The following is a 57,057-nucleotide window of genomic DNA, read 5'->3' as shown; positions in this document are numbered from 1 at the left end:
GCCGACGCCGACGTACTGCAAAAGGCGCTGGCGGTCGTGGTCCGACACCACCAGGCATTGCGGCTGGTGCTCGAGCCCTCAGGTTCGACGGCCGTCGCGCGGCTCGCAGAGGTCGACGACGACGCCCTGTTGCGGGTCGCCGATCTCACCGCCGTACCGGCGGAGCGGCGCGCGGAGGCGGTCCGCGCGGCCGTCGCCGAGAGCGCGACGGACGTCGACGCGCGCAAGGGTGCCGCTCTGCGCGCCACGCTGATCCGCTTCGACGACACCCCGGATGACGAACTGTGGCTGTCGGGGCATGAACTTGCCCTGGACCACAGCTCCTGGTCCGTCGTCCTCGCCGACCTCGCGACGGCCGTACGACAGGTCGCCCGCGGCCGGGTGGTCCGGCTGCCCCACGTGCCGGTCCCGCTGCACGGCTTGGCGCGGCAGCTCGCCGAACGGGCCGGGAGCGAGGAACTGCTCGACCAGGCCGAGATCTGGCTGGGTCTGCCCGCGGCCTCGCCGCTGCCCGTCGACCACGAGGCCGACGGCGCGGTCCAGGGTGTGACGGGTGACGGCGACGGTATTGGCGACGGCGCCACCGTCACCGTGTCGCTCCCGGCGGACGAGACCGCCCTACTGCTGGCAGGTGACCGGCCGGAGAGGCTGCTGCTGTCCACGCTCGGGCGGGTGCTCGCGCGCTGGGCGGGCGCGGACCGCATCGGCGTCGAGGTCACCGTCGACCCGCGCCGGGAGGCGTCCGACGAGGCCGCCGCCCTGGCACGGACCGTCGGCCCGCTGACGGACCGGGTCCCGGTTTCCCTGCGGCTACCGCGCGACCGTGGCCCCGCGGCCGATCTGACGTCGGTGACCCGGCAGTTGAAGGCACTTCCCGAACCCCGCTACGGCTACGGAGTGCTGCGCTGGCTGGCTCCCGATCCGGACGTCGCGGAGGAGCTGGCGGCTCTGCCGGCGCCGCAGGTCCGATTCACGTACACGGCCGTCGAGGAAGTCGGCGACGAGGCGTTCCCGTTCGTACCGGAGCATGCGGTCATGCAGGACACGGAGCTGCCCGACGGGCTGCTCCTGGACGTCGACGCCCGCGTCCACGGCGACCGGCTGTACCTGCGCTGGACCCACCGCGAGGCCGTCCACGAGGAGTCGACCGTCCGGAAGCTGGCCGAGGGGCAGGCCGCCGAGCTCGGCGCGCTGCTGCGCGACGGAGCGCGAGGCCCGCGACGAGGTGCCGCCCGTGCGGTCCCGGATGTCCGGGACGCCGTCGAGGGCGTGATGGAGCGGCACGGTATCCCGGGCGCGAGCCTGGCCCTCGTCCGGGACGGCGAGGTCGCGGAGGTACACGCTTTCGGGGTCCAGCGCGCGAACCGTTCCGCGCACGTCACTGACGACACGGTGTTCGCGGCCGGGTCGATCAGCAAGCACCTCACCGCCTTCACCGTGCTGCGGCTGGTGTCGGACGGCCTGCTCGACCTCGACCGTGACATCAACGACCACCTGACCTCATGGCGGGTCCCCGACGGCCGCCCGGTGACCGCCAGGCTGCTGCTCGGCAACCAGGCCGGCTTCGCCGGGCACCCGGACCTGACGGAGGGCTATAGCAGGCACGAACCGGTGCCATCGGTGCTCGACGTGCTGACCGGGCGGGCCCCGGCCCGCACTCCGGCCGCGCACCGGCAGGACGAGCCCGGCGCGGTGTTCCGGCTGACGCCCGTGCACTACTCGGTGCTCCAGCAGGCGATGACCGACCTGACGGGCGAGGAGTTCCCCGACCTGGTCCGGCGGCTGGTGTTCGACCCGTTGGGGATGACCGGCAGCGGCTTCGAGCCGCGCTTCCCCGACCTGTCGGGACGGGAGTTCGCCCACGGCCACGACGCGAACGGGGCGCCGGTGCCCGACGGCTACTACGTCAACCCGGAGGCCGCCGCAGGCGGTCTGTGGAGCACCGCGGCCGACCTCGCCGCGCTGGCCGTCCAGGTCCGGCGCTGTCGGCTCGGGTTGCCGGGCGCCCTCGTCGAGCAGGAGCTCGCACGGGAGATGCTGATGCCGAAGGCGGGCAGGATGTACGGCTGGAGCACCATCGTCGACGACTCCTCGGGCGACCTGGAGTTCGGCCACGGCGGGCAGGCCTACGGCTATCAGGCCATGACCGGGATGCGGCTGCACTCCGGCGTCGGCGCTGTGCTGCTGACGAACGCGGTGGCCGGCCGGGAGCTGGTCCGGCACGTGATCGCCACGACCTGGACCGAGCGGACCCGCACGGCGGGCCTGTGGCAGCGCGCGATCGACGAGGCGGTACAGCGGGAGCACGGTACGGACGGCGCGCACGCTTCGGACGGTTCGGGTGTGCGCGGTGTCTGAGCGCCTCGAAGTGCCCGAGGCCGTCGCCTCTGCTGATGCCGTGGCCTCCGCGGAGGCCACGGACGAGGCGACATCGCCTCCCGCCCCCCTCCGCCACAACGCCGACTTCATCCGGTTGTGGGTGAGCGCCGGTGTCTCGCGGCTCGGTACGTCACTGACCATGGCGGCGTTCCCGCTGCTTGTGCTGTGGCACACCGGATCGGCCGCCGCCACGGGCCTGGTGACGTTCGCGGCGGCGCTCCCCGGCTTCCTCGTTCAGCTGCCCTCCGGGGCGCTGGTCGACCGCCTCGACCGCCGGAAGCTGATGATCGGCTGTGACGTGCTCGGCGTGCTGGTCGTCGGCAGTGTCGCCGCCACCGAGGCGGCCGGTCGGTTCTGGCTGCCGCACCTGATGGCCGCCGCGTTCCTCCTGGCGTCCGTGACGATCGTCTACCAGCTGTCCGAACGGGCCACCGTCCGGCATGTGGTGAGTCCCGGACAGCTACCGGCCGCGCTCTCCCAGAACGAGGCGCGCGGCGCGGCCATCGGCCTGCTCGGACAGCCCGGCGGCAGCGCGCTGTTCACGCTCGCCCGCTGGCTCCCTTTCACCGCCAACGCGCTGGCCGCCCTGGTCGCCCTCGTCCTGCTGCTCTCCATCAGACGGCGCTTCACGGCCGAGCGGGCGCCCGGCCCCAGGGAGCCGCTGCGCGCCGAAGTCACCGCGGGCATCCGCTGGCTGTGGCAACGCCGTTTCCTGCGCACGATGGTGGGGATCTTCGCGGGCAGCAACCTCGTCTTCCAGGTGCTGCTCCTGTCGGTGATGGTGATCGTCCACGACGGCGGCCACTCGCCCGCGATCGTCGGCATCGTCGTCGGCGCGGGCGGCGTCGGCGGCGTACTCGGCGCCCTGTGTGCGTCCTGGTGGCTGCGCAGGGCGAGTCTGTACCGGACCGTGGTGACCGGCTTCGCCGTCTGGACCGTTCTCGTGCCGCTGTCGGTGCTTGCGCGCAGCCCCCTCGTCCTCATCGGCACTCTGGCCGGTATCTCCTTCGTGGCGAGCCTTTTCAACGTCGCGGGAGGCATCTACCAGATGCGCGTCACCCCCGACGAGCTGCAGGGCCGGGTCAACGGCGCCACCGGTGCCCTGTCCTCCGTCGCGAGCGCCCTCGGCGCCCTCGGCGGCGGCTGGCTGCTCGACCGGGCCGGTCTCACCGTCACGGGCTTCGGCATCGGCGCCGTCGTCCTGCTGCTGACCGTGACGGCAGCCGTGAGCCCCGTCGTACGCACAGAGGGCCGCGAACGCCAAACCGGCGGCACACCCGGCTCGTAGACGAAGCGTCAGACGTCCGCGGCTGCCGTGCACCAGCGATATGGCCCGCATATAGAAGCGGGCGGCAGCGTGTGGGCCGGGGCCCGTACGTCTCGCCCGGGGGGGCGGTGCGTCGGCGTGCGGTACCCCACCTCAACCCCTTGCACGACCCTCAACCCCTTGCAGGCACAAGCGCCGCCCGGCGCTCCGGAAGGAATGTGATGACCGAGTCAGCGGACAGGTGGTTCCGCCGCTACCGAGCGACCACCGCACCTCGACTGCGCCTGGTGTGCCTCCCGCACGCCGGCGGTTCGCCGACCGCCTACCGGACGTGGGCCCGCCGCCTGCCCGAGGACATCGAGCTCCTTGCCACCTGCTACCCGGGTCGCCAGGACCGTTTCGCCGAGCCCTTCGCCGACTCCGTCGGAGAACTCGCCGACAGGATCGCGCAGGCGCTCGAGCCGCTCACCGACACCCCGCTCGCCCTGTTCGGGCACAGCATGGGCGCGGTCGTCGCCCACGAGGTGACCCGGCTCCTGGACGCCCGCCACGGCGTGCGCCCGCTCCGGCTCTTCGTGTCCGGTGCCGACGCCCCGGGCCGTCGCGAGCGCACCGACCTGCACAGCCGGGGCGACGCGGAGTTCCTCGCCGAGATGAGGCAGTTGGGCTCGTCCTCCCTTGCGGAGATCGACGACCCCACCCTCCTGGAGATGGTGCTGCCCATCATCAAGGCCGACTACCGCCTTGTGGAGACGTACCGTCCGGACCCGGCTGCCAAGACGCGCTGCCCGGTGGTGGCCTACGTCGGTGACCAGGACGAGCACTGCGCGATCGAGGACGTCCGCGCCTGGTCGCAGACCACCACGGCCGGCTTCGAGATGCGGGTCTTCCCCGGCGACCACTTCTATCTGGAGCAGCGGGAACCCGAACTGCTCTCCCACCTCACCGGACACCTCCGGGCCGACCTGCGCCTGCGCGCGGCCGTCGGCCGGACCGCCGGGGCCGCCGCGGAGCACGGCGCGTGACCACCGATCGCATCACAGAAAGGCCGTCCGCGCACATGAGCGACGATCGCGACGCCCTCGTGGGCCCCGACCACCTCGTCGGCCGACTCGAGACATACGCACGGGACATCCCGGACAAGCCGGCCGTGATCTTCGTCCGGCACCCCGACGGCCGGCCCGTCGAGGAGACCCTGACGTACGGAGCACTCGACCGCGAGGCCCGCAAGATCGCCGCCTGGCTGCGCGGGCGGTGCATGACCGGCGACCGGGTGATGCTCCTGTACGGCACCGGCCTTGAGTTCGTGAAGGCGCTCATCGGCTGCATGTACGCCGGTGTGGTCGCCGTTCCGTCCCCGATGCCGGGGCAGCAGCGCGGCCACGACACCCGCTCCGCCGGGATCGTGCGGGACGCCGACGTCCGGCTCGTGCTCACCACCTCCGGTGAACTCTCCTCCATCACCGCCTTCCTGGCTGAGGCCGAGGCCGAAGACGTGCCCTGCGTCGCCACCGACACCCTCGACCTGGCCGAGGCGCCCGGCTGGCAGGTGCCCGCGCTCGACGCCACCACCCTCGTCATCCTGCAGTACACATCCGGCTCGACCAGCGACCCCAAGGGCGTGCGGGTCACCCACGGCTCGCTCGCCCACAACGTGGGTGAGATGGCACACGCCTTCGACCTCGACCCCGGTTCCCAGATGGGCAGTTGGCTGCCTCAGCACCACGACATGGGCCTCATGGGCAAGCTGTTGCTGCCGCTGCACCTGGGCGCGATCACGGTCCTGATGACGCCCATGGACTTCCTGCGCCGCCCGCACCTGTGGCTGCGGCTCCTGGACACGTACCGCATCACCACCACCGTCGCCCCGAACTTCGCCTACGACCTGTGCGTCCGCCGCGTCACCGACGAACAGCTCGTCGGCGTGGACCTGTCCCGGTTGCGCAACGCGGGCAACGGATCCGAACCCGTCAGCGCCCGCACCCTGCTGAACTTCGCCGAACGCTTCGCATCGGCGGGCTTCAGGCTCGACGCCTTCAACCCCTGCTACGGCATGGCCGAGACGACCCTCCTCGTCACCGGCACGCGGCCGGACCGCGCCCCGGTCCTCGCGACCGTCGACGCCGACGCCCTGGCCCGCAAGGAGCTGCGCGCCCTGCCCGCCGACGCCGAGGGCGCCCGGCTGGTCAGCAGCGGCCGCGTCAACGACCTGACCGTGCGGATCGTCGACCCCGACACGGAGCGGACGCTGCCGGACGGCCGGGTCGGTGAGATCTGGGTACGCGGCGACAGCGTCGCCGACGGATACTGGCGCAACCCCGAGGCCACCGAGCGGATCTTCCGTGCCCGCACCGCCGACGGCGAAGGGCCTTACCTGCGCACCGGCGACACCGGAGCCCTGCGCGACGGCGAACTCTTCGTCACCGGCCGGGTCAAGGAGATGCTCGTCGTCAACGGCCGCAACCTCTACCCGCACGACTTGGAGCGCGAGGTCCAGGACCTGCACGAGGCGTTCCAGGGCCTCGCGGGCAGCGTCTGTTCCGTCCCGGCCGACGGTGAACGGGTCGTCGTGATGCAGGAGATGCGCCCGCGCCGATCCTCCGCCGTGGACCTGCCCGAGCTGGCCCGCACCGTGCGCGGCGCGCTGGCCGAGCGTGTCGGCATCCGCGTAGGCGGCGTGGTCTTCCTGCGGCCCGGACAGGTCCGCCGCACCACCAGCGGCAAGATCCGGCGCTCCCACATGCGGCAGCTGTTCACGGAAGGTTCTCTCCCGGGGGTGCACGAAGACCTCGACGCCCCGCTGCTGCGTGAGTACCGGGGAGCGGCGCCCGCCGCCCAGGCTCCTGGGCGGTCCGTGTGAGACACGCTCCGTATCTCGCCGCCGCTGACCTCGACCGGAGCCTCGGCGACCCCGCCGACGAGGGACGGCTGTTCTCGTACGCCCGCTGCGGGGCGCTGGACGACCGTGAGGAGTTCCCGCTGGAGATCTGCCGGGAACTGGACCTGTTGGGCCTGCACCAGAGTTACGTCCCGTACCTCCACGGCGGTGGACTGCGCTCCTACGAGCAGGTGCTGCAGCTGATGCGGGCGGTCGCCCGACGCGATCTGACTGTCGCCGTCGCCCACGGCAAGACCTTCCTCGGCGCCGTCTCCGTCTGGGTCGGCGGCGACGCCCGGCAGATTCGGGAGACCGCAGCGCGGGTGGCCGACGGGGCCGTGGTGTCCTGGGGGCTGACCGAGCGGGACCACGGCAGCGACCTCCTCGCCGGTGAGGTGACCGCGCGCCGGGACGGCGGCCACTACCGGCTCGACGGCGAGAAGTGGCTGATCAACAACGCCAACCGGGGCCAGCTGATCTGCGTCCTGGCCCGTACCAGGGACACCGAAGGGCCACGCGGTTTCAGCCTGCTGATGGTCGACAAGCAGCGCCTCGACCGCAGTGCGTACCGACCGCTGCCGCAAGTGAGACTGCACGGCATCCGAGGCGCCGACATCAGCGGGATCGCTTTCACCGACGCGAAGATCCCCGAATCCGCGCTGGTCGGCGCCGAGGGCGAGGGCAGCGAGATCGTCCTCAAGAGCCTGCAGCTGACCCGGACCCTGTGCGCCGCCCTGTCCCTTGGCGCCGCCGACCACGCCCTCGCGCTGGCCACCGGCTACGCCCTGGACCGGCACGCCTATGGCGACCGGCTCGCCGATCTGCCACAGACGCGCCGGCTGCTGGCCCAGTCGTACGCCGACGTACTGCTCGCCGAGGCGACGACCCTCGTCGCCGGCCGCACCCTGCACACCCTCACCGGCGAACTGGCCACCGTGTCCGCCGTCACCAAGTACTTCGTGCCGACCCTGGTCGACCGGGTCGTCGCCCGTCTCTCCACCGTGCTCGGTTCGCGCTCCCTGCTGGTGGGGGACACCTACGAGCACGGCAGGTTCCAGAAGCTGCAACGCGACCACCGGATCGTCGGCATCTTCGACGGCAACACCGTGGTCAACCTGCAAGCCCTGATCAACTACTTCCCGCTCCTCGCCCGGCAGTGGCGGCGCGGCACCGTCGACGAGGCCGGACTCGCGGCGGCCACCACGCTCGGCGCCGAGCTGCCCGACTTCGACCGTGACCGGCTCTCCCTGCTGCCGCGCACCGGGTGCAGCGTCGTCCAGGCGCTGGCACCGGGCGTTCGGGAGCTGTCCGCGCTCGCCGCGCGGGGCGAGCTGCCTGCCACGGTGGCACGCCGCGCCGAGGGTGTCCTTGCCACCGCCGAAGGCCTTGCCGCCGAACTGGACGGCTACCGGCCGACCGCCGTCGACGTACCGGCGTCCGCGTTCACCCTCGCCGAGCGGTACGCCTGGTGCTTCGCCGCCTCGGCGGCGGTCCACCTGTGGCTGCGCAACCGGCAGGCCGTCGCCGACGCGGCGGCGGACGCCGGGCACTCGGCCGATCTCTGGCAGGACGGCCGCTGGCTGGAGGCCGCGCTCGCCCGGGTCCTCGACCACCTCGGCACCTCCTGGCCCGACGCCACCGACGACGTCCTGGAGCGGCTGGTACCGACCCTGATCGCCCAGCATGAATCCGGGCAGCTGCCCTCCCTCCTCCACCACCCGCTGAAGGTGAGCGCGTGACCACGGTTCCTCACCCGCCCGCGGCGGCTTCGGTCCACTCCCGGCTGTACGAACCGGCGCCCCTGGAGGCCCTTCTCGGCAACCCAGGCGACGCGGACAACCCGCTCGGGTTCGCCGCTCTCATTGCCGCCGACGAGCGCGGCGACCTCCTGGCGACCGGCGAACGCGCCCTGGACGCCTACGGCCTGGGCGCGGAGTTCGTGCCCGGCGACCTCGGCGGACGACTCACCCGAGCCGACGAACTGGCGCGTGTGCTCCGCCCGTTGTTCCGCCGCGACATCGCCCTGGGCCTCGGGCATGGGGCGAGCAACCTGGTCGGCTCGGTGAACGTGTGGGCCTCCGGACGCCCGGACCAGCGCCGGTGGCTGGCCGACGTCCTGCTGCGCAACGGCCGTATCGCCGCCGCGTACACCGACATGTCGACCGGCAACGACGTGACCCGCACCGGTTTCCGTGCCGAGGTGCGTGGCCAGGAGCTGGTTCTCAACGGCCGCAAGGAGATCATCAACAACATCGCGCGTGCCGAGGCGGTGACCGTCCTGGCCCGCACCAGCGATGCGCCCGGCAGCCGCAGCCACTCCCTGGTGCTCATGGACCCCGCCACGGCACCCCGCGACCGGCTGCGCCACCTGCCCCGCTACCGCACCAGTGGCGTGCGCGCCATGTACCTGGGCGGGCTTGAGTTCCGCGACTGCCCGCTGCCCGTCGACACCGTCACCGGTGACCTCGGGGAGGCGATGGAGACCGTGCTGCGGGCCTTCCAGGTGACCAGGGCCGTGCTGCCCGGCGCGGCCGTGGGCACCCTGGACCAACAGCTGCGCACCGTACTGGACTTCGCGACGGAGCGGCGCCTGTACCGCCGTACTGTCATCGAGATCCCGCACGCCCGCTCTGTCCTGACCGGCGCTTTCCTGGACCTGCTGGCCGCCGATTGCCTCGGCACGACGGTGTGCCGGGCGCTGCATCTGCTGCCCGAGCAGACCAGCGTGTACGCGGCCGCCGTGAAGTTCCTCGTGCCGCTCCTGATGAGGGACGCGGTGGACGACCTCGCGGTGGTCCTGGGGGCGCGCTCGTTCCTGCGCGAGGGCCCGCACGCGGTGTTCCAGAAACACCTGCGCGACCTGCCGGTGGCCTCCCTCGTGCACGCCGGCGGCACTGTCTGCCTGGCGACGATCATCCCCCAACTCCCCCGCCTCGCCCGCCGCGCGTGGCTGTCCGACGACGCCCCTGCGCCCGCCGGTCTCTTCCACCTCGACGGCCCGCTGCCCGACCTGGACTTCGGCCGCCTGGCCCTCACCGCCGGCCGCAAGGACCCGCTGATCGCGACCCTGCTCGCCGCCGAGGCCGAGCTGCGCACCGAGCCTGTCATCGGTCCCCTGCTCGGCCGGTTCACCGACGAGCTGCGCGAACTGGCCGCCCGGTGCGGTGACTTGGCTCCTCGCGATCGCACACCGTTGGCCGGGCCCGTCAGCTTCGAGCTCGCCGAGCGCTACGCAGTACTCCTCGCCGCCGCCGCCTGCGTCGGCGTCTGGAGGCACAACACCGACCATCCCGGTGCTTTCCTGCGCGACCCAGGCTGGCTCGCCGGAGTACTCGGCAGGCTGGCCGCCCGGCTGCGCCTCGCCCCGGTAGCGGGAGCCGACGCGGCACACGCCCAGATCACGAGTGAGCTGATGCGCCGTCACCAGCGGCGCGAGGGGTTCGATCTCGTCGGCCGCCGACTGGCGTGACAGCAGGACAGCGACAGCGGCTCAGCGGCAACAAGGCTGCGACAACAGGAGGGGATGGACAGTGGCGGTATTCGTCCGGGCCGAGAAAGAGGGCCGGGTGGCGACCATCAGGATCGTGCGCCCCAAGGTCAGCGGGGTGGACCCGGCCGTACCGGAGGAGATGACCGCGGCCGCCGACGAGGTGGGCAGCGACGACGCCGTACGGGCCGTGATCCTGCGCGGCAGCAAGCGGGTCTTCGCCTCCGGCGCCGATCTGCGCGGTATGGCAGGACGGTCCCCGGCCGAGGTCCGCGCCCACACCGGGCGGTTGCAGGCAGGGTTCAGCGCCATGGCCGCCATCCCCAAGCCCGTGGTGGCCGCGATCAGCGGTTACGCTCTCGGCGGCGGCCTGGAACTCGCCCTGTGCGCCGACTACCGGATCGCCGGGCATGGTGCTCTGCTCGGCCTTCCCGAGATCCGGCTCGGCCTGATCCCCGGCACAGGCGGCACCCAGCGACTGCCTCGCCTTGTGGGCCAAGGACAGGCCAAGAAGCTCATCTTCACCGGTCGTCCCCTGACGGCTCCGCAGGCCCTGGACATAGGCCTTGTCGACGAGGTCGTCGCCGACGAGGACGTCGACCGCGCCGCCCGTGACCTCGCCGAGGAGTTCGCCCAGGGCCCCACCGCCGCCCTGGCCGCCGCCAAGCGGGCCGTGGACGAGGGACTCGGCAACCCGCTGGAGACCGGCATGGGCGTCGAACGCCGGGAGTTCGCGGGGCTGTTCACGACCCAGGACCACCGCCTCGGCATCGACGCCTTTCTCGACGACGCGGTCCCCACCTTCACCGGCCGGTGAACGCGCCGGTGAACGGGACGGCGGCACGGGCGATATGGCTGCCGTATAGATCGCCCCGGCAGCCTGGGCAGAGGCGAGCCAGGCGGTGATGAGGGCGTTCCCCACCGACCCGAACGGCCGACCACCGGCGGCGCCGACAGAAAGACAACGATGCCGACACACCATCAGCTCTCGCACGCGCAGCAGGCCTTGTGGTTCCTCCACGAGCTGGCACCCGTGAGCAGCGCCTATCACACCGGGGTCGCCCTGGCCGTGCACAGCACGCTCGATACGGCGGCCCTGGCCGAGGCCATCGCCGCGACGGTCCGCCGTCACCCCATGGCCGACGCCGCCTTCATCCGGCACGAGGGACACCCCGTACGGCTCCAGCCGGCTCCCGTGCCCGCGTGGCTGGAGGTGCGCGAGGTGCCGGGAGCCGACGACGCGGAGCTGCGCCAGGCCGTCCGCGACGCTCTCAACGAGCCGTTCGAGCTGGATACCAGGGGCGCGTTCCGGTTCGTCCTGCTGCGCCGTACACCCACGGACGCCGTCCTCCTCGTCGCAGGTCACCACATCGGCACCGACGCCACCTCCAACTGGCTGCTGCTGCGCGACGTGGTCCACGCCCACGGCCGTATCGCGACCGGCGACGAGGACGGCCTCGCGCCGGTACCCGGCGACTACGACACCTATGTCGCCAAGGAGGCCAAGCTGCTTGCCTCGCCGCGCGGCGAACGGCTCGCCGCCCAGTGGCACGCACGCTGCGACGGGGCCGTCCCCGCCGAGATCCCCACGGACCGGCCCCGCACCGCGCACCGCTCCGGCGTCGGCGCGACCCACACGATCGACCTCGACGTACCCCTGGTGGCCCGTCTGCGCGAGGCCGCGCGCACCAGCGGTGTGACCCTCTTCTCCTACCTCCTCGGCACCTTCCAGGGGCTGCTGCACCGCTACAGCGGGCAGAACGACTTCCTCGTCGGCTGCCCGACCACCACCCGTATGACACCGGCCCTGCGCGAGGTCGTCGGGAACTTCATCAACACTCTCGTCTTTCGCGCCGAGTTCGGGCCCACGACGACGTTCCGCGAAGCGGCCGCGGCGGCCGACGCCCAGGTCCGCGCGGGCATCGCCGGAGTGGGCTACCCCTTCTCGCTGCTGACCCGCACCGCGAACCGCCCGCGCAGCAGCTCGGGTGCCTCCCTGTGTCAGATCACCTTCAACATGATCGGTACCGCGGCCCCGGACCCCCTCATGCGGCTGCTGCTCGACAGCGAGAGCGGCGGCGACGCCATCGAGTACGCCGGTCTTGTGCTCGCACCGTGCCCGCTGCCGCAGGCGGAGGGCCAGCTCGACCTCTCCGTGAACATTCGGCAGAGCGCAGAGACGCTGTCGGTCGACTTCCGCTATGACGTCGACCTCTTCGACCAGGACACCGTGCGGCGCTTCGCCGACCTCTTCGTCCGCGCGGCCGACCAATCCGCCGCGGACCCGGACGCCCCCGTCTCCCGGCTGCGTCTGATGGACGCCGCGGAACTGGCACGCCTGATGGGCTTCGACGACGACACGTACGACACCGACGACATGTATGACGCCGATGACTCCGACGTGTACGAAGAGGTGGCGGGGCGTGCCTGAGATCACCCACCGCACCCTGCGCGCGGGAGGCCGCAGCTTCCACGTCGCCGAGGCGGGCGAAGGTCCCCTCGTCCTGCTGCTGCACGGGTTCCCCGAGCTGTCGTACTCGTGGCGACACCAGCTCACCGGGCTCGCCGCTGCGGGTTTCCACGCCGTCGCTCCGGACCTGCGGGGTTACGGTGGCAGCGACCGTCCCGACGGCGTCGACGCCTACACCCTTCACCATCTGGTCGGCGATGTCGTCGCCCTCCTCGACGCCCTGGGCGCCGAGCGCGCCGTGATTGCGGGCCACGACTGGGGATCCCAAGTGGCCTGGCACACGGCCCTGATGCGCCCGGACCGGGTGCGTGGGGTGGCGGGCCTGAGCATCCCCTACCGCCCGCGCAGCGGCCTGCCCCCGCTGCCCGCCCTGCGCCGCGCCTTCGGCGACCGCCACTACATGTTGTACTTCCAGACCCCGGGCCTCGCGGACGATGAGCTGTCCCGGGACCTGCCCGGCACGTTCCGCCGGATGCTGGGCGGCACCTCCGGGGGGGCCGCCGCCATCGACCCGGTGGTGCCGCAGGGTGGCTCACTGCTCGACATCTACCCGGACCACGGCGTCCTGCCCGACTGGCTGACAGAGGACGACATCGCCGTATACGCCCGGGAGTTCGGCCGCACCGGTTTCACCGGTGGTCTGAACTGGTACCGCAACCTCAGTGTGAACTGGGAGCTGACCGCTCCCCTCGCCAAGGCGCGGATCCCGGTGCCCGCGCTGTATCTGGCCGGTGCGGACGACTTCGTGATCCGCGCCCTCGACCCCGCACACCTGGAGTCCGAACTACGACGCTGGGTGCCGCACCTGCGAGATCTGATCCTGCTGCCGGGCTGCGGCCACTGGGTGCAGCAGGAGCGGCCCGGCGCCGTGACCGATGCGCTGGCCGCCTTCGCACGATCCCTCGAACCTTCCGACCCTTCCACCACCTTGGAGCACCGATGACCACCGCACAGCAGCCCTCCGCCGTCACCGCCGAGCACCAGGCCGTCATCGACTGGCTGGTGGAGAAGGTGGCCTTCTACCTAGACGTCCCGGCGAGCGACATCGCACCCGACGGCAAGCTCGTCGAGTACGGCCTCGACTCGGTGTACGCGCTGGCCCTGGTCGGCGACATCGAGGACGAGTACGAGATCGAGGTGGAGCCCACGCTGGCCTGGGACCACCCGACGATCGAGTCCATAGCCGGACTGGTGCGGGATCTGATCGCCGGTTCGCGCGCCGACGGCTGACCGGACGAGCGAGAAGAACGGCGGAGGAAGGAGTACGCCCATGCGCGCCGCGATCACCCGTGACGGAGCCCTCGTCGTCGAGGAGGTGCCCGATCCCGTACCGCAGGCCGGTCAGGTCCTCGTGCGCACCATGGCCTGCGGCATCTGTGGGTCGGACCTGCACGCGCTCGACGACCCGGAGGCGTTCATGGACATCATGCGCCGCACGGGCGGAACCCCGCACGACATCCGCGAAGGCATCGTGCTCGGCCACGAGTTCGCCGGCGAGATCGTGGACTACGGCCCTGGCACCGTGCGCGCGCTGCCGGTCGGCACGACGGTGTGCGGACCGCCGATCGGGTTCGGCCCGCAGGGCTCCGGGATCATCGGTTACACACCGGCGTTCCCCGGCGGCTTCGGCGAGTACATGATCCTGCCGGAGGCGTTCACGATGGCGGTGCCGGGCGGAGTACCGGCGGAGGTCGCCGCCCTGACGGAACCCTTCTCCGTCGCGGCGCGCGCGGTCCGGCGCTCGGGCATGGCCTCGGGCGATGTGGCGGTCGTCCTCGGACTCGGCCCCATCGGCCTCGGTGTCGTCGCCGTACTGAAGGCGCAGGGGCACGGGCCCGTGGTCGCCGTCGACTTCTCGGCCGAGCGACGGGAGCTCGCCGAACGTCTTGGCGCGGACGTGCTGATCGACCCCGCGGTCGAGTCGCCGTACGACCGCTGGAGTTCGCTCGGTGTGGTCACCGGCACGATGGACCGAATGGCCGCCGAGTACCGGGGGCTGAAGGTCCGTGACGCCGTGCTGTTCGAGTGCGTGGGTGCGCCAGGCATGCTCGACCAGGTGGTGCGGGGCGCTCCGGCCGGCTCCACCGTCGTCGTGGTCGGCGTGTGTCTGCGGCCCGACACCGTCGACCCCGGAGTGGTCGCACACAAGGAGCTGAACATCCGCGGCTCGTTCGGCGGCAGCCCGGCGGAGTACCGGCAGACCCTGCGGGACATCGCGGACGGCCGGATCGATGCGGGCGTCGTCATCACCGGCCGCACCGGGCTCGACGGCTTGGCCGACGCCGTGGCCGAGCTGTCCGGAGGGGGACGACACGCCAAGATCACGGTAGATCCGCGACTCGGCGGCACCTGACCGCGCCCTCACCCCCGACATGGCACGGGCCGCACCGAGGCACTTTCGGTGCGGCCCGTGCTTTTCTGTCGTTCGACGGATTTCCGTGAGGGCTTTTGCGTGCTCCAGGTTCCGGTCGAAATGCAAAGAGAAAGCAATGAGTCCCCCTGGGCGCGGCCAATTACTCTTAGTTAGTTCAATACCGAACTCACGGCGTGCGACCTGCGTGTGACCTGCGCTTTCATGTACCATGCTTAGCGGTGCAACGCCCTGCACATGGAATGCACCAGGGGGTAATAACAATGGATACGATTGAATTTCGCATCCTGGGGCCGATAGATGCCCTGTTGAACGGGGACGCAATACAGCTCGGTGGGACCAAGCCCAAGACCGTGCTGGCAGCGCTCCTTATGGCCGAAGGCCAGGTCGTGACCGATTCCAGGCTCGGATACCTGCTCTGGCGGGACCGGCCACCGAAGACCTGTGACGCACAGGTATACACCTACATTTCACGCCTACGTAAATCGCTGGACGGCCATGTTTCGATAACGCGTCAAGGGCATGGTTATGCGATGTCCGTCGGCGATGCCTGGTGTGATTGGAAAGTCTTCACGCGCCTTTCGCGAACGGGGCGTGACGCGCTCGCGGAGCGTCGCTTCCGCATGGCGGCGAAGTATCTCAGCGACGCACTCTCCCTGTTTCGGGGAAACGTGTTCACGGACGGCACGGAACACCTCCTCAGCGAGGAGTCCGCCAGTTTCGAAGAAGCCAAAATGGCCGCTCTGGAGGGCCGTATCGAGGCGTATCTCGCGCTCGGGGTCCACACCGACCTGGTGCCCGAACTGCTCAAAATGGTCACCACATACCCGTTTCACGAGCGGGTGCGGGCCCAGTTGATGCTTGCTCTGCACCGCTGCGGCAGGCAGTCCGAGGCCATCGCCGTCTACCACGAAGGGCGTCGACTGCTCGCCGAGGAACTCGGCGTGGACCCAAGTCACGTCCTTGCCGACGTCTTTCAGGGCATCCTCACCGGCCGCCCTGAACTCCGGCCCGCGGTGTGATCCCGCGCGCGCCCGGCGACGGCGTCCGTCCGTCTCCGTGCCTCAACTCCCGGAGTCGCGAGCGCAGATGACCGCACCCGCAAGCCACGTCGCGGCGACCGCGTACGGAGTCTCCCGCAGCAGTACCGACACCCCGCACAGGGCCGCGACGACCACGCAGAGCCGTAGCCAGGACAACCGCCGTCGGCGTGTCGCACGGATGGCGATCGCCTCCTCGACGGTCTCGTCGACGATCTCCGCGATGCGGTCGTCGATCAGATCGCCGTACCGGTCGACGAACCTGAGTAGCTCCTCACGGGAGGTGGGTTCGGCCGGGGCGTCGCTTTCGTGCAGGTCGTCGGCGATCAGCGTGTCGCCCTCAACTGCCGTCTGCTGCTTCGTCATACGGATCACTCTGGCCGACCGGGTGTGGCGTTGTCAGTCACGTGCACCCACGGACCGGGGGTGGGTTATCCCTACCCCCGACTCGTCGGTTGTCCTCGTATCGGCCGGTGCCGCGGTCTCGCTACCGTCCCGGTGGAATCAGGAAACGTCAGTCGAGGAGGGCCGCATGGTTCTGGCCGACACCCACGAAGCCGGCCACCGGTCGGATTCGGGTGACCCCGTGATCGCCGGTGAGCAACCGAAGGCACAACCGCAGGGCCCTGCCCTGCCACCGAATCCCTACCGGGCTCTGGTGTCCCCCTATCTGTGGCGTGCGAGCATCCAGCTGGCCACCGACGCGGTGATGGGCGCGGCCGGCCTGGCCGTGCTGACCGCGCTCGGCGCCGCGGTCTGCCTGGTGCCGGCCGGTCTCGTCGGCGTACCGCTGGTGATACTCGCGGGCCGGGCGCTGCACCTGCTCGGCGCGGCCGAACGCCAACGCTGGGCCGCCGTCTGCGAGGTGCACATCCCCCCGCAGCCGCGCCCTGCGCTGTCCGGACCGCTGCTCGGGTCTGCGGCGGCACTCGCCAGGAGCCGGTCGAGCTGGCACCTGGTGGCCTACTTCGGAGTGCTTGCCCCCTGGTCGCTTGTGACCCTGCTCGGCAGCCTGCTGGTGTGGGGCGTCCCGCTCGCCCTGGTGCTGCTGCCCGCCTACTATGCCCAGCTGCCCTCCGGCTCGGCTTCGTTGGGCCTGATGACGGTCGGTGACCTCGGCAGCGCGATATTGGTCTCCGCGGTCACGCTGTTGCTGTGGGCCACCCTAGCCCCGCTGGTGGTGCGCTGGCTGCTCGCCGCCGACATGCTGATCGCCCGCACCCTGCTGGCGCTGCCCCGCGACGTGTCACTGGCCCAGCGGGTCGAGTACTTGACGGAGAGCCGGGCACGCGTGGTCGACGCCGCCGAGGCCGAACGCCGGCGCATCGAACGTGACCTGCACGACGGCGCCCAACAGCACCTGGTCGCCATGGCGATGACGCTCGGCCGGGCACGCTCCCGGCTGAAGGGCTCCGGCCAGGACGCGGCGCTCGAGCTGGTGGACGAGGCCAGGGCCAGCGCCCAGGAGGCTATCAACGAACTGCGCGACCTCACCCGCGGACTACACCCGCCCGTCCTCACGGACCGGGGACTGGACGCCGCCCTGTCCGCCGTGGCCGCCCGGCTGCCGATCCCGGTCGACGTCGACGTGGATGTGACACCCAGGCCGTCGACGACCGTGGAAGGCATCGCCTACTTCGTCGTCACCGAAGCCCTCACCAACGTCGCCAAGCACGCTCAGTCCCGGAAGGCCTGGGTGCGTATCGGGCGTACCGAGGGCCGCCTCACCGTGACCATCGGCGACGACGGCATTGGCGGAGCAAAGGTATCACCGGGCGGCGGACTCGCTGGTCTGGCCGACCGGGTCTCCGGCGTCGACGGCCAACTGCACGTCTCCAGCCCGCCCGGTGGACCGACACTGATCGAAGTGGAAATGCAATGCGTGTAGTGATCGCCGAAGACTCCGCCCTGTTGCGGCAAGGCATCGTCCTGCTCCTGCGGGAGGCCGGCATCGACGTCGTCGACGCCGTCGGGGACGGGGAGGCACTGCTGCGCTCCGTCGCCGAGCACCGGCCCGACGTTTGCGTCGTCGACGTACGGATGCCGCCGACCTTCGTCGACGAGGGCCTGCGCGCCGCCCTCGTCATCCGCAACCGCTGGCCGGAGACCGGGGTGCTCGTACTGTCCCAGTACGTCGAACAGAGCTACGCCGTCGATCTCATCGAGAGCGCCACCAGCGGCGTCGGCTACCTGCTGAAGGACCGGGTCTCGGACGCGGACGAGTTCGTCGACGGCCTGCAGCGCGTTCGGGCAGGCGACACCGTCCTCGACCCTGAGGTGGTCAAGCAGATGCTTGCTCGCAGCCGCCGGCAGGACCCCATGGCCACGCTCTCGCCCCGGGAGCGTGACGTGCTGGGCGCGATGGCGGAGGGGCGGTCCAACACAGGCATCGCCGAGAAGCTGTTCATCGGCTCTGCCGCTGTCGAGAAACACATCCGCAGCATCTTTGCGAAGTTCGGGCTGCACCCGGAAGACGGCGAACACCGCCGTGTACTCGCCGTTCTACGTTACTTGGGAGCTTGAAAGACATGGCAACGCGCACGAACCGCTGGATCCTGGCCGTCGGCCTCACCGTACTTGTCGTCGTCGCGGGTACCGGCGCCTGGCTGGTCACCAGTGCCCTTCCCGCACACAAGAAGTACTCCTCCGACCACACCGCGAACGCCGCGTCCAGCACCCTGCTGCGTGTTGGTACCCGCGGCGGTGTCACCCTCCACGCCGGTCATGACTCCAAGGTCCACGTCACGGCGACCGGCGACTACGCGGACAACCCGCCGAAGGTGACGGTGAAGTCCTCGGGGAAGACGACCACGGTCGACGGCTCCTGCGGCGACGACTGCTCCCTGAACCTGGACATCACCCTGCCGGCCGACCTGGCGGCCGAGGTCAACTCCGGCCAGGGGCAGATCACCGGAAGCGATCTCACCGGACGCCTCGCCCTGACCACCGATGCCGGTGCCATCCACCTCACGAACCCGCAGGGCCCGCTCGTGCTGCACACCACCAGCGGCCAGATCGAAGTGAAGGACGCCAAGCCCGCCGCTTTCGAGGCCAGGACCCGACAGGGGGAGGTCCGTGCCACTTTCGCGTCCGCTCCCACCTCCACCGCCGTCGCCACCGAACAGGGCAGCGTCGACCTGGCTCTGCCGTCCCACGCGGGCTACTACATCCAGGCCCAGAGCAAGACGGGAACCCCGCACATCACCGTGCCCTGGAGCCGGGACGGCAAGCACACGGTCACCGTGCACACGAACGAGGGCGGAGTGGAGATCCACTGACCCCGCCCTCGGCGTGCGCGCCCTAGCTGGATCGTTGCGCCGTTCATGTCTCCAGGGTGCGACGCGAATGCGCTACACGCGGGGACGGGAACCGCTGCTGCTCTCCATTGGTCCTGGCAATCACAACCGCGACCTGGGGAGAGGCATGGCCGAAGATCCGTCCGGATGGGACGTGCTCTGGGCGCTGCTCGTGGCAGGAGCAACTGGAGCCGCGCGCGGGGCGATTGTGGTGCTTCCCGTGATCGGCCTCGGCATCTGGCTGGCAGCCCTGTTCCGTAGGCGCGGGTGCTGGCGCCGGGCCGCAGAGCAGGACTAGTCCAGCACTCCGAACTTGGTGTCCGGTCGGCAGTGCGGGCACGCGGTCGGCGGTCGGGCCTGCTCGCTGCGGAGGCGCTCGGCCTCGCGCCGCTCCTCGTCCTCGATCCACCCGCGGGTACGCGCGAGTACGCGCGAGGTCCCGCTCCTGGACGCGCTCGAGGAAGCGCAGCAGGTCGAGGCGGGTGAGCGGCGAACTTGATAACGTTCGCTTCGCGAATTTGCGTGTCGGTGCAGCCTGTTTGCTACAGCCAGTCCCTGCGCTTGAAGATGAAGTACAGGCTCACGCACACCGCCGCCATCAGCAGGATCGCGAACGGATAGCCGAACGCCCAGTGCAGCTCCGGCATCTCGTCGAAGTTCATCCCGTAGATCGTTCCCACCAACGTGGGTGCAAAGAGAATGGCCGCCCAGGAGGAGATCTTCTTGATCTCCTCGTTCTGTTCGAAGCCTGCCTCCGCGAGTGCCCGCATTTCCGCGTTCTGCTGTTGTGTGACGAGCGTGGAGTTGACCGTGAGGATGTCGGTGAGGGCCTGGCGGAAGCCGTCGACGCGTTCGCTGGTGTGTGTGACGTGGTCGGCGACGTCACGCAGGTAGCGCTGGAGTTCCTCGTCGGTGCGGTACTTCGCGAAGCCCGCCATCAAGGAGTGCAGCATGACCACCAGGGGGCGGGTCGCCCGTTGGAACTCGACCATTTCGCGGGAGAGTTCGTAGATGCGGCGCGAGACCGCCGGGTCGCCGCTGAAGACCTCGGTCTCGATCTCGTCGATGTCGTTCTGCACTCCCGCCACGACCGGGGCGTACCCGTCGACCACCGCGTCCAGGATCGCGTACAGGACCGCCTCGGGGCCGAGTTTGAGGAGGTCCGGGCTCTCCTCCATGCGGTGGCGTACGGCGGTCAGGTCCGGGGCGGCGCCGTGGCGCACCGTGATGACGAAGTCGGGGCCCACGAACACGTGCAGCTCGCCGAAGTCGACCTCCTCCGGGGCGTCCAGGTAGCGGGCCGCGCGCAGGACGACGAAGAGGGTCTCGCCGTAACGCTCCAGCTTCGGCCGCTGGTGGGCCTCCATCGCGTCCTCGACGGCAAGCTCGTGCAGGTCGAACTCGGCTGCCAGGGTGAGGAGTTCACCCTCCGTGGGGCGCGCGAGACCGATCCACGCCATGCCGTCCTGCTGCTCGCGCAGCTCCCGGAAGGTGTCGGCGAGGCTTGCGGGCGTCGCGACGCGGACCCCGTCACGGTAGAGCGCGGCCTGGACGACGCTCGCGGGTTCCGGTGGGGAGGGGGGCGTGAGCTCGGCCTCGGGGGTTTTGGCGCCCCCGTTGCCCGCAGCCGAGGAGGTCTTGGCCGGGGTGGTCCACCGCCAGCCGTGCCTCTTCGCGTTCGGTGCGGGCCGGGGCCGGCGCTCCGCCATGCTGGCTGCCTCCGATGTCGAACGTGTGTCTAGATGGCTTCGAAGCAGGATATACGTCCCAAAAGACGCGAGCCTGTCCTCCTTCCTCGCCCGGCGTGCTTGCGGACCAAAGATGTCCGCAAGCCCCGCTAGCGTGCGGTTCATGACGAAGACGCCGAGTACGCCGAGTACCCCGAGGGCCACGCAGACGTCGGGCGCCCACTCGAAGGCGGCCCGCACCAAGGCCGCCGCCAAGGCCGCCGTCAAGGCCGCCGCCAAGGACCCCGCCCCCGTACTCAGCACGCGCGCCCTCAACCGCGCCACCCTCGACCGTCAACTCCTCCTGCGCCGCTCGGCCGACCTCTCCGTCGAGGGCGCCGTCACGCACCTCCTCGGCCTCCAGGCACAGAACGTGAAGCCGCCCTACTTCGCCCTCGCCGCCCGGCTGGAAGGGTTCGACCCCGAGGGCCTGTCCGCGCTCCTCGCCTCGCGCGAGCTCGTCCGCATCGTCACCATGCGCTCCACCATCCACCTGCACACCGCCGACGACGCCCTCACCCTGCGCCCGCTGGTGCAAGGCGCGCGCGACCGCGAGCTGCACGCCTTCCGCAAGGGCCTGGTCGGCGTGGACCTGGGGGAGCTCGCCTCGCTCGCCCGCGCCGCCGTCGAGGAGGAGCCCCGGACGATGAAGCAGTTGCGGGAGGTCCTGCTGCCCCGCTGGCCCGACGCCGACCCGCAGTCGCTCGCCGTCGCCGCGCGCTGCTCGCTGCCGCTGGTCCAGGTCACCCCGCGTGGACTGTGGCGGCGCAGCGGGCAGGTCGCGCTCACCACCGCCGAGCACTGGCTCGGCCGCCCGAGCGAGCCGGTGCCCGCGCCCGACGTGACCGTTCTGCGTTACCTCGCCGCCTTCGGGCCTGCCTCGGTCAAGGACATGCAGACCTGGGCGGGCCTGACGCGACTGCGGGAGACCTTCGAGCGGCTGAGGCCCCAACTGCGTACGTTCCGCGACGAGAACGGCGTCGAGCTCTTCGACCTCCCGGACGCGCCGCGCCCCGACGCGGACACTCCGGCTCCGGTGCGTTTCCTGCCCGAGTTCGACAATCTCCTCCTGTCCCACGCGGACCGCGCCCGGATCGTGCCGGCCGAGTACAAGGGCCGCACCTGGAAGGGAAACTTCGCCTACAACGTCTTCCTGGTCGACGGCTTCCTGGCAGGTGTGTGGCGTGTCGAGGAGGGGACGGAAAAGGGTGCGGGGAAGAGCGCGGGAGAAGCTGAGGGCTCTGGCGTCCTCACCGTCGAGCCGTTCGGCACCCTGACCAAGGCACAGCGGCACGAACTGACCGAAGAGGCCGAACGGCTGCTGAGCGGGCCCATGTATCAGGGGGCGACCACCACGTACGACATCCGCTTCGGGACGGTCGTCGAGCGGTGAGCGCCATGGACGACGGAGGGCTCAGTCCGCCCTGCCCGTCGCCGCGACGCTCACGCCGAGCCCGATCATCGTGACGCCCCCGGCCCCGCCGATCATCGACAGACGTCGCTCCGAGCGCGCGAACCAGGTGCGGGCCCCGGACGCCGTAAGCCCCCACAGCGTGTCCGTGACCAGCCCGATGCTGATCGGGACAAGCCCGAGGAGCAGCATCTGCGCGGGCAGATGGCCTGCCGAGTGGTCGACGAACTGGGGCAGCACCGCCGCGAAGAACACGATGCCCTTCGGGTTCGTCACGCCGACGAGTGCGCCGTCCAGGACCGTGCGCATGTCGGTACGCGCCTCCCCGGGGGCCGCCGCTCCCATCGACTCGGCCCGCATCTCCTTGCGGTGCCGGAAGGCCTGCACGCCGAGGAAGACCAGATAGGCGGCGCCCGCCAGCTTCACCGCCATGAACACCGCCGCCGACCGCTCGACGAGCGATCCGACGCCGAAGGCGACCGCGACGACCAGGACGTACGACCCGAGGAGGTTGCCGAGCGCGGTTGCCACGGCGGTGCGTCTCCCGTGGGCCAGGGCCCGGCCGATCACGAACAGGACGCTCGGCCCCGGGATCACGATCACCAGCAGCGACATGGCCGCAAAAGCGAGAAACCGGTCCGTGGACACCATGCCCATCACCCCCTCCAGGGCCATTCAACAACCCTCACGCAACCCCGTCCGCTGCCGTGGCGGCCAGACGGGCCTCGGTTCACGGCGCCAACCACCTCGGTTCACGACACCTACCGCAGCCCACGGCGCCAACCCACCGCAGCCCCCGGCGCCAACCACGTCGGTTCACGGCGCCCATCGCCCCGGTGCACGGCGCCAACCCACCGCAACTCACGGCGGCGATCCCGCCGCAGCTCACGGCTGCGACCCGCCCGGCTCACGCCAGCCGTCAGCCCCGAGCGCCCCGCGCGGCCGCACCTCCGCGCCCCGCACGTCCGCAGCGCCCCACGTCCGCGCCCCGCACGTCCGCAGCGCCCCACGTCCGCAGCGCCCCACGTCCGCAGCGCCCCACGGCCGCAAGCGCCGCCCGGCAACACCCCCGCTCGACCGCACCCCCGCAAAGCAACAGCCCGCCCCCCCTCACGGCAACACCCCCACCCTCCGAGCCGCCACCACCGCCTCCAGCCGCGTATGCGCACCCAGCTTCCGCATGGCGGAGCGCAGATACCCCTTCACGGTCTCCGGCCGCAGGCCCAGCCGCTCCGCCGTGGCCGCGTTCGTCGCGCCCCCGGCCACACAGGCCAGGACGTCCACCTCGCGCGGCGCGAGGCGCACCGCACGCTCCCGGCCGGGCGGCACCGTCGCGGCCGAGGCCAACCGGCCGCACACCGCCAGGATGTCCGCCCGCAGGGCCGCGTCGGCGATGCGCGGGGCCAGTTCCCGCAGCGCGCCGTGCGCCTCGCGGACCTGCTCCCAGGCGGCCCCGGCACCCGCCTGCGGCTCCCGCGCCGCCGCGATCAGCGCATGCACCTCGTCCCGTACGACAAGGGCCTGCTCCACGTCCCGCGCGGCCGCCACCGCCGCCGACAGCGTCCGGTCGCCCAGCGGCTGGGCCGAGCGCAGGGCCCCGTACAGCACGCCCCGCACCCTGCGCCGCACCACCACCGGCACCGCGAGCACCGAGCGCAGCCCCTCCGCGGCCACGGCACTGTCGTACTCATGGCTGATGTGGCGCGAGTCGTGGTAATCCGTCACCGCACAGGGGCGCGAGAGCGCGACCGCCTTGCCGCCGAGCCCGTTCCCCGAGGACACCGCGAGGCCGCACAGCGCACGCGTCCCCGTGCCCGTCAGCTCACCGATCCGCACCTGGCGCTGCCCCTCGACCAGGCCCCCGAAGGCCACCGGAAGCCCCGTTCCGCGCCGCAGCCGCAGCAGCGCGGACCGCAGCTCGACCGCCTCGCCTCCGTCAGCCGTCACGCTCAGCCCTTTCGCTCCGGGACACCCCCATCCGGGGGTGGTGAGACCTGCATCACGAATTACACGATGTTACGTAGCGTCCGGCAATGACCCCGGCGGCGAGGAGAGCGCGATGACGACGACGGACACGACGGACACGGCAGGCACCAGCGGCACGGAACCGTTCCGCACGGCCCGGGACTTCCTGCTGCGGCATCGGGAGGACTACGAGGCCGCGTACGAGGGTTTCGCCTGGCCGCGGCCCGAGCGGTTCAACTGGGCGCTCGACTGGTTCGACGTCATCGCCCGGGACAACGACAGGACCGCGCTGCACATCGTCGAGGAGGACGGCCCCGCCACCCGCGTCTCCTTCGCACGCATGTCCGCACGCTCTGACAAGGTCGCCAACTGGCTGCGCGCCCAGGGCGTCCGCGCCGGCGACCGCGTCCTCGTGATGCTCGGCAACCAGGTCGAGCTCTGGGAGATCGCCCTCGCCGCGATGAAGCTGCGCGCCGTCGTCATCCCGGCGACGCCCCTGCTCGGCCCCGTCGACCTGCGGGACCGCATCGACCGCGGGCGGGCCAAGCATGTCGTCGTACGCCCCGAGGACGCGTTGAAGTTCGACGACGTGCCCGGCGACTACACCCGCGTCGTGGTGGGCGGCGAAGTGCCCGGCTGGATCGCGTACGAGGGCGCGGACGACGCCCCGGAGACCTTCGAGCCCGACGGAGTCACCCGCGCCGACGACCCCCTGATGCTGTACTTCACCTCGGGCACGACGGCCCGCCCGAAGCTGGTCGAGCACACCCATGTGTCGTACCCGGTGGGCCACTTGGCGACGATGTACTGGATCGGACTCAAGCCCGGCGACGTCCACCTGAACATCTCGTCCCCGGGTTGGGCCAAGCACGCCTGGTCGAACCTCTTCGCGCCCTGGAACGCGGAGGCGACGGTCTTCATCCACAACTACACGCGCTTCGACGCGGGCCGCCTGATGGCCGAGATGGACCGCGCGGGCGTCACCAGCTTCTGCGCGCCCCCCACGGTGTGGCGGATGCTGATCCAGGCCGACCTGACCCAGCTGCGGACACCGCCGCGCGAGGTCATCGCCGCGGGCGAGCCGCTCAACCCCGAGGTCATCGACCAGGTGCGGCGCGACTGGGGCGTCACGATCCGGGACGGCTTCGGGCAGACGGAGACCGCCGTACAGGTCGCCAACTCGCCCGGACAGGAGCTGAAGCCGGGCTCGATGGGCCGCCCCACGCCCGGCTTCGTCGTGGAACTCCTCGACCCGGTGACGGGCGAGCCGGGCGCGGCGGAGGGTGAGATCTCCCTCGACCTCGCCACGAGCCCGGTGGGCCTGATGGCCGGCTACCACGGCGACCCGGAGCGCACCGCGGAGTCGATGGCCGGCGGTTACTACCGCACCGGCGACATCGGCACCCGCGACGCCGACGGCTACATCACGTACGTGGGCCGCTCCGACGACGTCTTCAAGGCCTCCGACTACAAGATCTCCCCGTTCGAGCTGGAGAGCGCGCTCCTGGAGCACGAGGCGGTGGCGGAGGCCGCGGTGGTGCCCGCCCCGGACGCGCTGCGGCTCGCGGTGCCGAAGGCGTACGTCGTCCTCGTCGCCGGGCACGAACCCGGACCGGACACGGCAAAACTGCTCTTCGAGCACTCCCGCGCGGTCCTCGCCCCCTACAAGCGGCTGCGCCGCATCGAGTTCGGGCCGCTGCCCAAGACCGTCTCCGGCAAGATCCGCCGGATCGAGCTGCGCGAGGCGACGGCCGCGGGCTCCGACGCCGAGTACCGCGAGGAGGACTTCCGGTGAGCGGGTCGAAGAGTGGGTCGAGGAGTGGGTCGAGGAGTGAGACGGCTGCGTTGATGAGCGAGCTTTCCTATGCCCACGGCGTGAGTTCCACACCGCTGCTCGGTGACACCATCGGGCGGAACCTCGACCGGGCCGTCGCGACCTGGCCGGAGCGGGACGCGTTGGTGGACATCGCGGCGGGGACGCGTTGGACGTACGCCGAATTCGGTGACGCCGTCGCGCAGTTGGCGCGGGGTTTCATGGGCGTCGGTGTCGCCAAGGGCGATCGTGTCGGCATCTGGGCGGTGAACTGTGCCGAGTGGGTGCTCGTGCAGTACGCCACCGCTCGGATCGGCGCGATCATGGTGAACATCAACCCCGCATACCGCGCACATGAGTTGGAGTACGTGCTCAAGCAGGCCGGGGTCACGGTCCTAGTCGCCTCGCAGGCGCACAAGTCGAGCGACTACCGGGCGCTCGTGGACCAGGTGCGGCCCGGCTGCCCCGAGCTGCGGTCCGTCCACTACGTCGGGGACGGCTCGTGGGATGTGCTGCTCGACGCGGCGCTGACCGTCACGTCTGAGGAACTAGCCGTGCGTGAGGGGGAGTTGAGCTGCGACGACGCCATCAACATCCAGTACACCTCGGGCACCACCGGCTTCCCCAAGGGGGCGACGCTCTCCCACCACAACATCCTCAACAACGGCTACTGGGTGGGCCGGACGGTCGGCTACACGGAGCAGGACCGGGTGTGCCTGCCCGTGCCCTTCTACCACTGTTTTGGCATGGTGATGGGAAATCTGGGCGCCACCTCCCACGGCGCCTGCATCGTCATCCCCGCGCCGTCCTTCGACCCCGTCGCCACGCTGCACGCGGTGGAGCGCGAGCGCTGTACGTCGCTGTACGGCGTACCGACGATGTTCATCGCCGAGCTGAGTCTCTCCGACTTCGCTACGTACGACCTGAGTTCGCTGCGCACCGGCATCATGGCGGGCTCGCCCTGCCCGGTCGAGGTGATGAAGCGGGTGGTCGCCGAGATGCACATGGAGGAGGTCTCCATCTGTTACGGCATGACGGAGACCTCCCCGGTCTCGACGCAGACGCGCCGCTCGGACGACCTGGAGCGGCGGACCGGCACGGTGGGGCGGGCGCTGCCGCACATCGAGGTGAAGGTGGTCGACCCGGTCAGCGGCGTGACGCTGCCGCGGGGCGCGTCCGGCGAGTTGTGCACGCGCGGCTACAGCGTGATGCTCGGCTACTGGAACGAGCCGTCGCGGACGGCGGAGGTGATCGGCGCCGGGCGCTGGATGCACACCGGTGACCTGGCGGTCATGCGGGAGGACGGGTACGTCCAGATCGTCGGCCGCATCAAGGACATGATCATCCGGGGCGGCGAGAACATCTACCCGCGCGAGATCGAGGAGTTCCTCTACGGCCACCCGAAGATCGCCGACGTCCAGGTGGTGGGAGTCGCCGACGAGCGCTACGGGGAGGTGCCGCTGGCCTGCGTGATCCCGCGGGACGCCGACGATCCGCTGACGCTGGAGGAGCTGCGGGCCTTCTGTACGGGGCAGCTGGCGCACTACAAGATCCCGGCCGGGCTGCGCATCCTGGAGAGCTTCCCCATGACGGTGTCGGGGAAGGTGCGCAAGATCGAACTCAGGGAGCGGTACGGGGCTGGAACCCACCCGGGCTGAGCTCGCGCCGCATGGCGACGCGGGGCCAGCGGTCGAGGCCGAGCTCGGCCTCGTGGGCACGGATCTTCCGCAGCCCCGGGGTGAGTTCGGCCTCCGCGAGCACGCGGAAGCCGATGCGGGCGTAGTACGGCGCGTTCCAGGGGACGTCCGTGTAGGTGGTCAGGGTCAGGGCTTCCCTGCCTGCCTCGCGGGCGCGGTCGGCGGCGTGCTCGATCAAGGCCTCGCCGATGCGGTGGCGCGCGGCTCGCGGGTGCACGGAGACCTGCTCGACGTGCTCCGCGCCGTCCACCGGCTCGCTGAGGAGGTACGCGACGGGGCTGCCATCCCCGTCGCCGGCCACCCACGCCCGCCCTGCCCGACGAAACTCCTCCAGAAGCGCGATGCCCGGGGGTTCGTCATCGGCGACCGCAGCCATGCCGAGAGCGCGAAAGGGCTCACCCGCGGCGCGTTCGATGTCCTGAAGGACGGGGAGATCACGTGTCGTGGCGGGCCGGATGCACATGGGGTGAGTATGGCGCCCTCGCGTCCAACGCCCACGGGATTTTCCGGGTCCGGCACCTGCCCGGTCGCCCGACGGACACCGGCCCGATGCCACGAGGCGAATCCCCGCCACCGCCCGGCCACCCGACGGACGCTACCCGGCCACCCGGCGCAGTCCCGGCTGGTCGCTCGGCGAACCCGCGCCTGGCTACCGGCGGAGCACGTGCCCGGTCACCGGGCGGACACCCGTCGGGCCACCCGAGCGTTGCGCTGCCTGGTCACCTGCCCGGTCGCCCGACGGACACCGGCCCGATGCCACGAGGCGAACCCCCGCCACCCGGCCGACGCCTACCCGGCCACCGAGCCCCGCCCGGCCACCCGACGGACGCCTACCCGGTCGCCCGGCGCAGTCCCGGCTGGTCGCTCGGCGAACCCCGCCCGGCTACCGGCGGACGCGCGCCCGGCCATCCGGCGGACACCCGTCCGGCACCCGACGAACACCCGACCGTTGCGCTGCCTGGTCACCTGCTCGGTCGCCCGACGGACACCGGCCCGATGCCACGAGGCGAACCTCCGCCACCCGGCCGACGCCTACCCGGCCACCGACCCCCGCCCGGCCACCCGACGGACGCCAACCCGGCCACCCGGCGGACCCCCGTCCGGCCACCCGACGAACACCCGCCCGTTGCGCCGCCTGGTCGCCTGCCCGGTCGCCCGGCGCACACCCCGACCCGGTCACTCGCCCGATGTCCCCGCCCGGTCACCCGAGGCCCCCCGGCGGCGGTTACCCGACCGGGAGACCCGCCCGTCACCCCGCCGCGATCAGTTCCGCCGCCGCGCTGTTCACCGGCTGTGGTGTTCCCGTGAGGTCGATGACGAAGAGGGGGACGGAGAGCGCGTCAGCCCGTGTGCGGGCCCTCTGCTCGTAACCCGCTAGGGAGAAGCAGACGCACGCGACGGAGTCGGACATAGCGCTGAGCCACAGGCACTCCACGTCACGCAGGGACGTCGGCTGCACAGACGGCTCGACCAGGGCGATCACTCCCCGAGCCGACACCCGTACCCCGGAAGGCGCCCGCCTGACCGCTCCCCGTATCTCCGCGTAACCGAGCCACCGCAGATACAGCCCCGCCACCGTCACCGCGTCCCGCGCCGTGCGGACCGGCACCGGCTGGAAGGCGGGCCTGGGCGTCGGCGCCGTCCGGGGCAGCGGGATGTGCGCCGGCGGGGCCGGAGGCGTCGGAGCGGTCGGTGGCGGTGCCGCCGGGGTCTCAGGTCGCCCCGAAGTCTCAGGTTGCCCCGGACCCGTCGGTTCTCCCGGAACCGCTGGTGGAGCCGGAGCCGTCGGGGGCCCCGAAGGTGCCTGTACCGAGCGCACCGGAATGCGCAGTACCGCCCCGCACGCGCAGCCCAGCTCGGGTTGCGGCCACTGGCCGCGGCGGCCGCACATCCGGCACCGTACGGTCACCCACTCGTCCGCCCACGTCCGGTCCGTCACCGGCAGCACCGTCGCCCCGCGTGCCACCGGCGGCACCACGGGGGCGCCGCACGCGCAGGGGTAGGACGGCGGGGCGTACACATGATCGCGCCGGCAGACCGGGCACCGTACCGGGACGCCGCTCTCCGTCATCACCCTCACCCGTCACGTCAGCGCTCGCCGTCACCGCTCGACGGTTCGTGGCATCCATCGTCCACCAAGTGGGCTTGTTACGGCAGCCAGTTGGGCCAAGAGCAGGGTGCCCGCCAGGGTCAGGGAGCGGCGGCGGCTCCCCGGCAGGGGGAGGCCCGCCATGCGCGCGACGGTGCGCGGGGCGGGCCTGGCCGTGGGGTGCCCGGCGAGACAGGCGGTGACCAGCGGCAGCAGCTCTTCCGGTACGCCCGCCAGGTCCGGTACGCCCGCCAGGTCCCGGCCGTCGCCCCCGGCGTCGAAGGGCCCCCGCCCCGCCGCTGCGAAGGCGAGGACCGCGCCGAGCGAGAAGACGTCAGCGGGTGGCTTGAGCACGCCGTGAGCCCGGAGCTCGGGGGCTGTGTACCCCGGCCTCCCCCCGTACCCGGCCCGTGCCGCGCACCCGGCCATGCCGAAGTCCACGACGCGGGGGCCGTCGGCGGCCAGGAGCACGTTCGAGGGCCGGAGGCCGCCGTGCACGAGCCCCGCCCGGTGGATGTCGTCAAGCGCTCCGGCGAGGGCGTTCGCCAGCCTCCGCAGTTCCGGGACGGGGAGCGGCCCGCCGAGTGGCCCGACAAGGCCCCGTACCCGCGTGGCGAGCGTCGGCCCCGCGACATACTCCATGGCGAGCCACGGCGCCTCGGCGTACGGGTCGGCGTCGACGAGCGCGGCGACGCGGGGCCCCCGCACCGCGGCGATCGCCTGCACCTCGCACCCGAAGCGCCTGCGGAACTCCTGGTCACGGGCGAGGGACGCGCGCACCACCCGCAGTGCCGCCGCACGCCCCGCTCCGTCGTGCGCGAGGAAGACGCGCCCGAGGCCTCCCTGCCCGAGCAGGGGCCCCGCCCTCCAGCGGCCGCGGCTCGGCGTGCTCTGCCCCGCAGGGGACGCGTCCGGTGAACTGGCCACGATCGACCCCCCGATGGTGTGGCCCGAACCGATGGTGTGGCCCGAATTCACTGCTGAATTCAACGACTGGGACGCGCCGTCCGGGCAGCCCGGTTCCCGGAGAACTCTTGACGGTCTCCACCGCACCCGCCTACATTGCTTCCATATAGCAGAACTCAATTTCCACAATGCGGAAACAGAAGCTCACCGCGGGGCGCGACGGGAGCCGGATCCGCCAGCCGAACACGCCGGCCGCGAGGTCGGCGCAGCTGTCGAAGCTGTTGTCGAAGCAGGAGAACCCCATGGCTCGTATGACCGCTGTCCGCGCGGCAGTTGAGATCCTCAAGCGCGAGGGCGTCACCAACGCGTTCGGTGTCCCCGGCGCCGCGATCAACCCCTTCTACAAGGCGCTCCAGGAGGGCGGTGGCATCGACCACACCCTCGCCCGGCACGTCGAGGGCGCCTCGCACATGGCCGAGGGCTACACCCGCGCCAACCCCGGCAACATCGGCGTCTGCATCGGTACGTCGGGCCCGGCGGGCACCGACATGATCACCGGTCTGTACTCCGCGACCGGCGACTCCATCCCGATCCTCTGCATCACGGGCCAGGCGCCGACGCACCTGCTCCACAAGGAGGACTTCCAGGCCGTCGACATCGCGACGATCGCCAAGCCGGTCACCAAGATGGCCGTCACGGTCCTGGAGGCCGCGCAGGTCCCCGGCATCTTCCAGCAGGCGTTCCACCTGATGCGCTCGGGCCGCCCGGGTCCGGTCCTCATCGACCTGCCGATCGACGTCCAGCAGACCGAGATCGAGTTCGACATCGACACGTACGAGCCGCTGCCGGTCTACAAGCCGACGGCGACCCGTGCGCAGATCGAGAAGGCCATCACCTTCCTGGTCGAGTCCGAGCGTCCGCTGATCGTCGCCGGCGGCGGCATCATCAACGCCGACGCGTCCGACCTCCTGGTCGAGTTCGCCGAGATCACCAACACCCCGGTCGTCCCGACCCTGATGGGCTGGGGCACCATCCCCGACGACCACGACCTGAACGCGGGCATGGTCGGCCAGCAGACCGGCCACCGCTACGGCAACGCCACGTTCCTGGAGTCGGACTTCGTCCTCGGCATCGGCAACCGCTGGGCCAACCGTCACACCGGCTACAAGCTGGACGTCTACACCCAGGGCCGCAAGTTCGTGCACGTCGACATCGAGCCGACCCAGATCGGCAAGATCTTCGCGCCGGACTACGGGATCGCCTCCGACGCCAAGGTCGCCCTGGAGCTCTTCGTCGAGGTGGCCAAGGAGCTCAAGGCCGCCGGCAAGCTCCCTGACCGCTCCGCGTGGGTCGCGTCCCACCTGGAGCGCAAGGAGACCCTGCAGCGCCGCACACACTTCGACAACATCCCCATGAAGCCGCAGCGCGTCTACGAGGAGATGAACAAGGCCTTCGGCCCGGACACGCGCTACGTCACCACCATCGGCCTCTCGCAGATCGCGGGCGCCCAGATGCTGCACGTCTACAAGCCGCGTCACTGGATCAACTGCGGCCAGGCGGGCCCCCTCGGCTGGACGATCCCGGCCGCCCTGGGCGTCGCCACCGCGGACCGCGACACCCCGGTCGTCGCGCTCTCCGGTGACTACGACTTCCAGTTCATGATCGAGGAACTGGCGGTCGGCGCGCAGCACCGCATCCCGTACGTCCACGTCCTGGTGAACAACGCCTACCTGGGCCTGATCCGCCAGGCCCAGATCGGCCTGGACATCAACTTCCAGGTCAACCTGGAGTTTGAGAACCAGAACAGCCCCGAGCTCGGCGTCTACGGCGTCGACCACGTCAAGGTCGCCGAGGGCCTGGGCTGCAAGGCCATCCGCGTCACCGACCCGAACGAACTGGGCCAGGCCTTCGAGCAGGCCAAGAAGCTGGCCCAGGAACACCAGGTCCCGGTCGTCGTCGAGGCCATCCTGGAGCGCATCACGAACATCGCGATGAGCAAGACCGCCGACATCAGCGACGTGAGCGAGTTCGAGGAGCTCGCCACCGAGCCGGGCCACGCACCCACGGCCATCCGGCCGCTGAAGGTCTGACGCCGCACTGAGCACTGACAGGGGCGGTCCACCCGTGGGGGGTGGGCCGCCCATTTAGTGTGTGGGGATGGAATCGCTGGAGGACTTGCCGGTCATGACCTGCACGGACGCCGATGAACTGGACGCCTGGCTGACGGCACATCACGGCACCGCGCCGGGCCTGTGGCTGCTGGTCGCCAAAAAGGCCTCGGGCGTGCCGTCCGTGACGGCGGGGGAAATCATCGACGTGGCGCTCTGCCACGGCTGGATCGACGGCCAGCGCAGGTCGTACGACGACGTGTACTACCTCCAGAAGATCACCCGACGCCGGCCGCGCGGCCTCTGGTCGAAGGTGAACGTACAGAAGGTGGCGGAACTGACCGCCGCGGGGCGCATGCGTGAGGCGGGCCTCGCGGAGGTGGCGGCGGCCAAGGCCGACGGACGCTGGGAGGCCGCCTACGAGTCCCAGCGCAACGCCACGGTCCCGGACGACCTGCGGGCGGCCCTGGAGGCGAGCCCGGCGGCTCGCAGGACCTTCGAGGCCCTGGGCAAGTCGGACCAGTACGTGGTGTTGCACAGGCTGATGACGGCGAAAACCCCCGCCACGCGTGCCGCCCGCCTGGAGCGGATGGTCGCGAAGCTGGAGAAGGGCGAGAAGCTGCGCTAGGGGGCGCCCCGTTAGGGGCGCGGGGAACTGCGCGGCCAGCCCTCACGCACCCGCAGGTGCCGACGGGCCGGACGCCCAAGCCGAGTGCACGCGAAAGAGCGCCGAGTACGGGACCGTCCGTACTCGGCGCTCTGGCTTCGAAGTGCCGCACTGCCATGTGAAGTTGTAGCCGTCCGACCGCGCGCGACTGGCGGAACATGCATACGCGCTGCCGGACGGAGTCATAGGGGGCCCAGGGGGGGCAAGAGCCCAAGACCCAAGGCCCAGGGGCCAGAATCGGCTGGGACCGCGGCGGCTGCGAATGGACCGGCGGGGTTCCCTTCCCTCAGGTCGAGAAGGGAGCCGCCTGACCTTCACCACCGCACTGGCTCGCAGAGCCGCCGCGGTCCTCGTCCGGCCCGTGCACCACGGGACCACCCCTCATCCGGGTCCGTGATGCCGCGGGCGCAGCACCGGGAAACTGACCTCCCGTCAATTCCCCGGTGCAGTCCGGGAGTTATGTGAGACTTAGTCCTCGCGCAGGGCGCGGACAGCCTCCTCCACGCGCTTGCCGTACTCGGCGTCGGCAGCGTGGAAATGGGCCAGGTTCTTCTCGATGACGTCGTCGCGGCTGACCTGCGAGAGACCGCCCGCGATGTTCGCCACCAGACGCGCCTGCTCCTCGGCCGACATCAGGCGGTAGAGCTCACCCGCCTGGAAGAAGTGGTCGTCCTTGGTGTGCAGCGGCGCCTCGTGCGTGCCCGTGTGGCCGTTGACGGCGAGCGGGGCGGAGAGCGGCTGACCGGTCTCGGCCGGGCCGTCGTACGAGTTGGGCTCGTAGTTCTTGCGGTCGCGGCCGTAGGCGTTGGCGGCCATCAGACCGTCGCGGCCGTAGTTGTTCGCGGTGGTCGCCTTCGGGGCGTTCACCGGGAGCAGCGTGTGGTTGACGCCCAGGCGGTAGCGGTGCGCGTCCGCGTAGGCGAACAGGCGGCCCTGGAGCATCTTGTCGGGGGAGGGGCCGATGCCCGGAACGAAGTTGTTCGGGGAGAAGGCGGCCTGCTCGACCTCGGCGAAGACGTTGTCGGGGTTGCGGTCGAGGACCAGACGGCCCACGCGCTGCAGCGGGTAGTCGCTGTGCGGCCACACCTTCGTCAGGTCGAAGGGGTTGAAGCGGTAGTCCGCCGCGTCCGCCGCCGGCATGATCTGCACGTGCAGCGTCCAGGACGGGTTCACGCCGCGCTCGATGGCCTGGAGAAGGTCCGTCTGGTGCGAGTTGGCGTCCTTGCCCGCGAGCTCGGCGGCCTGCTCCGACGACAGGCTGCGTACGCCCTGGTTCGTCTTGAAGTGGTACTTCACGAAGAAGGCCTCGCCCGCCGCGTTCGTCCACTGGTAGGTGTGCGAGCCGTAGCCGTTCATGTGGCGGTACGACGCGGGGATGCCGCGGTCGCCCATCAGCCACGTCACCTGGTGCGTCGCCTCGGGGGAGTGCGCCCAGAAGTCCCAGACGTTGTCCGGCTCCTGCTTGCCCGTGAAGGGGTCGCGCTTCTGCGAGTGGATGAAGTCGGGGAACTTGATCGGGTCCTTGATGAAGAACACCGGGGTGTTGTTGCCGACGAGGTCGTAGTTCCCCTCCTCGGTGTAGAACTTCAGCGCGAAGCCGCGCGGGTCACGGACCGCGTCCGCGCCACCGAGGCTGTCCGCCACCGTGGAGAAGCGCAGGAAGGTCTCGGTGCGCTTGCCGACGGTGTTCAGGAAGTCGGCCGAGGTGTACGCGGTGACGTCATCCGTCACCTCGAAGTAGCCGTATGCACCCGAGCCACGCGCGTGCACCACTCGCTCCGGGATGCGCTCGCGGTTGAAGCGGGCGAGCTTCTCGAGGAGGTGCTGGTCCTGGAGGAGGATCGGGCCACCGACGCCGGCGGTGGCTGAGTTCTGGTTGTCGGCGACAGGGGCGCCGGACTCGGTCGTGAGCACACGCTTCGACATGGTGGCGGAGTTGACCTTCCATACGGACTGCTGAAACTGCTGAGGTGTCGTGAGCGTAAGTACGCCTGAACAGCTACGTCAACAGTTTGTTGAAGTTTTGGGTGGAGCTCTGGGTGGAGCTTGTTCGCTGCTTGGTGCTGCTGCTTGGGGTTCCGGGCCGCGGCGACGCCTGGGCGCGACAGGACAGGTGTCAGCGCCGCCGCGACCCGGAAGTTGAGGGAGCTCGTGCAGCCTCGTGGGGCTGCTTAGAGCTCGGCGCCCGAGAGGCGCTCCACGCCGCGCAGCAGCGCGGAGTGGTCGAGACCGCCGTCACCCTGCGTGCGCAGCGAGGCGACGAGCTGGGCCACCACGGCGCCGACCGGGAGCGAGGCACCGACATTGCGGGCGGCGTCGGTGACGATGCCCATGTCCTTGTGGTGCAGGTCGATCCGGAAGCCGGGCTTGAAGTCGCGCTTGAGGAAGTTGTCCTTCTTGCGGGTCAGGACGGTCGAGCCCGCAAGCCCCCCGTTCAGGACGTCGAGGGCGGCGGTCAGGTCCACCCCGGACTTCTCCAGGAAGACAACGGCCTCGGCGCACGCCTGGATGTTCACGGCGACGATGAGCTGGTTGGCGGCCTTCACGGTCTGACCCGAGCCGTGCGGACCGCACAGCACGATGGTCTTGCCGAGGGCGTCGAGGAGCGGCTTGGCCTCGTCGAAGTCGGCCTGCTCGCCGCCGACCATGATGGAGAGCACGGCCTCGATGGCGCCGGCCTCGCCACCCGACACGGGGGCGTCGAGGACGCGGATGCCCTTGTCCTTGGCGGCCTTGGCCAGGTCCACGGAGGTCTGCGGGGTGATCGACGACATGTCGACGATCAGCGCGCCCGACTTCGCGTTCTCCAGGATGCCGTCCGCGCCGTAGGCGATGGCCTCGACCTGCGGCGACGCGGGCACCATCGTGACGATGACGTCGGCGTCCTTGACGGCCTCGGCGATCGACTTGGCGACGGTGCCGCCGGCCGCGGCGAGGCGGTCCAGCTTGTCCTGCTCAAGGGTGAAGCCGGTGACGGAGTAACCAGCCTTGATCAGGTTCTCGGACATGGGGGACCCCATGATGCCGAGTCCGATCCACGCGATCTTGGGAAGGTTGCTCATGGTGAGAGCCTCTCTGAAACTTGTGTGCTTCGACGAATCGGGCTGCGGAGTAACGGGTGGGCGGGCGGGAAAAATCCGCCGCGAAGCGGCGACTAGTCCGCAGCCGGCAGCCAGCCGAAAGCCTCGGAGCTAGGACGGTCGCCCGCCTTGTACTCCAGCCCGACGTATCCCTCGTATCCGGCCTTACGGAGCTGATCAAGCAGCTCCTCCAGCGGAAGCGACCCGGTGCCCGGGGCCCCACGGCCAGGATTGTCGGCGATCTGCACGTGCGCGGTCTGAGCCACGTACCGATCGATGACGGCCGGCAGGTCCTCGCCGTTCATGGACAGGTGGTACAGGTCCATCAGGAACTTCGCGTTGCCGAGCCCGGTGGCCGAGTTCACCTTGTCGACCACGGCGATCGCCGCGTCCGCGCTGACGATCGGGCAGCGCGGCGACTCCGGCTTGTTCAGGGCCTCGATCAGCAGCACGGCACCCACGCGGTCGGCCTCACGGGCCGCCAACGCCAGGTTCTCCAGGGCGAGTTCGTCCTGGACCGCGGGGTCCACGCCCTCCACCCGGTTGCCGTACAGCGCGTTGAGCGCCTTGCAGCCGAGGGACTCGGCGAAGTCCGCCGCGACCGAGAGGTTCGCGCGGAACTTCTCGCTCTCCTCGCCCGGGATCGACAGGGCGCCGCGGTCCGGTCCGGGCAGCTGCCCGGCGTAGAAGTTCAGGCCCACCAGCTGTACGCCGGCGTCCGTGATCGCGGCCCGGAGGGCGTCGAGCTCGGACTGCTCGGGGGTGGGGGCGTCGACCCAGGGCCACCACAGCTCGACCGCCGTGAAGCCCGCCGCGGCGGCGGCCGCGGGGCGCTCCAGGAGCGGGAGTTCCGTGAAGAGGATCGACAGGTTCACATTGAAGCGCTGGTCGGAGTATCCCATGGGGCTTCCGCGCTCCTTCCGTATAGCGGAAGTTAATTTCTGTCTGATGGAAGATTGCCGTCGAGGATCCGCCCTTGTCAAGAGGGGGCTGCCGGAAAATCACCACGCGGCAGCAGCCGGCAGTAGGTTGTGCGCGTGCGATTGAGAGTGGAGTTCACGACCGAACCCTTCGACCTGGACGAGGCGCCCGCCCATGCGGTGGTGGCCCGTGACGTCATCCAGGGGGCCGAGCTCGACGCCGTGGACGTCGGCCCCTTCGGCAATACCGCGGAAGGCGGCGCGGACGAGGTCCTGACCGCCGTCGACGCGCTGCTGCGCAAGGCCCTGGAGGCGGGCGCGACCCGTGTCTCACTCCAGGTGAACGTGCTCGGAGAGTCGGGGGAGGCCGTCGAATGACCGGTGCCAGAGACGACCACGGCCCCTTCGTGGCCGCCGTCAAGCCGCTCGTGGACGCCATGGGCGGCGAGATGGTGCCCCCCGACGAGGCGGGCACCGACGACGTCGTCCTCGCCTGGCGGGGCGAGGACGTGGTCGCCGTACGCCTTCCGCAGCTCGCCGACTCCCTGGACCACATCCTGCTGGCCCTGGAGCGCAAGCGCGGCATGCCCCTGTCGGACCTTGACCGCAAGGCCAAGCAGGAGGTCGTACGGATACTCGAGGCGCGAGGCGCCTTCGCCGTGCGACACGGGGTGGAGACGGTCGCCGGCGCGCTCGGCGTATCGCGCTTCACCGTGTACAACTACCTCAACCGTTCCACCTGACCCCGCTGCCCTGATAGACCTCCCAGGTCAGAGCGCTGTGGAAGGCCGCCGTCCGTTAACCGGACGGCGGTTTTTGTTTCCCGAAGTTTTCAACAAAGTGTTGACGTGGTGTTTCGGCTGGCGTTAGCTATCCGCAGCCCGTCCAGCACAAGGCCTTATGGCCACGGAGGCACCCGTGACTTCGAGCTCGACGCCGGGCCTTGCCCGGTTCAACGCCTTGCCGGAGACTGCGGCCACCGCCGCTCTCCACGAGGCCTGCGCCTCATCGGCCTGGGGAAGCACCCTGCTCTCCCAGCGCCCTTTCCCCACCGTCGAAGCCCTCTTCGCCGCCAGCGACGCCGCCATGGCGAAGCTGACCGCCGAGGATCTGGCCGAGGCGATGGCCGGGCACCCGCCGATCGGCCGCCCGAAGCCCGGGGACCCCACGTCGTCGCGTGAACAGCGCGGCATGGCGGGGGCCTCCGAGGAACTCAAGGCCGAGATGCTCGAACTGAACCTGGCTTACCAGGACCGGTTCGGACATGTCTTTCTGATCTGCGCCACCGGGGCCACCGGTGAGCAGATGCGTGACGCGATGAAGGCACGGATCGGCAACACGGCCGAGGCGGAGCGCGAGATCGTGCGCACCGAACTCGGGAAGATCAACCGAATCCGGCTGACCCGTCTCGTAGAAGAGGACAACGACTGATGAGCACTGACACCACCGCCTCGGTGTCCACGCACATCCTGGACACCAGCGTCGGACGCCCCGCCGAGGGCGTCGCCATCTCGCTCACGGCCCGCAGCGGCCGCGACGCCGAGTGGGTGGCGCTCGGTGGCTCCGCGACCGACGCGGACGGGCGTTGCAAGGACCTCCCGGCCCTGCCGGAAGGCACCACTCACGTACGACTCGACTTCGAGGTCGAGCAGTACTTCACGAAGAAGCAAGCCGAGGCGCAGCAGGACGCCCCCCGCGTAAGGGACAGCGGTGCGAGCGACGTGTTCTTCCCGGAGGTGGCGATCACGTTCGCCGTCACGCCGGGCGAGCACTATCACGTACCGCTGCTGCTCAACCCGTTCGGCTACTCCGTTTACCGAGGGAGCTAGCAGACATGCCCACGATTCTCGGCCAGAACCAGTACGGCAAAGCAGAGAACCGCGTCGTCAAGATCACGCGGGACGGCGACACCCACCACATCAAGGACCTGAACGTCTCGGTCGCCCTCTCCGGCGACATGGACGACGTCCACTACTCCGGCTCGAACGCCAACGTCCTGCCGACGGACACCACCAAGAACACGGTGTTCGCGTTCGCCAAGGAGCACGGCATCGAGTCCGCCGAGCAGTTCGGCATCCACCTCGCCCGTCACTTCGTGACGACGCAGGAGCCGATCCACCGCGCCCGGATCCGCATCCAGGAGTACTCCTGGGAGCGCATCGCGACCTCGGACAACAACTCCAAGTTCATCGGCTCGGACGAGGTGAACCACTCCTTCGCCCGCAAGGGCCAGGAGCTGCGCACCACGCAGATCACCTTCGACGGCGAGAACTGGGAGATCATCTCCGGGCTCAAGGACCTCACGGTCATGAACTCCACCAACTCGGAGTTCTGGGGCTACGTCAAGGACAAGTACACGACGCTGAAGGAGGCGTACGACCGCATCCTGTGCACCGACGTCTCCGCCGCCTGGCGTTACAACTGGACCAGCGACGCGGACCGGATGCCCAACTGGGAGAAGTCGTACGAGCAGGCCAAGAAGCACATCCTGCAGGCCTTCGCCGAGACGTACTCCCTCTCGCTGCAGCAGACCCTCTACCAAATGGGTTCGCGCGTCATCAACAGCCGGAGCGAGATCGACGAGATCCGCTTCTCGCTGCCGAACAACCACCACTTCCTGGTGGACCTCGAGCCCTTCGGGCTGAAGAACGACAACGAGGTCTACTTCGCGGCGGACCGCCCCTACGGCCTGATCGAGGCCACGGTTCTCAGGGACGGGGTTCAGCCGAAGATCCCGGTCGACATGACCAACCTCTGACGCGGGACGCGCGCCCCCGTCCGTCCGCAGCGGACGGGGGCGCGCCACACCGGAGGGAACAGCAGCAATGGCACAGCCTGCAAAGGGGCCGGCGAAAGGCCCGTGTTCCACCCCATCGGAGCTGACCGACGGAGACGCAGACTCAACTCCCGACTGTCACCCGGTGGACGAGAAGCTCCACCCCTCGCGGCTGGTCCCCGCCGCACTCCAGCACATCGCCGCCATGTACGCGGGCGTCGTCACTCCGCCGCTGATCATCGGGCAGGCCTGCGGCCTCGACACCGTGGCCCAGACCCGGCTCATCGCGGCGGGACTGCTTATCGCCGGACTCGCCACCATCCTCCAGACGCTCGGCGTCAAAGGATTCGTCGGCAACCGGCTCCCCTTCGTCAATGCCGCCTCGTCAGCGGGCATCGCGCCCATCCTCGCCATCGCCGAGACCAACGCCAAAGGCGCACAACTCCCGGCCATCTATGGCGCGGTGATGGTCGCGGGCGTCTTCTGTCTCGCCATCGGCCCGTTCTTCGGCAGACTGCTGCGTTTCTTCCCGCCCCTGGTCACCGGGGTCGTCATCACCCTCATCGGCGTCACGCTGATGCCCGTGCCCGTGAAGTGGGCGCAGGGCGGGGACGACACCGACCCGACGTTCGGCGACATGAAGTACCTGGCGCTCGCCGCCTTCTCCCTCGTCGTGATCCTGCTCTTCCAGCGCTTCGGTCGCGGCTTCCTCAAGCAAGTCGCCCTGCTCGCAGGCATGTTCATCGGAACGCTGGCCGCGATCCCGTTCGGGATGGCCGACTTCACCTCCGTGCAGACGGCCCCGCTCGCCGCCCTGCCGACCCCGTTCGCCGCCGGCGCGCCCACGTTCCAGCCCGCCGCGATCCTCTCGCTGTGCATTGTGATGCTGGTCCTGATGACCGAGTCGGCGGCCGGCATGCTCGCCCTCGGCGAGATCTGCGAGCGCGAGACAAACGGCAAGACCATCACCCGCGGCCTGCGCACCGACGGCATCGCGACGCTCGTCGGCCCCGTCTTCGGCGGCTTCCCGACCTCCGCCTTCGCGCAGAACGTCGGCGTCGTCTCCCTGACACGTGTCCGCAGCCGCTATGTGGTCGCCGTCGCCGGTGGCGCGCTCATCGTGCTCGGCGCCTTCCCCGTACTCGGAGCCGTCGTCAACGTGGTCCCCATGCCGGTACTCGGCGGCGCGGGCATCGTCCTCTTCGGCTCCATCGCGGTGAGCGGCATCCGTACGCTCTCCGAGGCGGGTCTCGACGACAGCTCCAACATCATCCTGGTGGCCGTCGCGCTCGGAGCGGGCATCATCCCGCTCGCCGCGCCCACCTTCTACGCCGAATTCCCGGCCTGGGCGCAGACCGTCCTCGGCTCCGGAATCAGTGCGGGAGCGCTGGCCGCGGTCCTGCTCAACCTGTTCTTCAACCATCTCGGCACCCGCGGCCCCGCCGCCGCGGCACTCAAATCTTCCTAGGGTCATGCCGTGCCCACATCGCCACAATCAAGAGAAGGAAGAAGCACCATGGCAGCACCGGCAGACCTGCAGCGCATCGTCATCGAGAACTGTGCCATCGCGACCGTCGACGCCGACGACACCGAGTACGCGTCGGGATACGTCGTCGTCGCGGGCAACAAGATTGAGTCCATCGGCGCGGGGAAGGCCCCCGAGGGTCTTCAGAACGTCGTACGCCGCGTGGACGGGACCGGTCACCTCGTGACCCCCGGCCTGGTCAACACGCACCACCACTTCTACCAGTGGATCACCCGCGGCCTCGCCACCGACCACAACCTGTTCCAGTGGCTGACGGCGCTCTACCCCACCTGGGCCCGCATCGACGAGCAGATGGTGAAGGCGGCGGCGCAGGGTTCGCTGGGCATGATGGCCCGCGGCGGTGTCACCACCGCGATGGACCACCACTACGTCTTCCCGAAGAACTCCGGTGACCTGTCCGGTGCCATCATCGGCGCCGCGAGCGACATGGGCGTCCGCTTCACCCTCGCCCGCGGCTCCATGGACCGCAGCGAGAAGGACGGCGGCCTGCCGCCGGACTTCGCCGTCGAGACCCTTGAGGGCGCGCTCGCCGCGACGGAGGAGACCGTCAAGAAGCACCACGACGCCTCCTTCGACGCGATGACGCAGGTCGCCGTCGCGCCCTGTTCGCCCTTCTCCGTGTCCACCGAACTCATGAAGCAGGGCGCCGAGTTGGCGCGCCGCCTCGGCGTACGGCTGCACACCCACGGCAGCGAGACGGTCGAGGAGGAGAAGTTCTGCCACGAGCTCTTCGGCATGGGCCCGACCGACTACTTCGAGTCGACCGGCTGGCTCGGTGACGACGTGTGGATGGCGCACTGCGTCCACATGAACGACTCCGACATCGCCGCGTTCGCCCGTACCGGTACGGGCGTCGCGCACTGCCCGTCCTCCAACGCGCGTCTGGCGGCAGGCATCGCCCGCGTACCGGACATGCTGAAGGCGGGCGTCCCGGTCGGCCTCGGTGTCGACGGCACCGCGTCCAACGAGTCCGGCGAACTCCACACCGAGCTGCGCAACGCGCTGCTCATCAACCGCCTCGGCGCGCACCGCGAAGCCGCCCTGAACGCGCGTCAGGCGCTGCGTCTTGGCACCTTCGGCGGCGCCCAAGTCCTGGGCCGCTCCACGCAGATCGGGTCCCTCGAGCCGGGCAAGCTCGCCGACCTGGTCCTCTGGAAGATCGACGGCATCGGGCACTCCTCGATCGCCGACCCGGTGACCGCCATCGTCTTCGGCGCGGCGGCCCCGGTCACGCTCTCCCTCGTCAACGGCCGCCCGATCGTCGAGAACGATCGTCTGCTGCACGTCGATGAGGACGCCATCGCCCGCTCAGCGCGGGAGGAGGCGCAGCGCCTCGCGCGGATCGCCGCCGGGAGCTGAACACCTGGAACTCCGGTCAGGGGGGACGGCCCTTGACCGGACTTGAGCAGCCGAGCGGGTTGCTCAAGTGCCGCCCCGGAACGTGGCCCAAAGCTTCACGTTCCCGGGGCGGTCAGTACTACCTGGGCGCACCACCCACCGGTTTCGCCGGTACTTCTCAGCACTACTTCTCAGCACCACCCACAACTTCATACCGAGCAAGTCCTTGCACCACGCACCACCTCCCAGAAGCGAAAAGTGCCGGCAACGCCGCCCGTACTGGAAAACAACCGGAGGAGCCACAGTGGCCACTCAGCCCAGGTTCACCAAGCAAGGCACCACCCCAGGCACCACTCCAGACCCATCCGATGTCGACGGCGAGAGCGCCATATCGGGCGAGAACGCCATACATCCCGTCGACCAGAAGCTCCCCCCGCTCAAGATGGCGACGACCGGTCTCCAGCACGTGGCGGCCATGTACGCGGGCGTCGTCGCCCCGCCGCTCATCGTGGGCGCGGCGATAGGCCTCTCCGCGAAGGAACTCAGCTTCCTGACCGGCGCCTGTCTGTTCACCGCGGGACTCGCCACCTTCCTCCAGACGCTCGGCATCTGGAAGATCGGTGCCCGGCTGCCCTTCGTCAACGGCGTCACCTTCGCGGGCGTCGCCCCCATGATCGCGGTCGTCGAATCGACCGACAACAAGGACGACGCGCTCCCGATCATCTTCGGCGCGGTCATCGTCGCCGGCGTCCTCGGCTTCATCGCGGCGCCCTTCTTCTCCAAGCTAGTCCGCTTCTTCCCGCCGGTGGTGACCGGCACGGTCATCACGCTCATCGGCATCTCACTCATGCCGGTCGCCTTCGGCTGGGCGCAGGGCCCGGTTCCGGGAGCCGACGATTACGGCTCGATGAAAAACCTCGGCCTGGCGGGCATCACCTTGGTGATCGTTCTGCTCCTTCGCCGCTTCACCACCGGCTTCGTCAAGCAGATCGCCGTGCTCCTCGGTCTCGTCGTCGGCACGCTCATCGCGATCCCGTTCGGCGTCACCGACTTCAGCCCGGTGGGCGACGCGGACATCGTCGGCTTCCCGACGCCGTTCCACTTCGGCGCACCGCAGTTCGCGGCGGCGGCGATCGTGTCCCTGTGTGTGGTGATGGTGGTCTCCATGACGGAGTCGACCGCCGACATGCTGGCGCTCGGTGAGATCGTGGACCGTCCCGCTGACGAGAAGACCATCGCGGCGGGCCTGCGCGCGGACTGCCTCGGTTCGGCGGTCAGCCCGCTCTTCAACGGCTTCATGTGCAGCGCGTTCGCGCAGAACATCGGCCTGGTCGCGATGACGAAGATCCGTAGCCGGTACGTCGTCGCCGTGGGCGGCGGCTTCCTGGTCCTGATGGGCCTGTGCCCGATGGCGGCCTCGCTCATCGCCGTCGTACCGCGGCCGGTGCTCGGCGGCGCGGGTGTCGTCCTGTTCGGTTCGGTCGCGGCGAGCGGCATCCAGACGCTGGTCAAGGCGAACCTGGAGCGTGACAACAACGTCCTGATCGTGGCCGTCTCGCTGGCCGTCGGCCTCATCCCGATCGCGGCGCCGGAGTTCTACCACGCGTTCCCGGAGACCGCGAAGATCATCCTCGACTCGGGCATCTCCACGGGCTGTGTCGCGGCGGTGCTGTTGAACCTGGTCTTCAACCACATCGGCAAGCGGGGCGAGGACGACGACGTGACCAACCCGATGGAGCCCGGGGGAGAAATCGCTGAACAGAGGGTGCACGAGGGAGTTCGTGAAGGGGAGCGCGAAGGGGAGCGCGAAGGGTCTTCCCCGGCGGGGGCCCACTGACGTAACGTGCGTGACGCCGCCCGCATCGCGGAAGTTACTTTCCAGTCGGAGTAGTGGTCGGCTCCGCCGCGCGCCTTCGTGAACTCCCGCGCGGTGGGGTCGACTTCCGGCGTCACGCACACGGAAGAAGCGCCACCATGAGTTCTCAGCCTCGCCCTGCCGAGAAGGCTGTTGCAGCCGGCAAAGCCGACCCTGTCGACCCTGTCGACCCTGTCGACGCGGTCGACGCGGCCCCTGAAGTTCATCCGGTCGATGAGATCCTGCCGCCGGGCCGGATGCTCGTCGCGAGCCTCCAGCACGTCGCCTCGATGTATGCGGGTGCGGTTTCGGTCCCGCTCGTCGTGGCCGTCGCCGCCAAGATGTCGCCGGGGGACACGGCCGTACTCATGGGCGGCAGCCTGCTGATGGCGGGCATCGCCACGCTGCTCCAGACGCTGGGCATAGGCAACTTCATCGGCTCGCGGCTGCCCTTCGTGAACGGAGTCTCGTTCGCGGGCGTCGGCGTGATGCTGACGATCATCACGACCCAGGGCGGCGTCGAGGCGGGGATGCCGGTCGTCTTCGGGGCGATCATCGTCTCAAGTCTTTTCGGTTTCCTGGTCAGTTCGTACTTCTCGCGGCTCGTCCGCTTCTTCCCGCCGGTGGTCACGGGATCGGTCATCACCCTGATCGGCGTCTCGCTCATCCCGGTCGCGTACGACTGGATCGTGGACGACTCGGCCACGGGGACGCCGGAGCCGGGCAGCATTGGTTTGGCGGGCGCGACGGTCCTGGTCATGCTGCTGCTCCAGCGCTTCACGCGGGGCTTCCTCAAGCAGATCAGCATGCTCTTCGCGATGATCTTCGGTACGTTGCTTGCGATTCCGATGGGCTTGGCGGACTTCTCCAAGCTGGACGACGCGGCGCTGGTCGGCATCCCCTCGCCGCTCCACTTCGGCGCACCGGAGTTCAACATCCCGGCCATCATCTCGATGTGCGTGGTGATGCTGGTGATCCTGACGGAGTCGACGGCCGACATGATCGCTTTGGGGAAGATCGTCGACAAGGAGGTCGACGAGAAGACCATCGCCCGCGGGCTGCGCGCGGATGCGCTCGGCTCGGCCCTGAGCCCGCTCTTCAACGCCTTCCACGCGAGCGCGTTCGCGCAGAACATCGGCCTGGTCGTCATCTCCAAGGTGCGCAGCCGGTTTGTGGTGGCGTTGAGTGGAGGCATCCTGGTGCTGATCGGCCTGAGCCCGGCGGCTGCGGCGCTGATCTCTGTGGTTCCGATGCCGGTACTGGCCGCCGTCAGCCTCTTCCTGTTCGGCTCCATCGCGGTCAGCGGCATCCAGACCTTGCTCCAGGCGGACCTGCACAGGGGCGACAACGCCCTGATCGTGGTGGTCACCCTCGGCGCGGGCCTGGCCCCCGCACTCTCGGACGGCTTCTACGACGCGTTCCCGGCTTGGGCGCAGATTGTCCTGGGGTCGGGGATCTCTACGGGGTGCTTGCTGGCGGTGGCGCTGAACTTGGTGTTCAACCACTTGGGGAGTGGGGCGAGTTCGGGGAGTGCGGCTGAGGCGGAGGCTGCGGTCACGCACTGACCGGTGGTCACGGACTGAGGTGGGGTGGGTTGACGTGGGGTGGGTGGCCGGTCGGGGTGCCGCGCGGGATTCCGACGTGACCCTCGGGACGGCACGTTGATGGCGTATACGTGCCAGACCGGGGGTGGGTGGGCCTGGTGGAGTCGGAGCCATGCCTACATCTGCACCGGAGCCGCCGGGTACGGCGGCGAATGGGCCTGGGCTTGTGCCCGGGTCTGCGTCTGAGCCTGCGTGTGCGTCTGAGCCTGCGTGTGCGTCTGGTCCTGTGCCGCCTGGGTCTACATGTGGGCCGGTGTCGGCGCCGAGGCTTGCGTCCGGGTCCGGGTCCGCGTCCGGGTCTCTGGCCGCCCCCGCACCTGCGTCCGCCCCTGCGCCCGGGTCTGTCCCTGCGCCTGGGTCCGCCTCCGCGCCTGCGTCGGCCCCTGCACCCGGGTCGGCCCCTGCTCCCGGGTCCGTCCCTGTGCCTGCGTCTGTCCCTGCGCCTGGGTCCGTCCCTGCTTCCGGGTCGGCCCCTGTGCCCGGATCCGTCCCTGTGCCCGCGTCCGCCTCCGCGCCTGCGTCGGCCCCTGCACCCGGGTCGGCCCCTGTGCCCGGATCCGTCCCTGTGCCTGCGTCCGCCTCCGCGCCTGCGTCGGCCCCTGCACCCGGGTCGGCCCCTGCTCCCGGGTCCGTCCCTGTGCCCGCGTCCGCCCTTGCATCCGGTTCTATCCCCGCACCTGCGTCCGTCCCCGCACCCGGGTCCGCCTCAACAGTCGTATCTGCGCTCGCGGCTGTGTCTGCCTCCGCGGCCGCACCCCCAGCCTCGGCCACAGCGCCCCCGACTCCCCGGACTTCCGGGCGTTCGCGGCGCGGGGGGTGGGGCGCTGTACTGGCCGTGGCTGCGGGGATTTTCGTCATCGTCACCACCGAGATCCTGCCGATCGGGCTGCTCAGTCCGATCGGCGTGACCTTCGGGATCTCGGACGGTACGGCGGGGCTGATGATGATCCTGCCCGGCGTCCTTGCCGCCGTCGCTGCCCCGGTCGTGACGGTTACGACCCGACGCGTCGACCGGCGTCGCATGCTGTGCGCTCTGATGCTGGTGCTCGCCCTAGCGAACTTCCTCGCCGCGCTGGCCCCCGGCTACTGGCTGATGATGGTCTCCCGCGTACTCCTCGGCCTCGTCATCGGCGCCTTCTGGTCCATCGGCGCGAGCCTTGCGTCGCGGCTCGTTCCTGAGTCGCAGGTCGGCCGGGCGACCGCCGTGATCTTTGGCGCCGTCCCGCTCGGCTCGGTGCTCGGGGTGCCTGCGGGGACGTTGTTCGGTCAACTGGTCGGGTGGCGTGCTGTGTTCGTGGTGATGGGGGGAATGGCGGTGGCTGTTTTCGCTGCCCTCGTGGTGTCCTTGCCGCCGTTGCCGCCGCAGAGCGTTACTCGGCTTGGTGTGCTGTGCGGGCTGCTGCGCTCGGCGCGTGTACGCGCTGCTGTTGCGGTGACTTTTTGTGTTGTGGCGGCGCACTTCGGTACGTACACGTACGTCACCCCTTTCCTGGAGGACGTGATCGGTGCGAGCCCGCGAGCGATCACCCTCTTTTTGCTCGCCTACGGCGTCGCCGGCATCCTCGGCAACTTCCTCGCCGGAGCGTGGGTGAGGCGTGCGCCGCGCGGCACCTTTGGCGTTGCTGCTGGGTTGATCGCGGTGGTGACGTTGCTGCTGCCCGTCCTTGGTGCGGGTGGTGGGGGTGGTGCGGCTGGTGGGGCTGGTGCGGCCGGGTACGGTGGCGCGCTTGTACTGCTTGTGGTGTGGGGCGTCGCGTACGGAGCGGTGCCGGTCTGCTCGCAGACGTGGTTCGTGAACGCGGCGCCGCGGGCGCCTGAGGCCGCGTCGGTGCTGTTCACGTCGTCGTTCCAGGCGACGTTCGCGTTCGGTGCGTTGGGGGGAGGGGTGGTCGTGGATGCGGCATCGGTGAGTGTGGTGATGGTCCTTGGCGGGGGCGTTGCGGCACTGGCGGCCTTGATGGTTGCCGGGGCCGCCCGGTTGGTCTGAGGGTGGCGATTACGGGCCGGGAGTAAAGGGCGCTCCGCTGCGCTACGCGTCGGCTGCGCCGATTCCGCTGCGCTCCACCCTTGACACCCACCCCTCCACCGCACATGAACCCTGGGCCGGGCGGCCAGGGGGTGAGGCTCCTCGGGACTGGTGGATGGGGGCGGGGTTTGGGTGCCGGGTGCGGATTGGTTCTTCTGGGGTGGGCCGGGAGGGGCGGGGTGGGTGCAGGGAAATCCCGTGGGGGGTTGTTGGTTGTGGCGTGGGGGTGGGATTTGTTTGCGGGGCGCGTCAGGGGTGGGTTGCGTACGTCAGGAAGTGGCGCCAGGGTGCGGCGCGGAGGGCGAGTTGGGGGCCCTCGGGGTTCTTGGAGTCGCGGATGTGGATGGTGGTGGGGGAGGTGGCGACCTCTACGCAGTCGCCTGATCCACCGCTGCTGTACGTGGACTTGCGCCAGGCGAGAGCTACTTCGACGCAGTCGTCGCCCGAACCGCCGCTGTAGCTGCTCTTGAACCAGATCAGTTCAGGGGTGCTCATCATGCTCCTCGAAGTTGCTCCAACAGGCCCACCGACGCTTCCATGGAGAGAGCCTGTGACCGCATCGTGGCATACCTCAACTGCAGCATGCTCACAACCTTCGCCTCGGAGATGAACTGACCGCTCTCCTGCCCTTCGGAGTATGCGAACCACTCGCTGTCCGGCGTCTCCAGCAGCCGGATGGGGCCGTCCAACCCTGCGTGATCCTCACGTACCACCGGCATGATCTGGACCTTGACGTTCCGACGCTCGGCCACGTCCAGGACGTGAGCGACGAGCTCCCGAGTCACCGATGGGCCACCCATCCGCCGCAGGAAGAGGTGCTCTTCGAGGATGAAGCTGTACGCCGTATTCGGGCGCTCCGCCAGCAGCCTCTGCCGCTCCATCCGTACTGCGAGCTGCGCCTCGATCTGGTCGTCGCCCAGCGGGGGGAGTTGGTTGACGAACAGGGTCCGCGCGTAGGCCTCAGTCTGCAAGAGGCCGGGGATCAACCGGCATTCGTACGTGAAGAGAGTGCTCGCCTCCTGCTCAAGCGCAGCCCACTGGCGGAACCAGGACGCCAGGCCCTTCTGGCGGGAGAGCTGGTGCGAGGCCAGGCGCAGCGTGCCGAACGCGTCCAGCGCGGCCTCGCAGCGGTCGACGAAGCCCTGGGGTGGCAGGCGTCTGCCCTGTTCGACCGAGGCGAGGAAGTGTGCCGAGCAGCCGATCTCGGGGGCGAGGGACTCCTGGGTGTGGCCGGCTCGTTTGCGGAAGCTTTTCAGGACCGCGCCGAACGTCTTGAGACCGTCCGACGGTTCCGGCTCTTTGCTGCTTGACGACATCACGGGTAACCCCCGACGCTCGCGTTCAGATCCCCGCCGACTCGCCCATGATCACGGTGCGTTACTGACACTGTCTACCCTTTGCGCTCGTACGCTTACGCAGCGTACGAGTTTGGTTGCTGGTGGGATGGGGGCGCGTCCCGTCACCGTGGCCCCATGTCAGCGAGAGCCCAAATCCCCGTCCCTGTAGCCGCCTTCAGGCAACGCCTGAGTTCGACGCCCCGTGGTGCCCGGCTTGCCCGGCGGCTGGCGCGGTATCACCTCGATGAGTGGGGCGTGCCGTACGGCAGTGAGGTGTCGGAGGCCGTCGCGCAGATCGTGGCTGAGCTTGCGGCCAATGCGGTGACGCACGGTCGTGTGCCGGGGCGAGACTTCGAGCTGAGGGTGGTTCTTGGTGGGGGCGTTCTTCGGGTCGAAGTTCATGACACTCGGGGTGAGTGTGGGCCCGCGCTCACGCCGCAAGTAGCTTCACCTGACGCGGAGTCGGGGCGGGGGCTTCTGCTCGTGGCCGCCTTGGCTGATGCGTGGGGTGTTGTTGAGCGGGGGGTCGGGAAGGCCGTGTGGGTGGAGATTACGTTGCCGTCGCCGGGGCCCTGTCCGTCGCCAGCTTGATGGCTAGGGCGCCTAGCACCGTGCCCATGACGTAACGCTGGGCTCGGAGCCAGGTCGGGCGGCGGGCGAGGAAGACCGCTATGGTGCCCGCCGCCATGACTATGGCCAGGTTCACGATCAGGCTGATGGAGATCTGGAGGCCGCCCAGTGCGAAGCCCTGGAGGAGGGTGTGGCCGGCTGTCGGGTCGATGAACTGGGGGATGAGTGAGACGTACATGATGGCGACCTTCGGGTTCAGGAGGTTCGTCAGCACTCCCATGGTGAACAGGCGCCTGGGAGAGTCGGGGGCCAGCTCCTGGTGGGCGAAGACCGATATGCCGCCCGGCTTGAGTGCCTTCCAGGCGAGCCATGCCAGGTAGGCAGCGCCGGCGAGTTTCACGGCCATGTACAGCTGGGGGACGGCGAGGAAGACCAGGGACAGGCCCAGGTTGGCTGCCGTCAGGTAGATGAGGAAGCCCACGGCCACCCCGGCCAGGGAGATCGCTCCGGCGCGCCTGCCCTGGGTGATGCTCCGCGAGACGAGGTACATCATGTTGGGGCCGGGGGTGAGCACCATGCCGAGGGACACCACTGCGACGCCGAGCACCGCGTTCATTCCGATCATTCAGCAAGCATCGGGCGCTTGCACTGTCCAGCACCAGCGATGAATTCTTCATGCAACCCGTAAGCGTTGCTTCATCGGGGGTGTTCTCATCGGCGCGGGGCGCCCGATTGGTGTCGGGACCCCGCGCCGATGTGTGGGGGGTGCGGGTTAGTCGATGCGGTACGGGTCTCCGTACACCTTCCACTCCAGTGGTGTGTTCAGGTTCAGGTTGCCGTTGTTGAGGAACACCCGTTGTGCCGTGTCGACGCGGCTCGTGTCCTCGTGTGCCTCCTCCTGCTTCATCGCCCAGACGCGTGCGTCGAGGAACGCGTGGAGGTAGGCCGTCTCGTCGCCGCCCTGGGCCGGTGGCTGGGCCGAACGCAGGGCGCGCTCGCGGATGTTGCGGAAGCTGGTGTTGTCGCTGCCGTCGCCGTGCATGACGATCGCGTCGTAGTACGCGAATTGGCCGAGGACGCCGATGCCGTCCGCCTTGCCCTGTCCGACTGCCGGGTTGAAGTAGACGCGGTCGCGCTCGTCGTTCTGTGCCCGCTGGAACTCGGGGTCCTCGGCGGCCCTTTCCCAGTCGCCCTTGTACGTGGGGTCGAGGCCCTCGTGGGAGTCGGTGCCGTCCACCTCGCGCAGGGCGGGGAGGTACTTGGCGAGGACGTTGTCCGGCTTTCGGTGGGTGTAGAGCTCGACGAGGTCGAGCATGTCGCCTGTGCCCGAGCAGAAGCCGATGATCCCGGCGGTGTAGCCGCGGCCGTCGCCGATGTCCTCGCAGTAGCGGTAGTGCTCCTTCCAGTTGAGGCTCGAGTTCTCCGCGCTGCACACGATCTGCATGGCGATCTCCTTCTTCGCCGGGTCGTCGAGTCCGCCTGCCTTGGCGGTGGGCGTTGCGCCTGCCGTCCGGGAGGCGATGACGGGGCCTGCGACGAGTGAGGCGCCGAGGACTGCGAGCAGGGTGCGGCGGGAGGTGTGTATGTGAGGTGCCGGGGTGCGGTGGGGGGTGGGCACGGGGCCTCCAAGGTGGGGGTGTTCGTCGATCCGACGGTTCTTGGGTCTTCCCTGTACTGTTAGGAAGGTTTACTACCAGAGATCGGAGGTGACGTATACCCGTCAAGGAGGGGGGAGTTGGGGATCTTGGAGAGTGGGGGGTGCTCGGTCAGTTGGTCTGGGTGAGGCGTGCTTGTACCTGAACTGCGACTTTGTACGTGTCGCCCGTGGGGCGGGTCGCGAGGCGGCCGGAGTTGCGGATCCAGCCGTCCTCGATGGTGAACCAGTCGATGGTTTTCGGGGCGCGGTCCTCAGTGAGTGCTGTGCGCAATTCCTTGAAGTACGTCTCCCAGCGCAGGCGGTAGAGGCCGCCGACCAGTCCGGCCCACTCCCGGTTGGCGTAGTCATGCAGGCCCGCGTCCGCCCCGGACCGCGTGCCCCAGACGGTGAGCAGTGACAGCTGGTCGTACGCGAGGTGTTCTTGTTCCGTCGCGTCCGCGCCCCATGAGCGGGCGTCGGCCACCCAGCGGCCCAGGAGGTGGCGGGAGTCCGTGGAAATGAGTTTGTCCAGGAGGGTCATGAGGTCGAGCCAGGTTCGGGTGAGTCGGTTGAAGAGGGGCTCGTCTCGTTTGCCGTACGCCTGCTTGATCTGGGGGAGCAGTACCCGGCTGCGGTTGGAGAGCGCCTGGCGTGCCACGTCCAGGATGTCCTGGCGGTAGGCGGAGGAGTCGCGCAACGCGCGGCGTGTGGCGAGGAGTTCGGCGAGCGCCGGTTCGAAGTCCGCCGGGGTGTAGCGCATGGCCTTCGGTGACCAGGCCGCCGCCGACTTCGCGTCCAGGGCGGGTCGTGCGCCGAAGAGGCCGTCCGCGCCCTCGGCCCACTGGTCGGCGCGGGTCGTGCCGTACGCGGTGCGGCGCAGGATGTCCCAGGCGGCTGCCGCGTGAGGGTCGGCGGCGCCGTAGCGGGACACCGACCAGTCGGCGAACCAGGTGGTGAGGTTCAAGTCGCCCGTGCGCCATGCCAGTTCCGAGAAGAGCTCGAAGGCTGCCGGGTTGTTGTCCGCGGCCTCCGGCATCAGGGAGATGCCGCGCAGGGTGCTGCCCTTCTTGGTGCGCCACTTCTCGTAGAGCGCGGCCCAGTCGGGGGTGTTGGCGCCGAGCGCGGTGTGGCCGCCGAAGTTCCAGATCGAGCCGAAGGTGTAGGGGGTGTCGTTCCAGTCGGACTCGCGGTCGGTGATCTTCGAGAAGCGGTCGGAGAGGCCGTCGACCACCAGCATGCGCGACTTGTCCACGGCGTTGACGATGGCCTTGGGCGGGTTGTTCTGCCAGCCGAGAATCACCCAGGTGGCGCCGGGGTGTGCGGCCTGGAGGGCCTTCTCGACGGCCTTCGCCGCGTCCGGGACCGGGACGTCGCCCGGCTTTCCGCCCTCGTGGAGGAGGTCCATCTTGTACATCGTCGACGTACCGAACAGCTCGTTTTGTGCGCGGTAGAAGGCCGCGGCCACCCGGGTGAAGTGCTCGGTGCGCGGGTCGAGCCAGTCAGGTCGCGTGAAGCCGACCCAGTCGCCCTGCGGCACGGTGCGCGCGCCGGGATTCTTCGCGGTGAACCCGGGCGGGACCGTCCCGAAGTAGCCGGGGAACACCGGGGTCATGCCGAGCTCGCGCAGCCGGTCGGCGATGCGGCGGCCCAATGTGGCCCGGCGGGCGAGGAGTTGGGAGGAGACGGGGTGGGGGAACGATGACATGTTCTGGAGCAGCCACCATGGCTGGTGGGCCGGGGCCGGGATCCACTCGCGCATCTCCTGGTCGGAGTAGCCGAACTCCTGGAACACGCGGTGGTAGAGCGCGTCGGCGCCGACGTACACGAGCACCTCGTTGTAGCCGTGCAGTGCGAGCACGTCGATCTCGCGCTTCCAGTACGACCAGTCGTGGTACGCCCCCGTGTAGCCGTCGTTCGTGTCGTTCAGGACGAAGCGGTGAGGGGTGTTGGCACTGCCCGTCAGGGGCTTGTCGAGGCCGGGGAGGCGGTCGGGCAGGTTCAGCTGGGTGCCCGCCCAGGTGATGTTCGCGTGGGTCCTTTGCTTCAAGTAGTGCTGGAGTGCCTTGAGTTGGACTGCGGGGGTGGTGCCTGTGACGGTGATCCGGCCGGCCTCTCCTGATACGCGGAAGGTGTCGGCGGGGCCCTCGGTCGCGAACGTCAGCTGTTTGTGGTGTCCGGGCAGCAGGCGCCGGGCGGCCTTGGCCGCGGGGGACTCGGAGGGCGGGGCGCCGTCGGCGGTCGAGCCGGAGCAGGCGACGGCGGCGCCGGTCGTTCCGGCGAGGGCGGTGAGGAAGGTGCGGCGGGCCAGGGGCATGACGTAGGGATACCCTCCCGGGATCGGCTGAGCTCGGCATCGGCGGGGCGTGTCGGACGGCGCAAACGATGAACCGGGCGCGCATCGCGGTCAAGGTCGCGCGAGAGCCCCGCCGGAGCCGGGTCCGCGGACTCCGCTTCGATAGTCGAAGCCCGGTGTTACCGTCGCAGGATGACCGCACCGCTGCCCGGCCGGCCGACGCCCGCCTCCTCCACCGGCCGCCCCCTGATGGCCGCGCTCGACCTGTTCGGGCGGCGCTGGAGCCTGCGGATCGTGTGGGAGCTGCGGGCCGGGCCGATGGGGTTCCGTGCGCTGCGGCAGCAGTGCGATGCCATGTCCTCGAGCGTGCTGCGGCAGCGTCTGACCGAGCTGCTCGAAGCGCGGCTCGTGCATCAACTGCCCGACTCCTCGTATGCGTTGACTGCCCTTGGGCGTGAGGCCCATCAGGCGTTGCTGCCCCTGGACGGCTGGGCGCGGCGCTGGGCGGAAGAGGTCAGCGCGAACTCGGCAGCGGATCAGCCATAAGGGCTTCGCGCATGAGCGATACGGCGGTCCGCAGCGTGCTGAGCGGGCGGATCAGCAAGGTGGCCTCCGTGAGGCGGCCCTGGTCGTCGACCTCCTGTACCAACGCGCCGTAGACGGTCTCGTCCCGGACGCTGCCGTGGAACGTCGTCACGCTGTGTCGTCCGTCGTCGTCGGAGAACTCCTGGACCGGTTCGATCCCGGTCAGGCACTGCCCGAGCTTCGGGAACAGGTGCGCCACGTCGTCCCGGCCGCTGTAGTCGGCGACGGGGCTGTGGAACACGACGTCCGGGGCGAGATGAAGGCTCGTCCCGTCCGGGGTGTCGGGTGCGAGCAGGTCACGTACGTCGAGGCTCATCGGTGTGGATCCTCCTGAGCTGAGCGGTGCGTGGGCGCGCGGACGGCGGGGTTTATCGTGACCGCGTGATTCGATTTCCGAATCGTAGCGGCGCGTGCTCGTCACGGGAAGTCCATGAGGCCGTCCCCGGAAGTCCAGGTGTGGACGGCCTCTGCCCCGCCTGGGGCGCACTGGTTCAGTCATCGGAGCGATAGTGCGTGATCGCGCCAACATCTGCCATATCAGGGCCTGTTGAGCGCATTGACATCCGATGTATTCGACCCTACGTTCCCGAGCGACCCGTCAACCTCAGGGAGCTGCCCCCATGCGCACCCAGCTCAGCCGTACCCGGCGAAGAGTCGCCGGGATCGCCCTGTTCCTCGCCTCGGCCCTCGCCGTGACCGCCGCACCCCCGGCGGTCGCCGCCCCGACGGAACCCCCTGCCGCGACGTCCCCCACGGACGAGCGGCCCGCGGCCACCGGCCCCGGAACCGACCACGCCACCGACGACCCCTTCACCGCCGACCGCACCAACTGGTGGCGGCAGGACCGCTTCGGGATGTTCATCCACTTCGGCGCGTACTCCAACTTGGAGGGCGAGTACAAGAAGGCCGACGGCTCCGTGTGCCGTGACGCCGAGTGGATCCAGCGCCAGTGCGACATCCCGAAGGCGGAGTACGAGAAGCAGGCCGCGACGTTCGACCCCGCCGACTTCGATGCCAAGGCCGTGGTCAAGGCGGCCAAGGACGCCGGAATGCGCTACATCGTCATCACGTCGAAGCACCACGACGGATACGCGATGTGGCCCACGAAGGTCAACGACTGGAGCCTGCGCGACCACTCGTCCTTCGACAAGAAGCGCGACATCCTCGCGGAGTTGAAGAAGGCCTCCGACGACGCGGGCATCAAGTTCGGCTTCTACTACTCGATCTGGGACTGGCACGACCCCGACTTCCCAGACCCCGCCACCTTCCCCGCGTACGAGAAGCGGATGCGCGCCCAGCTCAAGGAACTGGTCGACACCTATGACCCGGCCCTGCTCTGGTTCGACGGCGAGTGGGAGACCGACAAGCCCCACAACCCCTGGACGTCACGGGACGGCGAGAAGCTGGAGGCCTACCTCCGTGACCTCGACCCGGACCTGATCATCAACAACCGCGTCGGCAAGCGCCGCGTCGTCGACGGCGACTACGGCACCCCCGAGCAGGAGATCCCCGGCGCCCCGGTCGACGGCCAGCTCTGGGAATCCTGCATGACCCTCAACGGCCACTGGGGCTTCGCGCGCTACGACACCGACTGGAAGTCGTCGACGACCCTGGTCAGGAACCTCCTCTCCACGACGTCCCGCAGCGGCAACTACCTCCTGAACGTCGGCCCCGACGCCCGCGGCCGCGTACCGGAGCCCTCCGTCGACCGCCTGAAGCAGATGGGCGACTGGCTGCGTACGGCCGGCCAGGGAAACGCGGTGTTCGGCGCGCGCTTCGGCGGGCTCGTCGAGGAGCCGTCCTGGGGCTCGGTCAGCCGCAAGGGCGACAAGCTGTACGCGGCGGTCACCCAGTGGCCCGCGTCCGGCGCCGCCCTGCACCTGAAGGCGCGTACGGACTTCGACGTCACGGCGGCGCGGG

General features: G+C 69.9%; 50 protein-coding genes (2 of these 50 only partly in view). 34 read left to right on the top strand and 16 right to left on the bottom strand.

All coding sequences use genetic code 11. From position 1 onward, the window contains the following. The 12 genes from ACZ5U5_RS28660 to ACZ5U5_RS28605 all read left to right on the top strand — a co-directional run. Nucleotides 1-2,358, top strand: the final stretch of a protein-coding gene (locus ACZ5U5_RS28660; RefSeq protein ID WP_469027080.1) for an amino acid adenylation domain-containing protein. It extends 19,638 nt beyond the left edge of the window; only the last 2,358 of its 21,996 coding nucleotides appear in the window; its start codon lies off the left edge, out of view; its stop codon occupies nt 2,356-2,358. Beyond that, nucleotides 2,351-3,667 (top strand): MFS transporter, encoded by a 1,317-nt coding sequence (locus ACZ5U5_RS28655; protein WP_469027079.1) that lies wholly within the window; start codon nt 2,351-2,353, stop codon nt 3,665-3,667. Before ACZ5U5_RS28660 ends, ACZ5U5_RS28655 begins: the two co-directional genes overlap by 8 nt. A 200-nt stretch (nt 3,668-3,867) precedes the next feature. Beyond that, the gene (locus ACZ5U5_RS28650) at nt 3,868-4,671 is read left to right on the top strand and encodes a thioesterase II family protein (protein ID WP_469027078.1); all 804 of its coding nucleotides are present in this window, start codon (nt 3,868-3,870) and stop codon (nt 4,669-4,671) included. Nucleotides 4,672-4,706: 35 nt separating this feature from the next. Further along, on the top strand, nt 4,707-6,506 hold the full coding sequence (locus ACZ5U5_RS28645) for a fatty acyl-AMP ligase (protein WP_469027075.1): 1,800 nt from the start codon (nt 4,707-4,709) through the stop codon (nt 6,504-6,506). Continuing rightward, complete coding sequence (locus tag ACZ5U5_RS28640; protein ID WP_469027072.1) at nt 6,503-8,263, top strand: acyl-CoA dehydrogenase; 1,761 nt, start codon at nt 6,503-6,505, stop codon at nt 8,261-8,263. The genes ACZ5U5_RS28645 and ACZ5U5_RS28640 overlap by 4 nt, the downstream gene beginning before the upstream one ends. After that, the gene (locus ACZ5U5_RS28635) at nt 8,260-9,993 is read left to right on the top strand and encodes an acyl-CoA dehydrogenase (RefSeq protein ID WP_469027069.1); all 1,734 of its coding nucleotides are present in this window, start codon (nt 8,260-8,262) and stop codon (nt 9,991-9,993) included. The genes ACZ5U5_RS28640 and ACZ5U5_RS28635 overlap by 4 nt, the downstream gene beginning before the upstream one ends. A 61-nt stretch (nt 9,994-10,054) precedes the next feature. Next, nucleotides 10,055-10,828 (top strand): enoyl-CoA hydratase/isomerase family protein, encoded by a 774-nt coding sequence (locus ACZ5U5_RS28630; RefSeq protein ID WP_469027067.1) that lies wholly within the window; start codon nt 10,055-10,057, stop codon nt 10,826-10,828. A gap of 150 nt (nt 10,829-10,978) precedes the next feature. Continuing rightward, the gene (locus tag ACZ5U5_RS28625) at nt 10,979-12,442 is read left to right on the top strand and encodes a condensation domain-containing protein (RefSeq protein WP_469027064.1); all 1,464 of its coding nucleotides are present in this window, start codon (nt 10,979-10,981) and stop codon (nt 12,440-12,442) included. Then, nucleotides 12,435-13,424 (top strand): alpha/beta fold hydrolase, encoded by a 990-nt coding sequence (locus tag ACZ5U5_RS28620; protein WP_469027062.1) that lies wholly within the window; start codon nt 12,435-12,437, stop codon nt 13,422-13,424. The genes ACZ5U5_RS28625 and ACZ5U5_RS28620 overlap by 8 nt, the downstream gene beginning before the upstream one ends. After that, nucleotides 13,421-13,711, top strand: coding sequence for an acyl carrier protein (locus ACZ5U5_RS28615; RefSeq protein WP_469027060.1), 291 nt, complete (start codon nt 13,421-13,423; stop codon nt 13,709-13,711). Before ACZ5U5_RS28620 ends, ACZ5U5_RS28615 begins: the two co-directional genes overlap by 4 nt. Before the next feature lie 40 nt (nt 13,712-13,751). After that, the gene (locus tag ACZ5U5_RS28610) at nt 13,752-14,834 is read left to right on the top strand and encodes a zinc-binding dehydrogenase (protein WP_469027058.1); all 1,083 of its coding nucleotides are present in this window, start codon (nt 13,752-13,754) and stop codon (nt 14,832-14,834) included. 281 nt (nt 14,835-15,115) lie between these two features. Continuing rightward, on the top strand, nt 15,116-15,874 hold the full coding sequence (locus ACZ5U5_RS28605; RefSeq protein ID WP_469027056.1) for an AfsR/SARP family transcriptional regulator: 759 nt from the start codon (nt 15,116-15,118) through the stop codon (nt 15,872-15,874). Nucleotides 15,875-15,916: 42 nt separating this feature from the next. Here the strand turns inward: ACZ5U5_RS28605 and ACZ5U5_RS28600 are convergent, their stop codons facing one another. Then, on the bottom strand, nt 15,917-16,258 hold the full coding sequence (locus ACZ5U5_RS28600; protein WP_469027053.1) for a hypothetical protein: 342 nt from the start codon (nt 16,256-16,258) through the stop codon (nt 15,917-15,919). Between the two features lie 166 nt (nt 16,259-16,424). On the opposite strand from ACZ5U5_RS28600, the gene ACZ5U5_RS28595 reads away from it, so the two are divergent. The 4 genes from ACZ5U5_RS28595 (at nt 16,425) to ACZ5U5_RS28580 (ending at nt 19,486) form a co-directional block, all read left to right on the top strand. Next, nucleotides 16,425-17,780, top strand: a complete 1,356-nt coding sequence (locus ACZ5U5_RS28595) for a sensor histidine kinase (RefSeq protein WP_469027051.1) — start codon at nt 16,425-16,427, stop codon at nt 17,778-17,780. Next, entirely contained in the window at nt 17,771-18,415 is a 645-nt protein-coding gene (locus ACZ5U5_RS28590) for a response regulator transcription factor (RefSeq protein ID WP_467687941.1), read from the top strand. Before ACZ5U5_RS28595 ends, ACZ5U5_RS28590 begins: the two co-directional genes overlap by 10 nt. Nucleotides 18,416-18,420: 5 nt before the next feature. Next, nucleotides 18,421-19,170, top strand: a complete 750-nt coding sequence (locus ACZ5U5_RS28585) for a DUF4097 family beta strand repeat-containing protein (RefSeq protein WP_469027049.1) — start codon at nt 18,421-18,423, stop codon at nt 19,168-19,170. Between the two features lie 145 nt (nt 19,171-19,315). Then, nucleotides 19,316-19,486, top strand: a complete 171-nt coding sequence (locus tag ACZ5U5_RS28580) for a hypothetical protein (protein WP_469027046.1) — start codon at nt 19,316-19,318, stop codon at nt 19,484-19,486. Nucleotides 19,487-19,730: 244 nt separating this feature from the next. Here the strand turns inward: ACZ5U5_RS28580 and ACZ5U5_RS28575 are convergent, their stop codons facing one another. Next, nucleotides 19,731-20,897 carry a magnesium and cobalt transport protein CorA gene (locus ACZ5U5_RS28575; protein ID WP_469027044.1) on the bottom strand — a complete coding sequence of 389 codons (1,167 nt, stop codon included), beginning with the start codon at nt 20,895-20,897 and terminating at the stop codon, nt 19,731-19,733. Nucleotides 20,898-21,039: 142 nt separating this feature from the next. On the opposite strand from ACZ5U5_RS28575, the gene ACZ5U5_RS28570 reads away from it, so the two are divergent. Further along, nucleotides 21,040-22,308, top strand: coding sequence for a winged helix DNA-binding domain-containing protein (locus tag ACZ5U5_RS28570; protein WP_469027042.1), 1,269 nt, complete (start codon nt 21,040-21,042; stop codon nt 22,306-22,308). 21 nt (nt 22,309-22,329) lie between these two features. On the opposite strand, the gene ACZ5U5_RS28565 is transcribed toward ACZ5U5_RS28570, so the two are convergent. Both ACZ5U5_RS28565 and ACZ5U5_RS28560 read right to left on the bottom strand, forming a co-directional pair. Then, a complete protein-coding gene (locus ACZ5U5_RS28565) occupies nt 22,330-22,977 on the bottom strand; it encodes a LysE family translocator (protein WP_469027135.1) in 648 nt (215 codons plus the stop codon). A 459-nt stretch (nt 22,978-23,436) separates the two neighbouring features. Next, nucleotides 23,437-24,273, bottom strand: coding sequence for a LuxR C-terminal-related transcriptional regulator (locus tag ACZ5U5_RS28560; RefSeq protein WP_469027040.1), 837 nt, complete (start codon nt 24,271-24,273; stop codon nt 23,437-23,439). Between the two features lie 112 nt (nt 24,274-24,385). Between ACZ5U5_RS28560 and ACZ5U5_RS28555 the strand changes: the two genes are divergently transcribed. Together ACZ5U5_RS28555 and ACZ5U5_RS28550 are read left to right on the top strand one after the other, a co-directional pair. Next, nucleotides 24,386-26,086 (top strand): AMP-binding protein, encoded by a 1,701-nt coding sequence (locus ACZ5U5_RS28555; protein ID WP_469027037.1) that lies wholly within the window; start codon nt 24,386-24,388, stop codon nt 26,084-26,086. 53 nt (nt 26,087-26,139) lie between these two features. After that, complete coding sequence (locus ACZ5U5_RS28550; protein WP_469027035.1) at nt 26,140-27,762, top strand: AMP-binding protein; 1,623 nt, start codon at nt 26,140-26,142, stop codon at nt 27,760-27,762. Here the strand turns inward: ACZ5U5_RS28550 and ACZ5U5_RS28545 are convergent. From ACZ5U5_RS28545 to ACZ5U5_RS28535, 3 genes are all read right to left on the bottom strand, one after another. Then, on the bottom strand, nt 27,725-28,264 hold the full coding sequence (locus tag ACZ5U5_RS28545; RefSeq protein WP_469027032.1) for a GNAT family N-acetyltransferase: 540 nt from the start codon (nt 28,262-28,264) through the stop codon (nt 27,725-27,727). The genes ACZ5U5_RS28550 and ACZ5U5_RS28545 overlap by 38 nt on opposite strands. A 786-nt stretch (nt 28,265-29,050) precedes the next feature. Further along, nucleotides 29,051-29,410, bottom strand: coding sequence for a hypothetical protein (locus tag ACZ5U5_RS28540; protein ID WP_469027030.1), 360 nt, complete (start codon nt 29,408-29,410; stop codon nt 29,051-29,053). A gap of 492 nt (nt 29,411-29,902) precedes the next feature. Further along, nucleotides 29,903-30,868 (bottom strand): serine/threonine-protein kinase, encoded by a 966-nt coding sequence (locus ACZ5U5_RS28535; protein ID WP_469027028.1) that lies wholly within the window; start codon nt 30,866-30,868, stop codon nt 29,903-29,905. A gap of 230 nt (nt 30,869-31,098) precedes the next feature. On the opposite strand from ACZ5U5_RS28535, the gene gcl reads away from it, so the two are divergent. Beyond that, a complete protein-coding gene (gene gcl, locus ACZ5U5_RS28530) occupies nt 31,099-32,886 on the top strand; it encodes a glyoxylate carboligase (RefSeq protein ID WP_469027133.1) in 1,788 nt (595 codons plus the stop codon). A gap of 67 nt (nt 32,887-32,953) precedes the next feature. Continuing rightward, on the top strand, nt 32,954-33,532 hold the full coding sequence (locus ACZ5U5_RS28525) for a YdeI/OmpD-associated family protein (RefSeq protein WP_469027025.1): 579 nt from the start codon (nt 32,954-32,956) through the stop codon (nt 33,530-33,532). Between the two features lie 507 nt (nt 33,533-34,039). Here the strand turns inward: ACZ5U5_RS28525 and ACZ5U5_RS28520 are convergent. From ACZ5U5_RS28520 to ACZ5U5_RS28510, 3 genes are all read right to left on the bottom strand, one after another. Then, nucleotides 34,040-35,497: a catalase gene (locus ACZ5U5_RS28520; RefSeq protein ID WP_363209686.1), complete on the bottom strand. Its 1,458-nt coding sequence runs from the start codon at nt 35,495-35,497 to the stop codon at nt 34,040-34,042. A 245-nt stretch (nt 35,498-35,742) separates the two neighbouring features. Beyond that, nucleotides 35,743-36,633 carry a 2-hydroxy-3-oxopropionate reductase gene (locus ACZ5U5_RS28515; protein WP_367046036.1) on the bottom strand — a complete coding sequence of 297 codons (891 nt, stop codon included), beginning with the start codon at nt 36,631-36,633 and terminating at the stop codon, nt 35,743-35,745. A gap of 92 nt (nt 36,634-36,725) precedes the next feature. Further along, nucleotides 36,726-37,553: a TIM barrel protein gene (locus ACZ5U5_RS28510; RefSeq protein ID WP_469027022.1), complete on the bottom strand. Its 828-nt coding sequence runs from the start codon at nt 37,551-37,553 to the stop codon at nt 36,726-36,728. Nucleotides 37,554-37,688: 135 nt separating this feature from the next. Here ACZ5U5_RS28510 and ACZ5U5_RS28505 point away from each other — a divergent pair, with 135 nt between their 5' ends. The 10 genes from ACZ5U5_RS28505 to ACZ5U5_RS28460 all read left to right on the top strand — a co-directional run bounded on the left by ACZ5U5_RS28505 (nt 37,689) and on the right by ACZ5U5_RS28460 (nt 48,677). Then, a complete protein-coding gene (locus ACZ5U5_RS28505; RefSeq protein ID WP_363209683.1) occupies nt 37,689-37,949 on the top strand; it encodes a YkoF family thiamine-binding protein in 261 nt (86 codons plus the stop codon). Further along, entirely contained in the window at nt 37,946-38,314 is a 369-nt protein-coding gene (locus ACZ5U5_RS28500) for a helix-turn-helix domain-containing protein (protein WP_363209682.1), read from the top strand. The genes ACZ5U5_RS28505 and ACZ5U5_RS28500 overlap by 4 nt, the downstream gene beginning before the upstream one ends. Before the next feature lie 175 nt (nt 38,315-38,489). Continuing rightward, on the top strand, nt 38,490-39,002 hold the full coding sequence (gene uraD, locus ACZ5U5_RS28495) for a 2-oxo-4-hydroxy-4-carboxy-5-ureidoimidazoline decarboxylase (protein WP_469027018.1): 513 nt from the start codon (nt 38,490-38,492) through the stop codon (nt 39,000-39,002). Then, complete coding sequence (gene uraH, locus ACZ5U5_RS28490; RefSeq protein WP_469027016.1) at nt 39,002-39,400, top strand: hydroxyisourate hydrolase; 399 nt, start codon at nt 39,002-39,004, stop codon at nt 39,398-39,400. The genes uraD and uraH overlap by 1 nt, the downstream gene beginning before the upstream one ends. Nucleotides 39,401-39,405: 5 nt before the next feature. Next, complete coding sequence (gene pucL, locus ACZ5U5_RS28485; RefSeq protein WP_365819016.1) at nt 39,406-40,329, top strand: factor-independent urate hydroxylase; 924 nt, start codon at nt 39,406-39,408, stop codon at nt 40,327-40,329. A gap of 67 nt (nt 40,330-40,396) precedes the next feature. Next, nucleotides 40,397-41,815 carry a nucleobase:cation symporter-2 family protein gene (locus ACZ5U5_RS28480; protein ID WP_469027013.1) on the top strand — a complete coding sequence of 473 codons (1,419 nt, stop codon included), beginning with the start codon at nt 40,397-40,399 and terminating at the stop codon, nt 41,813-41,815. Between the two features lie 48 nt (nt 41,816-41,863). Continuing rightward, nucleotides 41,864-43,252: an 8-oxoguanine deaminase gene (locus ACZ5U5_RS28475; protein WP_469027011.1), complete on the top strand. Its 1,389-nt coding sequence runs from the start codon at nt 41,864-41,866 to the stop codon at nt 43,250-43,252. 421 nt (nt 43,253-43,673) lie between these two features. After that, the gene (locus ACZ5U5_RS28470; RefSeq protein WP_469027131.1) at nt 43,674-45,068 is read left to right on the top strand and encodes a nucleobase:cation symporter-2 family protein; all 1,395 of its coding nucleotides are present in this window, start codon (nt 43,674-43,676) and stop codon (nt 45,066-45,068) included. A gap of 137 nt (nt 45,069-45,205) precedes the next feature. Next, entirely contained in the window at nt 45,206-46,651 is a 1,446-nt protein-coding gene (locus ACZ5U5_RS28465) for a nucleobase:cation symporter-2 family protein (RefSeq protein WP_469027008.1), read from the top strand. 772 nt (nt 46,652-47,423) lie between these two features. Beyond that, nucleotides 47,424-48,677, top strand: a complete 1,254-nt coding sequence (locus ACZ5U5_RS28460; protein WP_469027005.1) for an MFS transporter — start codon at nt 47,424-47,426, stop codon at nt 48,675-48,677. A 288-nt stretch (nt 48,678-48,965) separates the two neighbouring features. Here the strand turns inward: ACZ5U5_RS28460 and ACZ5U5_RS28455 are convergent, their stop codons facing one another. Both ACZ5U5_RS28455 and ACZ5U5_RS28450 read right to left on the bottom strand, forming a co-directional pair. Beyond that, the gene (locus tag ACZ5U5_RS28455; protein WP_469027003.1) at nt 48,966-49,211 is read right to left on the bottom strand and encodes a DUF397 domain-containing protein; all 246 of its coding nucleotides are present in this window, start codon (nt 49,209-49,211) and stop codon (nt 48,966-48,968) included. Further along, the gene (locus ACZ5U5_RS28450; RefSeq protein ID WP_469027001.1) at nt 49,211-50,032 is read right to left on the bottom strand and encodes a helix-turn-helix domain-containing protein; all 822 of its coding nucleotides are present in this window, start codon (nt 50,030-50,032) and stop codon (nt 49,211-49,213) included. The genes ACZ5U5_RS28455 and ACZ5U5_RS28450 overlap by 1 nt, the downstream gene beginning before the upstream one ends. Nucleotides 50,033-50,188: 156 nt before the next feature. Between ACZ5U5_RS28450 and ACZ5U5_RS28445 the strand changes: the two genes are divergently transcribed. Beyond that, nucleotides 50,189-50,644: an ATP-binding protein gene (locus ACZ5U5_RS28445; protein WP_469026998.1), complete on the top strand. Its 456-nt coding sequence runs from the start codon at nt 50,189-50,191 to the stop codon at nt 50,642-50,644. Here the strand turns inward: ACZ5U5_RS28445 and ACZ5U5_RS28440 are convergent. The 3 genes from ACZ5U5_RS28440 to ACZ5U5_RS28430 all read right to left on the bottom strand — a co-directional run bounded on the left by ACZ5U5_RS28440 (nt 50,604) and on the right by ACZ5U5_RS28430 (nt 54,573). After that, nucleotides 50,604-51,248 (bottom strand): LysE family translocator, encoded by a 645-nt coding sequence (locus ACZ5U5_RS28440; protein WP_469026995.1) that lies wholly within the window; start codon nt 51,246-51,248, stop codon nt 50,604-50,606. The genes ACZ5U5_RS28445 and ACZ5U5_RS28440 overlap by 41 nt on opposite strands. 147 nt (nt 51,249-51,395) lie before the next feature. Further along, nucleotides 51,396-52,241: a chitosanase gene (locus ACZ5U5_RS28435; protein WP_469026992.1), complete on the bottom strand. Its 846-nt coding sequence runs from the start codon at nt 52,239-52,241 to the stop codon at nt 51,396-51,398. A gap of 148 nt (nt 52,242-52,389) precedes the next feature. Further along, on the bottom strand, nt 52,390-54,573 hold the full coding sequence (locus ACZ5U5_RS28430) for an alpha-N-acetylglucosaminidase (protein ID WP_469026990.1): 2,184 nt from the start codon (nt 54,571-54,573) through the stop codon (nt 52,390-52,392). A gap of 171 nt (nt 54,574-54,744) precedes the next feature. Between ACZ5U5_RS28430 and ACZ5U5_RS28425 the strand changes: the two genes are divergently transcribed. Further along, the gene (locus tag ACZ5U5_RS28425; RefSeq protein WP_469026988.1) at nt 54,745-55,098 is read left to right on the top strand and encodes a winged helix-turn-helix transcriptional regulator; all 354 of its coding nucleotides are present in this window, start codon (nt 54,745-54,747) and stop codon (nt 55,096-55,098) included. On the opposite strand, the gene ACZ5U5_RS28420 is transcribed toward ACZ5U5_RS28425, so the two are convergent. Beyond that, entirely contained in the window at nt 55,067-55,453 is a 387-nt protein-coding gene (locus ACZ5U5_RS28420) for a nuclear transport factor 2 family protein (protein ID WP_469026985.1), read from the bottom strand. The genes ACZ5U5_RS28425 and ACZ5U5_RS28420 overlap by 32 nt on opposite strands. A gap of 304 nt (nt 55,454-55,757) precedes the next feature. Here ACZ5U5_RS28420 and ACZ5U5_RS28415 point away from each other — a divergent pair, with 304 nt between their 5' ends. Continuing rightward, nucleotides 55,758-57,057, top strand: the 5' portion of a protein-coding gene (locus ACZ5U5_RS28415) for an alpha-L-fucosidase (protein ID WP_469026983.1). The gene runs 569 nt beyond the window's last position; 1,300 of the gene's 1,869 nt are visible here — the first part of the coding sequence; it begins with the start codon at nt 55,758-55,760; its stop codon lies off the right edge, out of view.

Source organism: Streptomyces sp. NPDC033177 (genome assembly GCF_055577715.1).
The sequence above is the reverse complement of the archived record's forward strand: the minus strand, read 5'-3'. Positions and strand labels throughout refer to the sequence as shown.

Bases quoted from the DNA above. Each gene is read 5' to 3' on its own strand.
- ACZ5U5_RS28650 (WP_469027078.1), top strand. From the start codon at position 3,868: ATGACCGAGTCAGCGGACAGGTGGTTCCGCCGCTACCGAGCGACCACC.
- ACZ5U5_RS28645 (WP_469027075.1), top strand. From the start codon at position 4,707: ATGAGCGACGATCGCGACGCCCTCGTGGGCCCCGACCACCTCGTCGGC.
- ACZ5U5_RS28625 (WP_469027064.1), top strand. From the start codon at position 10,979: ATGCCGACACACCATCAGCTCTCGCACGCGCAGCAGGCCTTGTGGTTC.
- ACZ5U5_RS28615 (WP_469027060.1), top strand. From the start codon at position 13,421: ATGACCACCGCACAGCAGCCCTCCGCCGTCACCGCCGAGCACCAGGCC.
- ACZ5U5_RS28610 (WP_469027058.1), top strand. From the start codon at position 13,752: ATGCGCGCCGCGATCACCCGTGACGGAGCCCTCGTCGTCGAGGAGGTG.
- ACZ5U5_RS28605 (WP_469027056.1), top strand. From the start codon at position 15,116: ATGGATACGATTGAATTTCGCATCCTGGGGCCGATAGATGCCCTGTTG.
- ACZ5U5_RS28600 (WP_469027053.1), bottom strand. From the start codon at position 16,258: ATGACGAAGCAGCAGACGGCAGTTGAGGGCGACACGCTGATCGCCGAC.
- ACZ5U5_RS28595 (WP_469027051.1), top strand. From the start codon at position 16,425: ATGGTTCTGGCCGACACCCACGAAGCCGGCCACCGGTCGGATTCGGGT.
- ACZ5U5_RS28590 (WP_467687941.1), top strand. From the start codon at position 17,771: ATGCGTGTAGTGATCGCCGAAGACTCCGCCCTGTTGCGGCAAGGCATC.
- ACZ5U5_RS28585 (WP_469027049.1), top strand. From the start codon at position 18,421: ATGGCAACGCGCACGAACCGCTGGATCCTGGCCGTCGGCCTCACCGTA.
- ACZ5U5_RS28580 (WP_469027046.1), top strand. From the start codon at position 19,316: ATGGCCGAAGATCCGTCCGGATGGGACGTGCTCTGGGCGCTGCTCGTG.
- ACZ5U5_RS28575 (WP_469027044.1), bottom strand. From the start codon at position 20,897: ATGGCGGAGCGCCGGCCCCGGCCCGCACCGAACGCGAAGAGGCACGGC.
- ACZ5U5_RS28570 (WP_469027042.1), top strand. From the start codon at position 21,040: ATGACGAAGACGCCGAGTACGCCGAGTACCCCGAGGGCCACGCAGACG.
- ACZ5U5_RS28565 (WP_469027135.1), bottom strand. From the start codon at position 22,977: ATGGTGTCCACGGACCGGTTTCTCGCTTTTGCGGCCATGTCGCTGCTG.
- ACZ5U5_RS28555 (WP_469027037.1), top strand. From the start codon at position 24,386: ATGACGACGACGGACACGACGGACACGGCAGGCACCAGCGGCACGGAA.
- ACZ5U5_RS28550 (WP_469027035.1), top strand. From the start codon at position 26,140: ATGAGCGAGCTTTCCTATGCCCACGGCGTGAGTTCCACACCGCTGCTC.
- ACZ5U5_RS28545 (WP_469027032.1), bottom strand. From the start codon at position 28,264: ATGTGCATCCGGCCCGCCACGACACGTGATCTCCCCGTCCTTCAGGAC.
- gcl (WP_469027133.1), top strand. From the start codon at position 31,099: ATGGCTCGTATGACCGCTGTCCGCGCGGCAGTTGAGATCCTCAAGCGC.
- ACZ5U5_RS28525 (WP_469027025.1), top strand. From the start codon at position 32,954: ATGGAATCGCTGGAGGACTTGCCGGTCATGACCTGCACGGACGCCGAT.
- ACZ5U5_RS28520 (WP_363209686.1), bottom strand. From the start codon at position 35,497: ATGTCGAAGCGTGTGCTCACGACCGAGTCCGGCGCCCCTGTCGCCGAC.
- ACZ5U5_RS28515 (WP_367046036.1), bottom strand. From the start codon at position 36,633: ATGAGCAACCTTCCCAAGATCGCGTGGATCGGACTCGGCATCATGGGG.
- ACZ5U5_RS28510 (WP_469027022.1), bottom strand. From the start codon at position 37,553: ATGGGATACTCCGACCAGCGCTTCAATGTGAACCTGTCGATCCTCTTC.
- ACZ5U5_RS28500 (WP_363209682.1), top strand. From the start codon at position 37,946: ATGACCGGTGCCAGAGACGACCACGGCCCCTTCGTGGCCGCCGTCAAG.
- uraH (WP_469027016.1), top strand. From the start codon at position 39,002: ATGAGCACTGACACCACCGCCTCGGTGTCCACGCACATCCTGGACACC.
- pucL (WP_365819016.1), top strand. From the start codon at position 39,406: ATGCCCACGATTCTCGGCCAGAACCAGTACGGCAAAGCAGAGAACCGC.
- ACZ5U5_RS28480 (WP_469027013.1), top strand. From the start codon at position 40,397: ATGGCACAGCCTGCAAAGGGGCCGGCGAAAGGCCCGTGTTCCACCCCA.
- ACZ5U5_RS28475 (WP_469027011.1), top strand. From the start codon at position 41,864: ATGGCAGCACCGGCAGACCTGCAGCGCATCGTCATCGAGAACTGTGCC.
- ACZ5U5_RS28470 (WP_469027131.1), top strand. From the start codon at position 43,674: ATGGCGACGACCGGTCTCCAGCACGTGGCGGCCATGTACGCGGGCGTC.
- ACZ5U5_RS28465 (WP_469027008.1), top strand. From the start codon at position 45,206: ATGAGTTCTCAGCCTCGCCCTGCCGAGAAGGCTGTTGCAGCCGGCAAA.
- ACZ5U5_RS28455 (WP_469027003.1), bottom strand. From the start codon at position 49,211: ATGAGCACCCCTGAACTGATCTGGTTCAAGAGCAGCTACAGCGGCGGT.
- ACZ5U5_RS28450 (WP_469027001.1), bottom strand. From the start codon at position 50,032: ATGTCGTCAAGCAGCAAAGAGCCGGAACCGTCGGACGGTCTCAAGACG.
- ACZ5U5_RS28445 (WP_469026998.1), top strand. From the start codon at position 50,189: ATGTCAGCGAGAGCCCAAATCCCCGTCCCTGTAGCCGCCTTCAGGCAA.
- ACZ5U5_RS28440 (WP_469026995.1), bottom strand. From the start codon at position 51,248: ATGATCGGAATGAACGCGGTGCTCGGCGTCGCAGTGGTGTCCCTCGGC.
- ACZ5U5_RS28430 (WP_469026990.1), bottom strand. From the start codon at position 54,573: ATGCCCCTGGCCCGCCGCACCTTCCTCACCGCCCTCGCCGGAACGACC.
- ACZ5U5_RS28425 (WP_469026988.1), top strand. From the start codon at position 54,745: ATGACCGCACCGCTGCCCGGCCGGCCGACGCCCGCCTCCTCCACCGGC.
- ACZ5U5_RS28420 (WP_469026985.1), bottom strand. From the start codon at position 55,453: ATGAGCCTCGACGTACGTGACCTGCTCGCACCCGACACCCCGGACGGG.